The organism is Nonomuraea deserti (genome assembly GCF_004348685.1).
In the GTDB taxonomy this organism is placed as follows: domain Bacteria; phylum Actinomycetota; class Actinomycetes; order Streptosporangiales; family Streptosporangiaceae; genus Nonomuraea; species Nonomuraea deserti.
This window is the reverse complement of the sequence record NZ_SMKO01000013.1, coordinates 1-57671: the sequence shown is the minus strand read 5'-3', so window position 1 is coordinate 57671 and position 57671 is coordinate 1. Positions and strand designations below refer to the sequence as shown.

Below are 57671 nucleotides of genomic sequence, written 5' to 3'. Positions count from 1 at the left end.
ACGCCGTGGCCGTGCAGGCCACCATCACGCGAAAAGCCATTCTTGCTCCCCCGAAGCTGGTGATCCAGATCTACCGTCCTGCCTGATCCGCGGGCGGCGGGACACGGTCAAGACATCGGCAATTTCGCCGTACGCCGCGCTCCGCGCAGGCGGCTCACGAGACCCCTGGTCACGCGGCGGGCGGCGAAGTCGCACCCGCACACGAACCGCATGGAAGGCCCGAACGTGGCCGCCGCCGCCAGCCCGACCAGGTGGAGCCCGGCGACGGGCGTCTCGAAGGTGGCGCTGAGCCGCGGCGCGGGGCCCGACGACGCCACCGCGCGCCGCAGGTCCTCCCGGAGTATCGCGATCCTCTCCACGTCCACCCGGTAGCCGGTGGCCGCGATCACGTGCTCGGTGTCGAGCGTGCCGGCCGCTCCCGACAGGTCCCTCAGGTGCAGCCGGACGCCGTCACCGTGCTCGGCGCCGGTCAGCCGCGTGCCCAGGATCACCTTGACGGCGCCGTCGAAGCGGTCCCGCAACCACCAGGAGCCGGCGGGTCCGAGCGTGTTGCGCACGATGTGGTCGCGGGTCGCGTCCGGCAGGTACCTGATCGCGCCCGGCAACCGCGACCAGGCCACGGAGGGCCAGCCGCCGCCGAGCCTGGACCGGGGCGCCCGTACGCGGTCGAGGAGCGAGCGCCGCTCCGCTGGGACGTCGTTCCAGGCCAGCGCGTCCGCCCTGGCCACGATGCGGGCGCTCGCCCCCGCCTCCGCCAGCAGCGTCGCGGTCTCCAGCGCCGACTGCCCCGCACCCAGCACGGTCACGTCGCGGCCCGCGAACGCGCCCAGATCGTGATGGTCGCAGCTGTGCGTGGCCGCCTCGGGCGGCAGCCCGGCCAGGACGCCGGGCCGGTGGGCGAAGGGCAGATGCCCCACGGCCAGCACCGCGCTCCTGGCCAGCACGGACGCCCCCGACGACAACGAGAGCGCGAACAGGTGCCCCTCGGAGCCGACGGCCGTCACCTCCGACTCGTCCAGGGCCTGGCCCACCGCCCGCGCGCGGAACCACTTGCCGTACGCGGCGAACCGCTCCACGGGCACCGGCTCGCCGTACGCGTAGCGGTGGAAGGCGTCGAGGCCGTAGCGCCGCTCGGGGTCGCCGAGATGGGACGCGGCCGCCTCCGACTTCAGCAGCATTCCACGGGGCATGTGGAATTCCCACGCCCGCATCGGTTTTCCGAATATCCGGACGTCGAGTCCCGCGCCCAGCGCGTGAGCCGCCACGGAAAGCCCGTACGGGCCCGCGCCCACGATCGCCACGTCAATCACCGGCGTGCGCAAATTTCCTCCATCGTCATTTCCGCGGCCCGGCGAGCCGGGCGAAACCACGCTTTATCGTCTGTCCGGCCATTCCCACGAAAGGCCGGAGGTCGTCGGCCGACAACCAGGCGTATTCATCGGCCGCGCACAGGGCGCGCAGGCTTTTCGGGCCGGCCGTGAAGAGGTCGTAGTTCTCCACCACGTACGTCCGTCCGTGACCGGCCCGGCCCCGCGTCGTCCACCGGCCGGAGAGATGCAGGTGGGCGGCGCGCACGAGGTCGAGGCCGTCGCGGTCGGTGAACAGGCGGAACTGGGCGCCGAGCCGGGGATTGAAGTCCAGCAGGTGGTAGATGTTCGCCGCCGGGTCGTGGCGGAAGTCGATGTCGACGACCCCGCGATACCCCAGTGTCACCGCGAGCTCGCGCGCCGCGCCCTCCACGACCGGGTTGGGCAGCCACCGTCCCCAGGTGGTGAGCCCGGCGCCTCTCGGGTAGGCGCGCTCCTTCCGTCCCGCGCCCCCGTACAGGCAGCGCGAGTTCTCGTCGAAATAGCCGTGGAAGAACCAGTCCGCGCCCGGCCCTCCCGGCACGAAGCGCTGGAACAGCAGCTCGCGCCCCTCCACGTGCTGGAGCAGCCGCTCCACCTGCTGGCCCCTGCGCACCAGACTGGTCCTGCGCAGCCCCGTGCCCGCGGGCAGGAGCCACGGCTGCGCCCACTTGGCGACCAGCGGCAGCCCGAAGTCGGCGACGGCCGCCGCCGCGTCGCCTGCGCCCGTGATCAGGCGGGTCTCCGGCTGGACGACGCCGAGCGTGGAGCAGAGCTGGTGCAGCAGGCGCTTGTCCGCCAGCGTGCGCGGCAGGCCGGGCGTCTGGTCGGGCATGAGGTAGAAGGGACGCAGATCGGCCGCGTGCTCGGCGACGGCGATGGCCCCCGCGTCGTCCAGCGTCAGGAGCACGGCCCGGCGTCCGATGCGGTCGGCGGCCCGCGTGAGCGCCTGAACGGTGTCCCGGCCGCGCAACCACGTGTGCATCCGCGCCAGATACCGGGAGCGGTACGTCGGCGCGTGCGCGCCCTCGACGAGCCCGTGCACCTCCACTCCGGCCCTGCCGAGCGAGCGAATGGCGCCGAGCGTCCCGTGATGAAAGACATTGGAGTCCAGTCGCAGCACGAGCGCCGGGACGGTGCAATCGAGCATGATTTACGTCCTACTCCTTACGAAAAGCTATTGATCCGGCAAATCGCAGGTTGAGTATCCGATCGGCCGTTATTCGGGGTGTAGGGAATGAGGGAAAACTCCGACGGGGGATATGCGATGGTGATGAGAAAGGGCTATCTGCGCTGTTCGCTGGCGATCGTCACGATCGCGGCGGCGGTGTGGCTGGGCCTGGGCGCATGGGGCGACGACCCGCCGGACGACCGGCGAGGTCACGGCGCGGCGCTGGGTGTCTTCCTGGGCTCCGACTCGCGCGGCCCCGTGCACCTGGAACGCTTCGAGTCCTGGTTGAAGAGCAGCGTGACGGTGGGACGCACCTACCTGCCCGGCGAGACCTGGGAGTCGATCGAGGGGGCCGAGTTCGTCCTCGGCCCCTGGACCCGCTGGCGAGCCGCCGAGCCGGACCGGGTCCTGGCGCTGAACGTGCCGATGATCGCTCCGAACGAGTCCGGGATGCCCGACGCGGAAGTGGCGCAGCGGCTGGCCGAGGGCGCGCGCGGCGACCACGACCACCATTTCGGGGAGCTCGGCAGGAAGCTGGTCTCCGCCGGCGCCGGCGACACGATCATCGTGCTCGGCTGGGAGATGAACGGCACGACCTACTCCAGCCGCTGCGCGCCGAACCCGGAGGCGTGGAAGCAGTACTGGCGGCGCATCGTGGCGGCCATGCGCGCGGCGCCCGGCCAGCGGTTCCGCTTCGACTTCGCGCCCAGCCGCGGGCTCGACGCGATCCCCTGGACGGAGTGCTACCCGGGTGACGACGTCGTCGACATCATCGGCATGGACAGCTACGACCAGGGGCCCGGCCAGGACTTCTCCGACTACGTCAACCAGCCGTACGGGCTGCAGGCGCACGCCGACTTCGCCGCCCAGCACGGCAAGGCCATCTCGTTCCCCGAGTGGGGGTTGTTCCGCCACGGCGACCGGCCCGACTACGTGCGCCGGATGCTCGACTGGATCGACAGTCACAACGTGCTCTATCACTCGATCTCCGATTACTGTCCTCACGGCATCTGGCAGTGCTCATCGAACCCGCGCTCGGCGGAGGTCTTCCGCGAGCGGCTGCATCGCCGCCCGTTCCCCGTACCGACCCCCAGCAGCCCGAGCGTGCACGAGGCGAGCGCGTCCATCGACCGGCCCACGTCGAACCCGCCCGCCAGCGCCACGGCGGCCGACCCCTCCGCGGCGGCGAGCGAAGGGCTCCCGAGCCTGAGCAGCAGCGCCTCGGCCAACGCCGCCACGTCGCCGGGCGCGACGACCGCGCCGACTCCGGCGGACACCAGCTCCGAGATCCCCGGCACCCCGCAGGCGATGAGGGAGCGTCCCGTGGCCAGCGCCTCCAGCGCCGTGAACGGCAACCCCTCCCAGCGGGAGGGCAGCACCACCACGTCGGCCGCGACGTACCAGGGCCTGGCGTCGGCCACGTCGCCGGCGAAGTGAACGCGCGGCACGGCCCGCGCCCGCAGCGCGGGCAGCAGCGGGCCGTCGCCGACGACGACCAGCCGGGCCGCGCCGTCGCGCGCGGCCACCCGCTCCCACGCCGACAGCAGCAGGTCCTGGCCCTTCTGCCGGGTGACCCTGCCGACGCAGACCGCCAGCGGCGTCCCCTCCGGGATGCCGTGGCCCGCGCGGGCCGCCGCGCGCTCCCCCGGGCCGGCGGGCCGGAACCGGCGCAGGTCCACGCCGTTGCGCACCACCACGAGCTCGGCGGGCACGCCGTGCCGCCTGGCCAGCGCCGCTTCGCCCGCACCGACGCAGATCACCAGGTCGGCCCAGCGCGCGGCCAGCCGTTCCCAGCCCAGCGCCGCGGGGGCGAGCGCGCCGCGGGCCGCCAGCCACGACCAGCCGTGCGGCTGGAAGAGCGTGGGCACCCGTCCCCGCAGCGCTGCCCTGCCCGCCAGCCCGGCCTTGGACGAGTGCAGGTGGACCACGTCGGGGCCGAACTCCCTGACGATCCGCGCCAGCCGGGCCGCCTGCCCGGCGTCGGCGAGCCCCGGCGCGCGGGTCGCCGCCCAGGCCAGGCAGGGCACCCCCAGGCCGGCCAGCTCGCCGGCCAGCGGACCGGCCGGCGGGCAGGCGACCGCGACCCGCCAGCCCCGCCGCGCCTGATCGGCGGCGGCCGTCGCCACGTAGGCGCCGACGCCGCCGTCCACCGGCTGCGTGACGTGCAGGACGCGCGGCGTCACCGCCATGACGCGAACCTCTCCGCCAGCCGCGGGCAGCGCCGCTTCAGCAGTTCCTGGCCCGCCGCGCGGGCGCCGGCGCTCGCGGCGTAGGCGGCGGACCGGACGCCGCGGCCGAGCATCACCCGCTGGTTGACGACCGCCTCGCAGCCGAACTTCGCCTTGTGGGGCTCGTCGCCGCGCAGCAGGCTCAGCACCGGCCTGCCCAGCCGGTGGGTCGTCTCCAGGTTGTCGCGCAGCAACATCGTGAGGACGTCGGCCTCGGCGCGCAGCTCCGGATCGGCGCCGTACAGGTAGCCGCCCACGAAGTCCTTGCCGACCACGGTCAGATCGCAGGCCCGCAGCCGCCCGCGTACCCTGAACTCCTTCAACACCGCGCGGTCCTCCACCACCAGGGACCGCGTGGCCCGCGTCAGGTGGTCCATGAACTGCGGCTGCGTGTGCTGCACGTTGATCCCCCGGCTCTCCCACTGCAGGGTGTGCAGCCGCAGCAGCTCGGTCACCGAGTGCTCGACGCGGTCCGGCTCGACCACGTCCACCGACAGGTCCATCGCGTCGAGCTTGCGCAACGCCGTCCGCAGCCGGCGCGCCCGCCGGCTGTTGAGCCCGGCCATCACCTGCTCGATCGGCCGTCCCGGCAGCTGCAGGCAGGTGGACGCGGGCAGGGTCCAGGCCCTTCCGCCCCACAGCCCCGCCAGCCTCAGGACGGCCGCGCCCGGCCGCGCCTCGGGCAGGTCGATCACGTCCCAGCCCGGCTGGGCGAGCAGCCCGGCGCGCAACTCGCGCAGGCCCGCGTCCCCCTCGGCGTCGTCCACCATGATGTCCGTGAAGTCGGACTGCCCGCCGCCGACGGGCGTCAGCACCCGGCAGCCCAGCCGGTACTCCAGCCTGAGGGGCGCCGCCGCGACCAGCCGCCCGCCCCGGTACGCCAGGAACACCCGCAGCCGCCCCGGGGTTCCATAGGCCCGCCACCAGGAGCAGAGCCAGCTGTACGACTGGAACGGCGTGGCCGCCGAGCTGCGCGCGTACAGGTCGGCCCAGTCCTCCGACAGCCCCGCGAGCGCGTTCCGCGGCACGACCCGCAGCGTGATCCGCGCGGTGCGCGAGGGCGAGAGCGGCGGCGCGCTGTTCGACGTGGACGCGCCGGGCGTCGCGGCGCTCACGCCTCCGCCCCGCTCAGCACCGGCGCAGGCTCGCGCCGCGCCTGCCGGAGCGCCTGCGGCGCGGCCAGGCGGACCAGGCCGGCGACCAGGCCCGCCCCGAAAGCGCCGACGGCCACGCTGACCAGCGGCACCGGGGCCGAGGGGTGGGTCGGGATGGACGCGCTGGCGAAGGGCGCCAGCCGCACGCGGGTGTCGGTGGCGTGCCTGTTGGCGTACGTGATCAGCGCGGTGGCCGCCCGGTTGGCGCGGTCCGCGGCCTCCCACCCGGTGGGCGCCACGGACGTGAGACGCACCAGCGGGGCGTCCGGGGAGGCCGCCACGCTCAGGCTGCCCCATTCGGTCTCGTCGCCGGTAAGCAGGCCGGGGTGGGCGGAGATCCGGGCGTAGGCGGAGGCGAAGTCGATCGCCTGCGCCGGGTCGCCACCCGCCACCACCACGACGTAGGCGTCGGCGGCGTAGACGGCGTCCCTGGCCACGGCGTACGCGGCCCCGCCCGCCGCCCCCAGCGTCAGGGACAGCGGCAGCCACCATCGCGCGAGCACGCCCATGATGCGGGCCCGGGTCCATGTCATCGTTGATCCTCCGTGGGTGCGGCGCCCAGCAGGCGCAGGTAGAGCGACTCCAGCCGGTCGGCCTGGCGGCGGATGTCGTAGAGGCGGACGGCGTCGGGCGGGGTCAGGCGACCGGGCGGGCGGGCGGCGAGCGCGGCCAGTTCGGCGGCGAGCCGGTCCGGCGGGACGCGCCTGGCCCCGGGCGCCGAACCCGGCGGCAGGTCGTCGACGGCCGGGCAGGTGTCGTACAGGACCGGGAGGCCCGCGGCGAGCGCCTCGACGACCGCCAGCCCGAACGTCTCCTCCGCCGACGGCGCGGCCAGCACGTCCATCGCCGACAACATCGCCCGGACGTCGGTCGACTCGCCGGCGAAGATCACCCGGTGTCCCGCGCCCACCGCACCGGCCAGCTGCCGCAGGCGCGGCTCGCACGAACCCGAGCCGACCAGGAGCAGGACGGCGGATCCGAGCGCCGGCAGGGCCTCGATCAGCGCGTCGAAACGTTTGCCCGGCTCCAGCCGGCCGACCCCGCCGATCACGAAGGCGTGCGCGGGCACGCCCAGCCGCTGACGGGTGCGCCGGCGCAGCCCCGCGTCGAAGCCGAACGCACCGCCGTCGACGCCGTTGGGGATCACCACGATGCGCGAGCGCGGCACGCCCCAGCCGGCCAGCCGGTCGGCCACGGTCGGCGAGACGGCCACGGTCAGGTGCCCGAGCAGCTCGCTGGCGAGGTACAGCGCCCTGACGGGGCGGGTGAGGCGGCGCCCCTCGATGTGCTCGCGGCCGATCGAGTGCTCGGTCGCCACGATCGCGGGGACGTTCGCCAGCCGCGCGGCCAGCCTGCCGTACACGCAGGCGCGGTACAGATGGGTGTGCACCACTTCGTAGCGGTGCCTGCGTATGAGCCGGGCCAGCCGCCCGACGGCCCGCAGGTCCCGGTTGCCGCGCATCCCGACCTGGTGGACGGGCACGCCGGTACGCGCGATGGCGTCCGCGACCACGCCGGAGCCGGTGAGGACCGCGACGTCGCACCGGGCCCGCAGGTGCGGCAGCAGGAAGCGCAACTGCTGCTCCGCGCCGCCCGCCGCCAGACCGGTGATGACATGCAGGACCTTCACCAGCCCCACCGGACCCGGTGACGCATCCGCTTGGCGCGCAACCGCAGCGCGCCGTCCCGCTCGCCGACGTAGGTACGCGGCAGCGCGTAGCGGCCGCTGAGCTCGGACTTCCAGATCGCGCAGCCGTAGCCGTAGCCGGCCCTGCGGACGGCGTCCACCTCGCGCGCGCCGGCGTGCCCGTACGGGTAGCAGTACCCGCTCACCGGCTCGCCGAGCAGGTTCTCCAGCGCCGCCTTGCCGGCCGTCACCTCGTGCCAGAGGTCGGCCTCGCTCAGGCCGGTCAGCGAGCGGTGCCCGGCCGAGTGCGAGCCGACCTCCATGCCCTGCCGCGCAGCCCGGCGCACGCCGTCGGCGTCCATGAGGCGCTTGCGCGGCCCCGCGGCGTCCCAGGCGTTGTGCTCGCCGATCAGGTCGGACACCACGAAGACCGTGGCGGTGAACCCGCGCTCCAGCAGCGCGGGGACGACCTCGCCGAGGAAGTCGGCGTACCCGTCGTCGAAAGTGAGCCCGACCAGGCGCCCGGCGTCACCCTCCGCGTGGGCGCGCAGCAGCTCGCGCATGGAGACGCCGGTCAGGCCGCACCGGGCCAGCCAGCGCAGCTGCCGGTCGAAGCGGTCGGGCGAGACGGTGATCTGGAAGGGATCGTCGTCACACTTCTCGACGGAGTGGTACATGAGCACGTACGGCATGGCGGTCATCCGCGACCTCGCGTCCTGATCGAGCGGGTGATTTCGGTGAGCGTGGTCGTGGCCCCCGCGAGGGCCGCGACGGCGCAGAAGGCGGCGGCGATCGCGGCGCAGGTCAGGCCCAGGGCCGCCGGCCGCGGCAGGTCCGCCAGCAGCGGCCGCGTCGCCCAGCCCGCTCCGGCGGCCGCCGCGGCGGCCAGGAGCAGCACGCCGACGGGCGTGGCGGCGGCGCGCAGCGGCAGGGCGACGACGCGCCTGCGCAGCCCGGCCAGCAGCACCACGCCGGTCAGCGTGATCCCGGCCGCGTTGGCCGCGGCCAGCCCCGTGACCCCCCACGCCGGCCGGGCCAGCACGGCCGTCGCGGCCAGCCCCGCGGCCATCGCGAGCGCCGGGTACCAGGAGGCGCGGGGCCCGCAGAAGTACGTACGGCACACGACCCCGACCACCGCCTGGCCGAGCAGCCCCAGCGTGTACACCTGCATGATCCGCGCGGTGGCGGCGGTGTCCGCCTCGGTGAACGCGCCGTACCGCAGCAGGACGGCCACGACGTCGGGAGCGCAGACCAGCAGCGCCGCCGTGGCGGGCAGCACGATCGCCGAGGCGGCGACCAGGTCCCCGACCAGCCGCCTGCGCGCCTGCGCGCCGTCACCGGCGGCGACGGCGCGGGCCAGGTCGGGGAAGGTCACCGTCGCCACGATCAGCGACAGCACCATCGGCACCTGCGCGATCTTCTGCGCGTAGTTGAGGTGCGAGATCGACCCCTCGGGCAACGAGGAACCGACGAACCTCTCGATGAAGACCTGGCTCTGGCGCGCGAGCGTGAAGATCGCGATCGGCAGGAACGCGGCCAGGGGCAGCGGCACCCCGCGGGTGGGGCGGCGGGGCGGGCCGAAGCGCCGGACGAACGCCGGGGCCTGGACGAGCACCATGCCCACGCCGCCCACGGCCACGCCCACCGCGGCGCCGTACGCGCCCTGGTCGCGCAGCGACCACAGGCAGACGATGATCCCCAGGTTGTAGGCGACGTAGATGGCGGCCGGCGGCGCGAACGCCTGGTGCGAGCGGAGTGCCGCGCTGAGGTACCCGGCCAGCCCGAACGTCAGGATCGTGACCGAGGCGACACGCATGCAGTCGGCCGCGAGGTCGGCCCTCGGTATGCCGGGGGCGAGCACGCCGACCAGCCACGGCGCGCCCGCGGCGGCCACCGCGCTCAGCGCCGCGAGCGCGAGACACAGATACGGCAACGTCGACGACACCAGGACCCGCGGGTCGTCGCCCGCCTCCACCGCCCGGCTGAACAGCGGGACCAGCACGAAGGCCATCGCACCCTCGATGAGCAGGGGCGCCGCGGTCTCCGGGATCGTCCAGGCGACGAGGAACGCGTCGGTGCCGGCGTCGGCCCCGAACGTCGTGCCCAGCAGCAGGTCGCGGACGAAGCCGAGCAGCGAGCCGAGCCCGATGAGCAGCGCGGTGACGCTGACGGCCTTGACCGCGGGCGAGGTGGCCGTCGTCATCGGTCCCCGCCGTGCCCGCCCGGGGCGCCGCTCAGCGGCGGCAGCGCCGCGCCCCTGGTGACGCGCGACAGGACCAGTCCCAGGACGACCGACATGACCAGCGTCGGAGGGCCGCCGATGTCGCCGTAGACGAAGTCGGCCAGCTGCCAGGTCAGCAGCCCGGCCGCGATCACCGCGCCCCCTCGGACCGCCCACCACGCCATGGCCCCCAGGCAGACGCCCAGGGCGGCCAGCCCGAGCAGGCCCTGTTCGCTGAGGGTCAGCAGGTACATGTTGTGCGGGGAGAGCAGCGGCCGGCGCTGGAAGCCGTGCACCGGGTCGTCGGTGTCGCTGCCGGACGACAGCTCGATGGGCGCGTACGTGTCGCGCAGTTCCGCGAACCGGCGCGGGCCGACCCCGGTCAGCGGGTGGTCGAGCCACATGCCGGCGGCGGTGCGCCACAGGGTGTACCGGTCGCTCAGCGACTGGTCGGGCTGGGTCACGGCGGAGGCGATCGAGGCGACCCGCCGTCCCAGCACGTCCGATCCCGTGCCGAGGCCGGCGACGAGCACGATCCCGGCGGCGGCGCCGGCGAGCAGCACCCGGGCGGCGAGCACCCGGCTGCGCATGAAGAGCATGACCAGTGCCGCGCACAGCAGGGCGAGCCAGGCGCCCCGGCTGAGCGACAGGGCGAGGGGGACGCAGAGCAGGGCGGCGCCCGCGAGCGCGGCGGCGCGCCACCGGCCGCGTACGGCGAGGCCCACGCCCAGCAGGATGATCGCGCCGAAGCTGACCACGCTCGCCATGCCCATGACGTCGAGGGCGCCGAACGTGCCGACGGCCCGCACCCGCTCTCCGGCGTACGACGCCCCGGTGCCGGTGAGCGTCTGAACGCACCCGACCACGCCCTGCACGAGCGCGGCGCCGACGACGGCCCCGCCCACGATCAGGCCGTCGGCGCGGTCGCGCACCGTCACCATGACGGCCAGCGGGACGATCACGAACACCTGGACGTACCTGAGGTAGCCCGGCACGCTCGCCAGCATGTCGGGCGAGGCCAGCACGGCGATGGCGGCCGCGCCCGCGACGGGTGCGAGCACCAGCGCGCGGGCGGGCAGTTCGGCCGCGCGCGGGCCCGCGACCAGGAGGGCGAGCGCGACGGCGGCCAGCGCGACGGAGGCGACGTCGGCGGCCGTCACCCGCACCTCGGCGAAGGGGCCGTCGAGCCCCGCCGGCAGGCAGGTCAGGAGCACGGTCGCGGCCGCCACGAGGCTGGGTCGGTGAAGGGCTTTCAAGGGTCAGCTCCCGCCCAGCCGGAGCAGGGACCACAGGGTCCGCATCATGATCTTGATGTCGGCGCCGATGGACCACCCGTCGATGTAGTGGTTGTCGAAACGGGCGCGGTCCTCGATCGAGGTGTCGCCGCGCAGGCCGTGGATCTGGGCCCACCCGGTGATCCCGACCGGCATCCGGTGGCGCAGGCCGTAGCCGGGAACGGTCCGGGAGAACTCGTCGACGAAGTGCGGGCGTTCCGGCCGGGGGCCGACGATGCTCATGTCTCCCTTGAGAACGTTCCACAACTGCGGGAGCTCGTCGACCGACGTCCTGCGCAGCAGCCTGCCCACCCGGCCGACCCGGCTGTCGTGGGCGATGCTCCACAGGGTCGCCGACTCGTGCGCGTCGGCGGGTTTCATGGTCCTGAGCTTGATCACCTCGATCGGCTCCCCCTGGTAGCCCACCCGCCGCTGCCGGAACAGCGGGCTCTGGCCGACCTCCGCGCGGATGATCAGCGCGCAGAGCGCCAGGGCGGGCGCGGTCAGGATGAGGCCGGTCAGCGCGATCGTGATGTCGAGTGCCCGCTTCAGCGGCCAGAGCGCGCTGTGCTGCGCGGCGGGACGCATGCGGAGCAGCGGGAAACCGCGTACGTGCTCGCGCAGCGTGACGAAGTCGACGATCAGCTCGCTCAGGTCGAGCGCGAGGTACACGTCGCAGCCCAACGCCCGCGCCGTCCGCGCGATCGGCTGCTGCCCCTGACCCGCGAGGATCACCGCGCGCACCTCGTAGGCCTGGATGATGTGCGCGACCTCGCTGGGGCGGCCGAGCACGGGCAGGCCGGGGTCGTCTCCGGCCGCCTCGTCCAGGAAGCCCAGGGGGAGCAGGCCGTACTCCGGGTGGGCGAGCAGGCTCTCCGCCAGCCGGTGACCGTGCGGTCCCGCGCCGATCACCAGCGTGGGCGCCGACCGTGCGTACTGGTGCGCTCTGCGGACCGCGAAGGCGAGCATGCTCCTGCCGCACACGGCGAGGAAGGTGTAGAGCAGCGCGCACAGCGCGATCGTGACGAACGACGCCGACTCCTTGAAGGCCACGCAGGCGGCCACGAAGCCGGATCCCGCGATCCAGCCGCCACGGTCGAGGCTGGAGGGCAGGACCCGCGGCGCGTACACCCGGCCGAGGCCGTTGAGCACGACGACCAGGACGCCCGCGACGACGACGGGCGGGATGCCCCGGCCCACCTGGGCGGCGGTGAAGGCCATGCACAAAAGGTCGACGCCGGCCAGGACGAGTGGCTGAGCTGCTCGCCATAGTCGTGAGCTCCGACGCCCCGCCGGCCGCGCGGCCCGGCGGTCGCCCCCAACGCTAACAGCCACTGCTTCTCCGGACGTAGCTCGTTCGACCGGACTGACCTTCAATCGGCCAATCCGGTCCACCCATGAAGCCCATAGTCACCTTTTCGGCAACCAGCCGCGGCATAGGCGTTGAGCAGGGGCTTTCCTAGGCAATACGCGAACAATCCCGCAGCGAGCGCCTTGATCGTAGCTCCACCGCCCGGCGAAAATCGAATACGTGAAGGGCGAAATCACCGCGCCGCTCGGCAACATTTCCTTGGCCATTATTTGAGCAGGCGGATGCTGATCCCACGTTTAGCGCCGGATTTATCACGCAAAACGGCGGTGTCCACCGGGACACCGCCGTTCTGGAGCCGGACCGGCCTACCGCCGCAGGATCATCCTGGCGGGATCGACCAGCAGGAGGCCCGCGACGCCGAGCACGGGCAGGAGGGTGAGCTGCCAGAGGCCGGCGCCGTCCCAGCCGAGCGCGCCGACGAGACGGGCGAACAGCAGCCCGGAGAAGGCGGCGGCGACGTAGTAGGTGAGGATGAACAGCCCCGCGCCCCGGCCGACGTGGTGCGGGCGGACGGCCCGCTGCATGGCGGTGGAGCAGTTGGTGAACAGGAAGCCGCTGGCGAAGGTGCCCATGAGGAACGAGAGCAGGTACTGCGCCGGCGGCGCGGTCGCGACCTGGTACATGAGGTACGCGGTGACCGACGTGGCGACCATGGCGAGCATCAGGAGGCGGGCCTGGTTGAACCGGTCGCCCAGCCAGCCGGCCGGCAGGGCCATCATGGCGCCCAGACCGCCCATGGACACCGCGAAGGCCGCCTGGTCCGCGGTGAAGCCGAGCGCTTCGCGGAGGAAGGTCGGGTAAAGCCCGAGATAGCCGTAGAAGACCAGGCCGGACACGGCGCAGGCGATGCCCACGCCGAGGGTGTTGCGGTTGTAGGGGGAGGCCGGCACGTGCTCGTACGCCGCGGCGTCGGCCTGTGAGGCCGCTCCGGTGACCGCCTCGGTCATCTTGCGTGACACGGTGAACGCGATGAGCAGGCTCATGGCGAGACCCGCGGCGGCGAACAGGAAGAACGGCGTGCGCCAGGTGCCGGAGCTCTCGGCGAGCCCCGTGCCGACGAGCGGGCCGAGGAAGACGCCCAGTCCGAACGCCACGCCCACGACGCCCGCGGCCAGCGCGCGCCGGTGGAAGAAGAACGCGCCGATCACCGCGTAGAGTGCGGTGGCCTGGACGCCCTCGCCGACGCCCGAGACGAGGCGGTAGATGCTCATGTCTACGAACCCGACGGCGAGCGGGATGGCCAGCGTGCCGATGGAGTAGACCAGCACGCTGATGACGATGATCGTCCTGCGGGAGAGCCGGTCGGCCAGGTAGCCGGCAGGGGGCCCGGCGAGCGCGAGCCCCAGCGTGAAGCCGGTGGCCAGCAGCCCGCCCTGCTCCAGGGAGAAGCCGAGCTCGGTCCGGATCTCGGGCAGGAGGGGGTAGAAGATCTGCCGGTCCATCGCGTTGAGCATGTACGACGCGCACAGGACCGCGAACCCGATCGCGACGGAGGCCTTCGTCACCTGCTGGGAGGCGCCGCCCTGAGGGCGCTCTGTGGTGCTGCTCATCTGGCGCTCCTATGCGCTGGAGGGCACGAGACCACCGTCGGGCACGCGTCCGCGCGTCAGGCGGACACTCGTCCGTACAGTGGTCACCATGGGCTGGCCTCAGAATGATGTGCGCAGAGTCGCCTGTCAAGGGTCTGTTCCCACCAGGAGGAGCGACCTCGGACAATTGTCCGCAGTATGGCTGGACTCGCCTGTCTACGCCGGTAGACACGGGACCCGGCGAGCGCCGATCACCGGCTCAGCCGAGCTCCGCCAGGAACGCCTCGACCGCCGCGGCCTCGGGCACGCCCAGGTCGGCGTAGACGCGCAGGGCCCGTTCCGCGTGGTCCCGCGCCGCGTCGACGCGGCCACGATCGTGATGGACGCGCGCCAGTCCCTCGTGGGCGCGCGCCTCCTCGGCCCGGTTGCCCAGCTCGCGCGCGATGGCGAGGGCGTCACAGTGACGCGCGACGGCCTGGTCGTGATCGCCGAGGCACCGGCCGGCCTCCCCCAGCCCGTTGAGCGGCGCTGCCTCGTCACTCCGGCCGCCCAGCTCGCGATAGAGCTCCAGCGCTTGCCGGTGCTGGTCACGGGCCCGCTCGTACTGCCCCTGCGCCCGGTGGACCTGGCCGAGAAGGTCGAGCACGCCGGCCTCACCACGCCGGTTCCCCAGCCGGCGGTGCAGCGCGAGGGCCCGGCGATGGTGATCGAGCGCCGCGCGGTGGCGTCCCTGCCGCTGGTGGCTGACGCCGAGGCTGCTCAGCGTGTAGGCCTCCCCGACGGGATTGCCGATCTCACGGCTCAGAGCGAGGGCCTGCTCCAGATGACGGTCCGCCCGCTCGTACTCGTGCCGTCGCAGGCACACGTTGCCGAGCGTGTTGTGCGCCCGCGACTCGCCCAGCCGGTCGCCGACCGCGCGGCACAGGTCCAGGGCCGGCCCGCAGACCTCGTACGAGTCCTCGTAACGGCCCTGCCGCCAGCGCACCCAGGCCAGATCGAGCAGGGCCAGCGCCTCGCCTGCCGGGTCGCCCCGACGGCGGGCGGCCTCCAGCGCCTTCGTGTGCATGATGATCGCGTCGGCGTGGTGGGCGTGACCGTCGAGGTAGGGATGCACGATGGTGGCCAGCCGGCCCGCGTGCACCGGCCAGTCGCCGTCGGCCGCCCGGCTGCCGGCGGCGACGAGGTTGGCGCGCTCGGCATCCAGCCACGCGCCCGCCTCGGCGTCGTCCTGGAACGACACGGTCGCCGGCTCGGCGAGTGACGGCCTGCGCAGCCCGCCGAACGGGTAGAGAACGGCGATCGCCGCGGCCGCCGTGCGCAGGTAATGGTCGAGCAGGCGGGTCAGGGCGTCGTGCCGGGCCTCACCGGTCTCCTCGGCGGACGCGGTGGCGCGCGCGTGCTCGCGGAGCAGGTCGTGGAACGTGTACCGCCCGGGCTCGTGCTGCGCCAGGACATGGGCGTCCAGCAGGTCCTCCAGCAACGTCTCCGCATGGTCGCAGGCCACTCCGGCCAGCGCGGCGGCGGCGTGGACATCGACGTCGCGCCCGGGATGCAGGCCCAGCAGCCGGAACATCCGTTGCCGCTCGGCATCCAGATGCCGGTACGACAGGGTGAACGCGGCCGCGACACCCCGGTCCGGGGTGGACAGCTCCGCCAGCCGGCGGCGCTCGTCCCGCAGCCGGCCGGCCAGGTAGCCGACGGTCCAGCGCGGGCGATGATGCAGCCGCGCGGCGGCGATCCGCACGGCCAGCGGCAGGAACCCGCACAGCTGCAGCACGTCGAGGACCGCGCTCGGTTCGGCCGTCGCCCGTTCCCCCACGATCGAGGTGAACAGCCGCAGGCCGTCCCTGGCCGGCAGCACGTCCATGGACAGCGTGCGGGCACCGTCGAGATCGACCAGCCGGCGGCGGCTGGTGACCAGGACGAGGCTGTCGGAGGCGCCCGGCAGCAGGGGCCTGACGTGGTCCGTGTCGGCGGCGTTGTCCAGGACGATCACGACCCTGCGCTGGGCGAGCTCGGCCCGCCACAGCGCGGCCCGCGCGGCGGTCGAGGAGGGAACACGTTCGGCCGGCACCCCGAGCTGGCGCGACAGCGTCTCCAGCGCGGCGCCCGCCTCGATCGGCTCGTGCCCCGCCGTGTGCGCCTGCAGGTCGACGAACAGCTGCCCGTCGGGGTACCGGCCGGCCAGCCGATGCGCGGCGTGAATCGCCAGCGCGGTCTTCCCGATGCCCGCCATCCCGTCGATGGCCAAGATCGTCGCCCCTGGCCGGAGTCCGGCGATCCGCTCCAGCTCGACGGCCCGGCCGGCGAAGTCGGGGATGTCGTACGGCAGGAAATTCGCCCGCCGGCCGGGCTCCCGTACAGCGGGCTTGTCCCGCGGCTGGGCCTGCGGGCCCGCATCGCCCCGCAGCACGGCCTGCTCGATCGCCACGAACGCCCGGCCGGGATCCAGCCCCTGCTGTTCCACCAGCGACCCGCGGAACGCCCTGGCCACCGACAGCGCGTCGGCCTGCCGTCCCGCGCGGTGCAGTGCGAGCATCAGCTGGCCCGACAGCCGCTCACGCAGAGGGTGCGCGGCCACGTGCGCGGACAGCTCGTCGATCAGGTCCTCGTGCCGGCCCAGGGACAGCTCCAGGTCGGCCAGGCGCTCGATCGCGGCCAGCCGCCGCTGCTCCAGCCGGCTGCGCACGCTCTCGACGTAGTCGGCGTGCACGTCCGCCAGCGGCTGGCCCCGCCACAGCGCGAGCGCATCGCGCACCTGGCGGGCGGCGGTGTCCGGATCGGCCTCCTTCTGGACAGCCGCCATCCGGCCGATGAACTCCTCCAGGTCGAGCTGTTCCGGTTCGATCTGGTATCCGCCCGAGCGGGTCATGAGCAGCCGCGCCTCGCCCGCTTCGCGGAGCACCCTGCGGATGGCGGTGACGGCGGCCTGGATCTGCGCGCGGGCGGTGTCCGGCGGCGTCACGCCCCACACCGCGTCGCTCAGCTGGTCGGCGCTGAGCACAGTGCGGGCGTGCAGCAGCAGGTACGCCAGCACCGCACGGTGACGCGGCGCCAGGCCGGTCAGCTCCCGGCCGTCGGCCATGACCTGAACGGGACCGAGAACACCGAACCGTACGCCCACCCTCACCTCCCCCAGCGCCGCATATCCATCCATAGCGGACGCATCGCGAATGTATCAACCCGGCTTCCCATGATGAGTGCACAGGTGAGAGGAGATTTCGATCATGGAAGCCCGCATGAAGAACCCGGCGTTCGTCCTCCCCGAGACCATGAAGGGGATCCAGTCGATCTACAAGGGCATCAACCAGGGCGGCGCGCCCAGCGAACTGCTGGAGATCGTCGCCCTGCGTGCCAGCCAGATCAACGGCTGCGGCGCCTGCGTCCACGCCCACATCCAGAACCTCAAGAAGTCCGGCGAGTCCGACGAGCGCGTGGGCAACGTGGCCGCCTGGCGCGAGGCGCCGTTCTACAGCGACGTCGAACGCGCCGCACTGGCCCTCACGGAGTGCGTCACCCGGATCGCCGACCGGTCCGCGGACGCCGTGCCCGACGACCTCTGGGACGAGGTCGCCGACCACTTCGACGAGCGGCAACTGTCCGCGATCATCCTGACGATCTCCATGACCAACTTCTTCAACCGCATCAACGCCACCGTCAAAGAGCCCGCCGGCACGTCCTGGGCCTGACGAGATCAGGAATCGAGAACCATCTGATGTCCACTACGTACGTCATCGTCGCCATCCTCACCGCCGCCTGGGTCGGCTTCTCCGCCGTCTCCATCTTCATCCGCGCCTCCTGGGTGGTGGGTCCCCTGGCGGACTACGGGGTGCCCCGCAAGTGGTGGCCCTGGCTCGGCGTCGCCAAGGCCGCGGGCGCGGCGGGCCTGCTCGTCGGGCTGTTGGTCCCCGTCATCGGCGTCTTGGCCGGGATCGGCCTGGTGGTGTACTTCACCGGGGCCGTCATCACCGTGATCCGCGCCCGCTCGTACGCGCACATACCGTTCCCGCTGCTCTACATGGCGCCGGTCGCCGCCTCCCTGGTGCTGGGGTTCATGGCCTGAGCACGCGGGACGCCCCTCCGCCCACGCCGTTCGCGTGGGCGAAGGGGCGTCCTGGCACGCTCAGTTCGACAGATAGACGAGAAGGCCGATCCCCCACAGCACCAGGGCGATGTAGCCGAGCACCAGCCCCGCCGTCGCCGGCCCTCGGCCCTCCAGGCCGTACCGGTCGATCTCCGTCATCGCACTGTGCCCGACGATCACGGCGACGATGCTCAGAATGCCGCACATGACCAGGCTCAAGATGCCCAGCACCAGAGCCGCCGTCGCCTTGCCGCTGCTCTCGCCCCTACGGTATTCGCCAGACGAATAACTCAACGTCTACCCACCCGTTCACCTTGCCGCGAATGTACGCCCTCCCCTGATCCAACAGGCCCGCGGACAAATACGATCAGCGTGATACCGAATCGTTCAAGGTCATGCGGCGCCCCACACGTAAGTAGCGCTACCTAGGGACAAATGCGCTGAACACCCCATGTATCGGCCTGCCGTGACGCGAGACATTGGCCGACATGAACGGTCTCTACGCCCTCAAACCCTGGTACGCCGCCCGGCTCAGCGGAGTGCGGGCCTTCCTGGTCGCCCACGGCGTCCGCCCTACGGCCATCACCGTGTCAGGCATCGTCTTCGGCGCGGTGGCGGGAGCCGTACTCGCTCTGGGCGAGACGGGACCGTGGGTGGCGGTGGCCGTCGCGGCGGCCCTCGCCGGCCGCCTGGCCTGCGCGAACCTCGACGGCGGCGTCGCTCGCGACGGGGGCGGGACCACCAGGTTCGGCGCCGTGGTCAACGAGCTGGGCGACCGGCTCGCCGAGTACGCGGCGCTGGCCGGATGCCTGGCGCTGGCCGACCCCGCGCTCGTGGCCTGCGCCGCGCTGGCCGCCACCCTCCCCTCGTGGGCCGCGCTCGCGGGCGCCGCCGCAGGGGCGCGGCGCCCGCAGGGCGGCCCCGCCGGCAAGACCGAGCGCTGCGTCCTGCTGGTGTTGTTCGCCCTCACGGGCTGGCCGGCCTGGCTGGTGGTGCTCGCCGCCGGCTCCCTGATCACAGCGGTCGTACGGCTCGCGCGCGTCCACCGCGAGCTGCGCACCGCCCCCGCCCTTCAGGAGACCGGGTCATGATCCTCGACGCCGCCCCCTACCTGGCCGGGGCCCTCGGGGTGAGCGGGCTGGCGGTGTGGTGGTCCAGGCAGCGCGAGCTGGTGCGCCGCTGGACCACCTGGGCCGTCGCCGCGCCACTCGTGACGGGCAGCCTCCTGCTCGGCCCTCAGGGCGCCGCCGCGCTCGCGGTCGTGCTCGGCGTCGTCTGCGCCCTCGAATACTCCCGCCTGGTACGGCTGCGCGCCCCCGAACGCGCCGTCCTGCTCGCCCACGCCGCCCTGCTCCCCGTCGCCGCCCTGATGGGCGACATGTACCGGCCGGCGGCCGTGTGCTTACTGGCCGTGGCGCTGGCGCCGGTCCTGTCCGGCGACGCGGAGGACGGATCCCGCAGGGCCGCCTTCGGGATGTTCGGGCTGCTCTGGTTCGCCCCGCTGGCCGGGCTCGTCCTGCTCGGCCCCGCCCAGGCGTTCGCGCTCTGCCTGGCCGTCGCCATCGCCGATGTGGCGGCGTGGTGCGGCGGCAACCTCGTCGGCGGCCCGCGGCTGTCACCGCTGTCACCGGGCAAGACCTGGAGCGGCGTGCTGTGCGGCGCGGCGGGCGGGCTCGGCGTGCTGGCCCTGCTCGGGTCGCTCACCCCCGCTCTGGCCGTCGCCGTCGCCGTCGGCGCGCCCCTCGGCGACCTGGTCGAGTCGATGGTCAAGCGCGGCGCGGGCGTCAAGGACGCGGGCGCCTGGCTCCCCGGCTTCGGTGGCCTGCTGGACCGCGTCGACTCCCTCCTGATCGCCCTGGCCGTGGCGGTGGTGCTTCCATGAACGGCGCTCTCCTGCGGCGATGGTTGTGGCGGACCGCCTTCACCTGCAACGGCGGGTTGCGGGTGGAAGGGGCGGTTCCCGACGGGCCGTGCGTGGTCGTCGCCAACCACTCCTCGCACGCCGACACGGCTGCGCTGCTCGCCGCATTGCCCGCGCGCGGACGACCCGTGGTGGCCGCCGCCGCCGACTACTGGTTCGCGGGCCGGCTGCGCTCACTCGCCTGCCGCTCCCTCGTCGCCGGCTTTCCCGTACGGCGGGGCGGAGGCGGCTCGGCCGACCTCGCGCGCGCCGTACAACTCCTGGAGCAGGGACGCATCGTCGTCGTCTTCCCCGAGGGCACGCGCTCGCGGGACGGGCGCGTGGGCGAGTTCCGCTCCGGGGCCGCGCGCATCGCCGGCAAGGCGGGAGTGCCGCTCCAGCCCGTCACCATCCACGGCACCTCCGAGGTGCTGCCCGTACACGGGCGAGTGCGGCGGGGGCGGGTCCTCGTCCGCTTCTGCCGGCCAGTTCACGACCTGGAAACCGCACACAACATCATCAAAGGAGATATTTCATGAAGTGGACCATCATGCGGCTCCTGCTGCGCACGGTCGGGCAGCTGAGCGACGGCATCCGCATCGGCTACCGGCACGGCTTCGACAGCGGCACCATGCTCGACTACGTCTACGCCAACGAGCCGCGCGGGCGGCTCGGCCTGGGCAAGCTCATCGACCGCGTCTACCTGAACGCCGTCGGATGGCGTGCCATCCGAGCCAGACGGGCCCTGCTGCACAACGTGCTCAGGGAGGAGGTCTCGGCCAGAGCCGGCCGGGCGCTGATCCTCGACGTGGCCTCAGGCCCCGGCCGCTACCTGCAGGACCTGGCCAAGGAACAGCCGGAGACCCAGGTGGTCTGCCGCGACCTGACGCCCGACGGGCTGGCGCTCGGGGAGAAGCAGGCGGCGGCACGCGGCCTGACCAACATCGTGTACCAGCAGGGCGACGCCTTCGAACCCGCACCGCTCGACCGCCCCGCCGACATCATCGTGGTCTCCGGGCTGTACGAGCTGATCCTGACCGAGGAACTGATCAGAAAATCGGTGGCCCGCCTGCGTGACCTGCTCGCGCCCGACGGTGTCCTGATCTTCACCACCCAGACCCGCCATCCACAACTCGAGTTCATCGCCAACGTGCTGCCCAACCGCGACGGCGCACTGTGGGTCATGGAGTGCAGGTCGGTGCAGCAGGCGCACGGCTGGGCGCGGGAAGCAGGCTTCGAGGACGTCGTCAGCCGCATGGAGAAGGTGGGCCTCTTCGCGGTCACGACCGCGCAGAACGCCGGCGACCCCGACAGCCGCCGGCTCGCCCAGGAGGCGTGCGAGACGGGCCGGTTGTAGTGCTGTGCACGTGGGGCTGACCGGGCTCTCATAACGCCCCCAGCACCAGGAAACCGCCCCTTACCTGCGCTGTTACACAAGTAAGAGGCGACCTGATGTCGCAGTGGAGGTGGCGGGAATCGAACCCGCTATTCCACTCTCTCTCACCTGCGGGTTTACATAGTCGCACCCGCAAGATCCCCGCCGCCCTGCTCGCCGCCGCCGCGGCAGGCGTTCTCTACGAACGCGGCAACGTCGCCGATTGTGGTGGCTCTCTCTCACCACGTCACGCGAATTCGAGACGATGGCGCTCGCACCGGCGCTGGCCGGGCTGCTCGACGTGCCGGAGGGCAAGCGGGTCTCGGAGCTCGTCCTGCATGCGGTGTACCGGACCCAGCAGGTGCCTGCGGAGTAGGCGGTGGTGCCGCCGAGCCACTCGGACTTCTCCAGGACCAGGACCGACAGTCCTTCTCCCGCTCCGACGACCGCGGCGCCGAGGCCGCCTGCTCCGGAGCCGAGGACGAGCAGGTCGACCTCGTGGTCCCAGGCGTGGTCGTCACTCATTGCTTTCCTTCTCGTCGGGTGAGGGCGGTGAGGTGGCGCCGCATGCGGTCGAGGTCGGGCGTGACGCCGGTGAGCAGAGCGAGCGTCTGCGCCGCCTGGGCGACGAGCATCGCGCCGCCGTCGAGCACCCGGCAGCCGGCGGCACGGGCGGCCACGAGCAGCGCCGTGTCGAGGGGGCGGTAGACGACGTCGGCGACCCAGTGCCGATCGCGGAGGACGCGGGCGTCGAACGGCAGCCCCGGATGCCCGGTCATCCCGACGGGGGTGGCGTTGACGATGCCGTCGGCGTCCGCGAGCGCGGCCGGAACCTGCTCCGCCGCCAGCCCGTGGATCTCGCCGGTGGGGAACGCGCCCCGCAGCCGGGCCACGAGCGCCGCCGTCCGATCGGCGTCGGCGTCGGCGATCGCGACGCCGGCACCGGCACCGGCACCGGCGAGGGTGTAGGCGACGGCGGACCCGGCTCCCCCGGCGCCGACCACGACGACCCGGCCGAGTCGGACGTCGGGCAACCCGTGCCGCACGCCGGCCAGGAAGCCGCTGTGGTCGGTGTTGTGCCCGGTCAGGCGCCCATCCCGCACGCTGACCGTGTTGACCGCGCCCAGCGCCCGGGCGTCGGCGGACAGGTCGTCCAGCTGGGTGAGCACGGCCTGCTTGACGGGATGGGTGACGTTGAAGCCGGTCACCCCGCGACGGACGGCATCGCGCAGGGTCCAGCCAGGCGGAAGGTCATCGAGATCGAGCAGGGAGTAGCGGTAATCGAGCCCGAGCGCGCGGGCCTCGCGTTCGTGCAGGGCCGGCGAGAGCGAGCCGCCGATACCCGCTCCGACCAGTGCGATCCGATGGCGGGCTGGGTCGAGGACGACGTCAGACACGGGCGCCGCCGAGGAGGGCGCGGTTCGCCCGCAGGTCGCGACGGGCGAGGTCGAGATCGGACAGGCCGGCCTGCGGAACCGCGTGCGGGACCTCGACGCCGAGCGGCGTCCCCGCCGGCGCGGCGGCCACCAGCTCGGCCAACGGAAGCTCGAGCGTGCTGCCGAGGAAGGCGGAGGTCGCGGCCTTTCTCGGCTGCACGGCGCCGACCTGGTCGCCTGCAGCGACGTCGACCCGGTCCGGGCCGCCCGCTCGAAGCCCAGGCTGGTGAACATCTCGGCGAGTACGTCGTACAGCAGCCGCGAGGCCGTGCCCACGAACGCGGCGATGGGCGCGTAGAGCCACGACCCGGTGGGGCCGATGGGTCATGATCTCTCACACCGCGAGGTAGCGACGGTGGAGCTCGTCGTCAGTGAGTAGCTGGTCGGCGGGTACCGTCGTGACGATTTGACCCTTCACCATCACGCTTACCGTGTCGGCGAGCGCTGCCACAAAGTCCAGCCGGTGCTCGATCACAATGACGGAGAGCCCGGAGTCATGCTTCAGCTGGATCAGGCGGTCCAGCAGGTCCTGGACGAACGAAGGCTGCACGCCCTCGGTCGGCTCGTCGAGCACCAGCAGCTTTGGGCGCCGGAGCATCACCCGGGCGAGCTCGACCAATCTGCGCTGACCACCGCTGAGCTCGAAGCCGGCGTGAGTCAGCCGCTGCCGCAGCGCCGGAAAAAGTTCGTCGACGACGGCGAGCGCCTTCTGCTCCGCCTCCGAGCGACGCCACGTGCTGATCCCCACCATGAGGTTCTCGAGCACCGTCAAGGTCGGAAAGACCGCGCTGTCCTGACCAATGTACGCGATGCCTCTGCGGCCCCGCTTGGTCGCTGACAGGCCAGTGATGTCCTCGCCGAGGAAGTCGATCCGCCCGCCGGTGGTGCGGAGCAGGCCGGTCAGCGTGTTCGCGAAGGACGTCTTGCCGACACCGTTACGCCCGACCAGCCCGATTGCCTCGCCACCCGCGAGGTGCAGGTCGACACCGTGCAGCACTGGAGTGATGTCGTGCGCCGCGCGTAGCCCGGTCACGTCGAGACTCACGAGACGGCCCTCCCCAAGTAGATGTCCAGCACCCGCTGGTCCGCGCGCAGGTCTTCCATCGAACCCTCCAAGAAGACTGAGCCCTCGACGAGCAGCGTGACGTCGGACTCCAGACTTTCGACGAATTCCATGTCGTGCTCCACAACGACCACGGTGCGCTCCCGGCCTAGATCCCGGATCGCGTCGGCGAGGGCGGCCGTCTCGTTCGAGGTCATCCCGGCCGCCGGTTCATCGAGCAGCACCACGCCGGGCCGGGCGGCGAGGACCATCATCACCTCGAGCACCTGCTGGGTGCCGTGCGACTGCGCCCCGGCGAGGTCGGCGGGAAGCGTCAGGCCAAGCCAGCCGCTCAGCTCCCTGCTGCGGGCTGTCGCCCGGGCGGCGTTGCGATCAGCGCTGTACGCAGCGAGCCAGATATTCTCCTGGACGCTCAAGGTCGGGAAGACGCAGGGCGCCTGCATCTTCAGGCCGACTCCGAGCCGGGCCCGCTTGTACGGCCGCATCCGGGTCACGTCCCGCTCACCGAGGTGGACCCGACCGCTCGTCGGCGCGAGCCGCCCGGTCAGCACGGCGAAGAACGTCGACTTGCCGGCCCCGTTCGGCCCAATGAGGCTGCGCACGCCCCGGTCGAGCGAGAGGTCCACGTGCTCGACCGCTCGGACGCCGCCGAAGTGCTTGCTTACCGCTGCGGCGCGCAGCTGCGGAACGGGCCCCTCGGTACGGCGCGGGAAGAGGCCCGGTAGGGCCTTCAGGTCGTAGGACGGCTGGTCACTGACATCGGGGCCGGCACGGTTCAGCAGACGCTTGACAAGCGAGCCGGCACCAGGAACAAGCCCGTTGGGAAGGACCAACACGAACACGATGAGGATGACCCCGAGCGCTATCGGACCGTGCCCGGCAAGCGGCGCGGAGCCGCCGATGGTGAGCCGGTCGGAGTAGGAGTTGATCGCGTTGATCAGTACCGCGCCGACGAAGGCGCCGCCGAGCGAGGTGCGCCCACCGACGAGCACCCAGATGGCGACCGAGCCGGCCAGGGAGAGCGCGAACAGGTCGGGGGTCACAATCTGTTGCCAGGACGCGAACAGTACCCCAGCGACACCTGCGACCGCGCCACCGATGGCGAAGCCAATGAGCCGGTATGCGCGGACATCGAACCCCAGCAGTTCGGCTCGGGTCTCGTTGTCGGCGGTGGCCAGCACGATCCTTCCCAGGGGCCGACTGAGCAGAACCCGGATCGCCACGTACGCGGCCAGAGCGACCAGCACGACCACCACGAAGAGCGTGTAACCCGAGAGCATCTCCGTGCCGAACTCCAGCGGGCGGATGCCCGCCATGCCGTTGTACCCGCCGATCGGCACATCGCCGACCTTCCACTGTGGTCCGGACATGGAGGTGACCATGATGCCGAGGATCAGCGTCATCGCCATGGTGACGATCGCGACGAACAGGTCGGTGATCCCGCCGTAGAACATGCAGTATCCGAGCAGAGTCGCTACCAGAGTCGCGGCACCGATGCCGACCACGATGCCAACCAAGCTGCCGGCGGTGCCACCGATGTTGCCGACCGTGATGCCGTAGCCGTAGGCGCTGACCGCGAAAAAGGCGGTCTGGCCAAAGCTGAAGATGCCCAGCTTGCCCCACACGAACGACATGCTCAGCGCGAGCAGGCCATAGATCACCCAGGATGTCGCCCGGTCGAGCAGCGAGTAGTCGAACGCCTGAGCGACTAGCAGCACGACCACGGTCGTGAAGGCGACCAGCAGCAAGTTGCCCCGGGTCCCGAGGAAACAGGAGCGTACGCCGCTCATACCTTCGACCTCCACTTTGCCGACATTCCCCGGGGAAGGAACCGAAGCACGACCACGGCCACCACCAGTACGGCGACGGTGCCGAGGAAAGGGTTGGTGAGCACGCTGGCGGTGTACTGCGAAACACCCAACAACGATCCCGCCGCGGTGGTTCCGGTGAGCGGCGCCGACCCTCCCGTCACGACCGTGAGGAAGGCGAGCGGGAGGTAGGAGACACCCATGAATGGCTGCACTGCGATCACCGGGGTGAGCAGCGCACCGGCGAGGGCCGCACACGCACTCCCCAGGGTGAAGGTGGCGGCGTTGATTCGCACAGGGTCCATACCCAGAGTGCTGGCCACGCTGGACGCCGATGACGCCGCCCTGGCTCGAGCGCCGTACATGGTGCGGGTGAAAACCCACCACAGCACCCCGACCAACACGCCGGTCATCACGATGAGGAACAGTTGGTACTGGGGGATGGAGTATTGGCCGACCTTCCAGGAACCGCCCATCGAGCCGATGCCCGCTGGGCTGGTACCGAAGCCGATCAGGAAGCCCTGCTGAAGCAGCAGGCTGAGCGCGAACGTCACCAAAAGGGTGTCCACCAGCCGGCCGTATAGCGGGCGGATCAGCACCCGTTCCACGATCAGCCCGAAGATCGCGCCCACCAGCGTCGCGATCACCACGGCCAGAGGGAACGGGATGCCGTTTCGGTCGCACACCAGTACCGCGAAGGCACCGAGCGCGACGAACTCGCCGTGGGCGAAATTGATGATTCGCATGAACCCGAAGATCACTGCCAGACCCGCCGCGACCAGCACGAGGGTCGCGACGGTGCCCAGCAGGATGACGGTTCCGTTGAGAAATGAATCCATCAGGAGACCAGTTGGGTGTGTTGGTTCGGGTTGGCGATCAGGTCACAAGAGGGCTCGGCCACCAGGTTCTCGATGGTCTTGATGATCTCGAACCGGCCTGAGCCGTTCACCTTGGCGAACGAGATGTTGTGCGAGAGCTGGTGGGTCTTGCCGTCCATAGTCAAGGCGCCCTCGGGGCCCTTGACCGTAAGGCCCGCCTCGAGAACCTTGGTCACCTTGTCCAGATCAGTACTGCCGGCCTTCTCGACCGCGGCAGCCCAGAGCATCCAGGCCGTGTAGGACGTGGCGATCTCGCTGTTGACGTACTGCACGTCCGGGTACTTGGCCTTCGCCTTGGCGACGAAGTCCTTGCTCTCCGGGGTGTCGATTTCCTCGTAGTAGTTCAGCGCGGACAGGATGCCTTGGCTGTCGGCGGGTCCGAGCTTGAACTGCTCGTTGCCAAGACCGAACGTGGGCGCTCCCGTCCAGAGCGTCTTGTTCAGGCCGGTCGAGGCCATCTGTCGGTGGAAGTTGAGGTGATCGTTGCCGACCAGGTGGGAGATGATGAAGTCGGGCCGGGTCCGCTGGATTTTCGCGACCGTGGTGCCGAAATCGGAGACGTCGAGGGGAAAGAACTCGGACGCGATCACCTGACCACCGGCGGCCTTGGCGAACTTCTTGGTCAGGTCGGTGGCGATGTGGCCGTAGTTGTAATCGGCGGCGAGCACATACATTTTGGGTCCGTACTGCTCGATCATGTGCTCCACCAGTGGTTTGACCTGCTGGCTCGGCACGATGCCGGTGCTGAAGACGTTCTTGTCGCACAGGCCGCCCTCGTACTGGTGGTTATAGAACAGCATCTTCTTCGCCGGCGTCACCATCGCGCGGTAGGCCTCGCGCTGGTTCGAGGCACCGCCGTTCATCAGCGTCGTGATCGACGGGTCGCGGAGCAGTTCTCGAGCGTTGGAGGTCCACACCGCGACGTCGGTCTTGCCGTCGAGGAACTTGAGCTTGATGTCCTTGCCGAGGACACCGCCTGCGGCGTTGATCTCTTCAACCGCCAGGTTCATGCCCTGGATCGTCGGGGCGCCGTAAGTGGCGAAGGCACCGGTCTTGTCGGCGATCGCCCCGACGGTAATGGTGTTGCTGCTACCGGGGGACTCCGCGCCGCATGCGGCCAGGACCGGGGATGCCACGGCGAGCGCCGAGACCGCCAGGCTGCCCTGCAGGAAATCTCGCCGGGAGACAAGGGACTGCTGAGTCATTGCTGCTCCTTTGTGAGTCGTGTGGGACTGATCGTGGGAACGGGGTGCCAGCCGTGCAGCGCCTCCCAGGTCGCCGCGACCGAGATCAACCGGTCGTCGGCGAAGTGGGGGGCGACGAACTGGACGCCGACGGGCAGCCCGTCGGCGACCGCGGCGGGGATGCTGATCGCTGGATGTCCCGAGACGTTGGTCGAGGGCGAGTTGGCGAGCATCGTCCAACCGCGCAACACGTGCTCGGCCAACCCGGCGTCCGGGGCGGCCTTGTGGGCGGTGTGCGTGGCCGTAGGCATCACCAGGACGTCGACGTCTGCGAGAGCACGGTCAAACGCGTCCGTGATACGCGGCGCGAGGTTCATCGCCCGGCCGTACAGGGAGCCGAATTGCTCGTTTCGCATGTAGGCGCCGAGCATTCCGGTGAGCTTGACGGTGGGCGGAAGCTCGGAGCCGGACGCCTTCAGGGCGGGCCCGAGCGCACGGGCCAGCGCGACATCGTAGCGGCCCTTGGCGTGGTACCCGTTGCCGTGCGCCGCGAGCATCGCACTGGACCCCTCGACCAGCGCGACGAAGACCATCTGTTGGCCGAGCGCATGTTCGGGGATGGAGACGTCGGTGATCCTCGCGCCGGCCGCGGCGAGTTGGTCGATCACGCCGCGGACTGCCTCATTGGTTTCTGCGGTCCCCGGGGGTGAGTCAGGCCGGGCTGCGGGAAACCCCTCTGCCAAGACGCCCACGCGCAGGCCGGCGAACGACTCAGGCGCCTGCCGGACGGCGTCGACGTAACTACCGGCGGTGCACCCCGGCTGCTGCCGCGGATCCGACGGGTCGTACCCGGCGACGGCCTCGAGCCCGCGGGCCAGGTCCTCGGCTGTCGTGGCTAGCGGACCGACGTGGTCGAAGGCCCGGTCGAGCGGGACGATCCCTGTGTACGGCACCAATCCGTACGTTGGTTTGAGACCGAGCACCCCACACCACGCGGCGGGCAGCCGGATCGAGCCGCCTTGGTCGGTCCCGTAGGTGATATCGATGTCGTCGTAGGCCAGTGCCGCGGCGGAGCCGCCCGACGAGCCGGAGGCCGTGCGCTCGATATCGAAGGGGTTACGGATCGCGCCGAAGGCTGAGGTCTCTCCCCCGCCGGAGAACGCCATGTCGTCCATGTTGAGCATCGCCACGATCTCGCCGCCCGCCTCGAGCAGGCGACGGGTCAGTACCGAGTCCTCGTCCGGAACGAAACCCTGGAGCACCCGGGAGCCGCAAGTCATCGGCACGCCCGCGACGGCGATCAGGTCCTTCAAGCCGATCCGCTTGCCGGCCAGGACGCCCTCCCCCGCGCCGGTGACCCGGACGTGCCGGATCACGGCGTTGAGAGGGTCTTCTTCCCGGCTCGGGCGGGCACCGACCACTCGAACGGCGGGGAAGGTGTCTGGGGCCGGCTCCGAGAGTGCCTCGAATTCCTTGAGCGTCTCGATCTGCGTGGCCATCAGCTCGACGAAACCGTCGACCTCCCTCTCGTCCAGCCCGAACCCCGCCTGGACGGCGAGGGCGCGCACCTCTTCTCGGTCCACATTGCGCATCACGTACTCCTTCGGTTGCCGCCGTGCACGGCGAGCTGCGGTGCGACCGTGCGCTGGAAGAGGCCCATAAATCGCTCGGTGCCCGTAACCGGCAGAAAGCCGATCACCGCGTGGTCCATGCCGGCGTCCTGGTACGCGGTTATGCCTGGCGCGTCCGGTCGTAGACGAGCGTCGCAGCCGGAACTATGCCGCGTCCAATACTTAGTTGCACATACACCATGCTTGCTGCACACATAATCAGGTCGGAGGAGTCGGGAGGACTTCTTCGGCGACGTCGAGCACGGCGTGCACCACCGGCGACGGGTTCTCCTCGAGCCAGGCCAGGCCGTGTTCCATGTAGGTCGGCTCCCCGCGCAGCGGCACGAACACCGCTGCCGAGGGCATGATCCCGGCGACCTCGGAGGGCATCAGCGCGACGCCGACACCCGTCGACACGAGGGTGAGGATCATGTACGGGTCGGTGATCTCCTGCACCACGCGCGGCCGGAAGCCCGCCGCCACACACGCCTGCATCGCGAGCCGCTCCAGTGCGGAGCCCGCCGCGACCGGTGTGGTGATGAACCCGTCATCGGCCAGGTCGGCGAGATCGATCGCAGCCTCCCCCGCCAGCGGATGGTCGACGGGCAGCGCCGCGCCGAGCGGCTCCCGGCCGATCAGCCGGGTCCGCACCGGCGACGGGTCGATCGGCAGCCCGACGAAGGCGATGTCCAGGCCACCGCGCTCGAGCCGCTCGACGCCGTCGTGGGTCATCACCCCACCGTTCAGCGACAGCGTGACGTCCGGGAACCGCTGATGGACCGCCCTGGTCAGCGGCGGCAGCATGAGGTGGTTGAGAGCACCGGAGAACCCGATGGACACCGCGCCGTAGACGACGCCGTCGGTCGCCCGGGCCGCCTGCCGGCCGAGCTCCAGCTCCTCGAACACACGACGCGCGTACGGCAGGAACGCGTGCCCGGCCGGGGTGAGCGCGACGCTGCGGGTGCTGCGGTCGAACAGCTTCGTCCCGAGCTCCTTCTCCAGCCTCCGAATGGTCTGGCTGAGCGGGGACTGCGCGAGCCGCAGCCGCGCGGCGGCGCGACCGAAGTGCAGCTCCTCGGCGACCGCGATGAAGGCTTCGAGCCAGCGGGTCTCCAGCACCGGACCTCCCGACAACAGGGCTTGCGCCGCCCCGCGTTCCACATATGCTTCCGATCGGCGCAGTGGATCTGACACCGAGTACGACGCGCGGCGCGGTCGCTCTGCTGCGAGCCACCACCGATGTCCGTCCTGGCCGGCACCCCGCTCGAACGGCGGCCGGCCGAGGCTGCGACCCGCGGTCGGGGGTGCCGGGGTGTGGCGCGACGCCTACGCCGTCGTCGTACCCGAGAACGCGGAACCGGGAGCGAGGGTCGCCCTGGTGCGGAACGACCACAGGGCCTGCTGCTCCAGGACGGCGATTCGCCACCCCGCCTCCGTGCGTCGCAGCCGCAGGTCGTACGACAGGCCGCGGACCACGGCCTCGGCGCGGGGGCCGTCATCGCTGACGAGGACCGCGGTGCCGTACATGTGGGCCGTCGCGGTGTCGCCCGATGTGGTGACATTCAGCGGGAAGAGGAGGTGCTGGCAGGACGCGAACCGGCCAAGGTTAGATATGTAGGAGATGGCCCCGGGAAGCCCCGGATCGACGCTCGCCCCCGCGAAGGTGGCCGCGACGTCGTCGGTGAAGCACTCGCCCAGCATCGCGTACCGTCCCGTGTCGATCAGGCGGACGTAGCGGCCCATGACGTTGCGGATCGCGTCGGAATCCGAACCGGCGTCCTCGGACGGATCGGGGTCGGCGGGCGAGGTCCGGTCCGGGCCCGGTCGGCGCTGCTGGTCCATCACCGCGCGGCCGTTTGCGGAGCGCACGTCCACGATTTCGGACTCGGGGTCCTTGGCGAGGAGTTCGGCGGCATCGGCGGGGATACGGCGACCGAAGTACTGGCGGTCACCCTCCAGGCTGGGGCCCTCCTTCATCAGTGCCAGGTTCACGAGCGCGGCGACGATGATGACGATCCAGATCACGGTGACGAGGACGGTGCTGCCGGGTGTCACCGACTGGGTCAGCCATGCTGCCACGAAAGGCGCCGGCGCGGAGAAGACCAGGGTCGAGCCGGTGGTCGAGAGGGCCGAGCCGGTGTAACGGTGGTGGGTGGGGAAGGCCTCGGCGAACAGCGCCGCGATGGCGGCGTTGCCGATCTGTGCGAACGAGAGCGCGATGCTGACGACGGCGAGGATGAGCCAGAAATTCGCGGTGTCGGCGACGGCGAAGAAGACGAACGCGCCGGCCAGGCACCCGAGGCTGCCGATGCTGAGGATGCGGATGCGCCCGAAGATGTCGGCCATCCAGCCGCCGAAGACGATGGCGCCGACCGAGAGCAGGTTCGACACCATAATGATCGTGAACGTCTCGTCGTTGCTGAGCCCGACCGTCTTGGTGAGGTAGCCGGTCCCGAAGACGGTGATGACGTAGAAGGTGACGACGCTCGGCGCGTACGCCAGGATCATGCGCAGGAGCGTGCGCCAGTGCGCGCGCACGACGGTGAGGGGGCCGTCCGGCGCGCCGGCGACGCTCTCGACACCGGCCTTGAACAGCGGGGTCTCCTCCACCTTCAGCCGGATGTAAATGCCGACCAGTACCAGAAGCACGCTGAGCAGGAACGGGATCCGCCAGCCCCACGACAGGAAGGCCTGGTCGGTCAGGGTCGCGCTGAGCAGGACCAGCATCAGGTTCGCCAGGACCTGGCTCGCGGGTGCGCCCATTGTCATCAGCGACGAGTAGAGGGCCCTTCGGTCGCGCGGGGCATGCTCCATGGTCAGCAGTTGGGCACCGGTCGCCTCCCCGCCGAGGGCGAAACCCTGCAGGAAGCGCATCACTACCAGCAACATCGGTGCCGCGAACCCGATCTGGGCGTAGCCCGGCAGCAGCCCGATGACGATCGAGGATGCGCCCATCATGATGAAAGTGGTGAGCAGGACGGCCCGCCTGCCCACGCGGTCACCGAAGTAGCCGAAGACGACGGCTCCGAGCGGGCGAGCGAGGATGCCGACGCCGAAGGTCGCGAAGGACAACAGGATCGCGGTCGCCTGGTCCTCGCTGCTGAAGAACACCAGCGGGAAGACCGTCGCGGACGTCGCGCCGTAGAGGGCGAAGTCGAACCACTCCAGCACGGAGCCGGCCGCGCCGCTGCCGAGCGCACGGCGTGCCTGCGGCGTTGATCGTCTGGTCAACCGCAGGGGCCGCTCGACCAGGGGTGAGGTGGGCTGGTTCGTCACGGGACTACCTCTCTCAGTGCAGCGAGGGATCCCATCACCGACTGGTGACGGGCGCAGTGCAGGTGGCGATGAGCCGGACTGGGGGCCGTGCTGCGGGCTCCCCCGATGCGGACGGGAACGATGCCGGTCGCCCTCCCCGATCATCGGGACGTCGCGGGCCGGCTCGCTGATCACGTCGTGGTCGGGTCCTGTCATGTCGTCACGTCCTCACTGCGCGACGGCCGGTCGCCCGGTGGTGACCGGGTTGTCGATGATGGCGTCCTGTGTGCGCAGCACCCGTCGCAGTTCCTCTGGGTCGACCTTTCTCGGTGGGATGCCCTGTGCGGCGGCGAGTGCCGCTGCGGTCCCGGCGGCCTGGCCGAGAGCCATCGCCGAGCCCATGTGTCGCAGCGCGCCCATGGCCTCGCCGGTCGCCGAGGCGCAGCGGCCCGCGACGAGCATGTTCTCGACGCCGCGGGGGAGCAGGCACCGGTAGGGGGTCGAGAACGGCGTGGACGGTTCGGTCAGCGTGAGCCCCCCACCTCGGGGGTGGTGGATGTCGAGCGGACCCCCGCCCTGGGCGATCGCGTCCGGGAACTGCCGACCCTCCAGCACGTCCTCGGCCTCGAGCACGTGGTCGCCGACGATGCGCCAGGTCTCCCGCACCCCGATCCACGGGGCCGTCGCGGTGAGCCCGCACCGCTCGAAACCCGGCACCTCGCGGCGCAGGAACCCGAGCACCCCGCGCAGCTGGCGGCGGCCCTCCATCTCGGCGCGGGTGAGATCGCGCTCGTCAGCGCCGTCCCAGCCGCTCACCCGCGTCATCAGGATGAACGCGTCGTCCCCGCTGGGGGAGCTGACCAGCGACAAGATGCGCTGCGCCAGCTCGCCCGTCGCCATCCCGTGCTTGGACAGCCGCTGCTTCTCCGCGCGTGGCAGCGCCCGGAACCGGGCGACGTCGACCTTGCTCAGCCGCGCCATCAGCGTCATGGGCTGGAGGTCGTGGCGGTCGTCCGAGCCGTTCTGGAAGTCGGCGCCCGCCCCGCGGGCCAGCGCGCCGTTCCCACCGGTGTCGACGGTGACGGGCGCGGAGATGGCGGTGCGGTCCATCACACCCTGCGCGATCACCCCGCCCGCGCGGCCGTCGGTCACGATCGGGTCGACCGCCTGGGTGTGCAGCCACACGTCCACGCCCGCCTCGCAGACCATGTCGTCCAGGACGAACTTCAGCACCTCCGGGTCGAACGGGAACGTCCGCTGCACGAACGGATTTCCCGCTGCCTCGCCCATGGTGTAGTCCAGGAAGTCTGTCGCGCCGCCCGCGTCGACCAGGCGGCGGGTGATCTCGTAGCCGATCCCACCGGTCACGCGGGTGTCGCGCCAATAGAAGCCCATGAAACTGGCCATCATCGCGCCGGTCGCGGTGCCCCCGAGGAACGCGGCGCGCTCCAGCAGGGTGGTGCGCGCACCGGAACGGGCTGCCGCGATCGCGGCGCACACGCCTGCGGGCCCGCCGCCGGCCACAACGACGTCGGCTTCCGCGGTACGCGCCGCGGTGGCGTTCTTGGTCACCATGCTCCGTCCTCTGCTCAGGTCCGGACGTTCCCGGGACGCGCCGCTGCGCCCTGTGCGGGCTCGGGCGGTTCCGGGTCGTCGGTTCCGGCCGGGCGGTTGCGCACCGCGCGGAAGACGTGCCCGCGCAACGCCGCGAATTCCGGGAGTTCCTTCGTGCTGATCTGGTCGCGGGGCCGGGGGAGGTCGACGTCGACGATCTCGGCCACGGTCGCGGGTGACGGCGAGAGGATCACGACGCGGTCGGACAGGTAGACGGCCTCGTCGATGTCGTGGGTGACGAACAGGACCGTGATGCCGAACAGGTCCCGCGTGCGCAGCGTCAGGTCCTCCAGCTCCGCGCGGGTCTGGGCGTCGATCGACGCGAACGGCTCGTCCATGAGCAGGATCTCGGGCCGGTAGGCCAGCGCCCGCGCGATCGCGACGCGCTGCTGCATGCCACCGGAGAGCTGGTAGGGGCGCTTGGTGCGCGCCTGCAGGAGCCCGACGGCGGCCAATGCCTCCCGCGTCCGATCGGTGCGCTCGGCCCGGGGCACCCGGCGCGCCTTCAGCGGCAGCACGACGTTCTGCTCGACCGTGAGCCACGGGTACAGCGACCGGCTGTAGTCCTGGAAGACCATCGCCAACTCGTCGGGCGGCTCCTCGATCACCTTCTCGCCCAGCCGCACCTCGCCCGAGGACGGTGGGAGCAGCCCCGAGAGGCATTTGAGCAGTGTCGTCTTGCCGCACCCCGATGGCCCGACCACGCAGAGGAACTCCCCGCGTCGCACTGTGAAGTCGACGTCGGCGATCGCGACGTCGGCGCCGTCGCGGCCGTAGGACCGCCGCAGATGGGAGACGGACAGAGTCATTGACATCGGTTCTCCTGGAGGTGTCATCACGTCCGCATCCCGCGGCTCGCCTGGTACCAGCGCAGCAGCCACCGTTCGAACAGCAGGAAGGCGAGGTTCAGCAGATATCCGAGCACTCCGAGCAGGACGATCCCGGACCACATGTCGGTGATCTGGAAGCTGCGCTGCGCCTGGAGGGTGAAGTGGCCGATCCCGCTGGTGCTGGCCACCATCTCGCTGATGATCATCACGATGATCGCCAGGGACAGGCTGGTCCGCATGCCGGCGGCGATCCGTGGGCCTGCTGCCGGGAGCACCACGCGGAACAGCCGTCGTGCGCCGCGGATCCCGTAGATCCGGGTCGACTGCAGCATCACCGGGTCGGCGTCGTCGACGCCGTCGACCGTGTTGAGCAGGATCGGCCACAGCGAGACGAAGGCGATGATGAACACCTTCATCTCGTCGCCCACGCCGAACACCAGGATGGCGAACGGCAGCAGCGCCGCGGAGGGGATCGATCGGAGGAAGCCGACGAGCGGGTCGGCCAGCTTCCGCGCCCACGGGGACAGGCCGAGCACGACGCCGAGCGCCACGCCGGCGACGACGGCGATGGCGTACCCGGCGCCGAGCCGGCCGAGGCTGGGCGCGACGTCGGTGGCCAGCCGCTCCTGGGCCCAGTTGACCCAGAACCGCTCCATGATCTGCTGCAGCGGCGGGAAGTAGAGGGATCTGCTGCTGCTCGACAGCGCCCACCACGTCGCGACGGCCGCGAGCGGCACGCCGATCTCCAGCCCGATCAGCAGCCCACGCCGGCGGCTCACGATTCGTCCCCCCGTCGTTGCGCCGCCCATGGCGCCGCCATCCCGGCCGCCCTGGCGAGCAGCCCGTTGAAGAGGACGCCGACCAGGCCGGTCGCGAGGATGAGCGCGTACATCTGCGCAGTGGCGTTCCCGCTCTGTGCGAGCACGATCTGCTGCCCCAGTCCGGGCGCACCGATGACGATCTCCGCCGACAGGGCGACCAGCAGCGCCAGCGAGGCGGAGATCCGCAGCCCGGTGACCACGAATGGCAGGGCGCTCGGCAGCACGACCACGAGGAACTCCCGGAGCCGACCGAGCCGGTACGAGCGCGCGGTGGCGAGCGCGACCGGGTCGGTGTCCCGGACGCCGTAAACGGTCTGCAGGAGGATCGGGAAGACCGCCGCGAACACGACCAGGAAAAGCGTCGCCTCGAACCCCGTGCCGTAGAGCAGCACGACCAGCGGAATGATCGCCACGACCGGGATCGGCCGGAGGAACTCGATGATGAACCTCGTCGCGTGGAACAGCACGCCGCTCCTCCCCACGAACACTCCCGTCGGCACCGCGATCAACGCCGCGAGTGCGAGCCCCGCTGCGGCGCACCCGGCGGTGTCGAGGACCGCCGTCCAGAACACCCCGGTTCCGAGGGCGGCGCCGAACGCGCTCAGCAGCTCGGGAACGTCCGGGAAGTAGCGGGACGGCAGGGCGCCCGCCACGACGGCCAGCTGCAGCACCGCCAGCGCGAGCACCGCCGACGCGAGTGGCCACAACCATCGCCGGCCCGCGCGAGCCCTCCCCCCGCCGCTCACAGGCGCGGGGTCGTGCCGAGCAGCCTGTCGAGGTCCGGTGGACCGCTGAGCAGGCCGTACTGCACGGAGAGATCGCCGATCATCTTGATCGACTCGACGTTCAGCTTCGGTGTCCAGTGCGGCAGGACCATCCGCTCGACCAGATCCGGTTCGATCTTCGTGTAGGTGCGGACCACGTCGCGTGCCTCCTTGGAGTGCGCCTGGGCGTAGTCGAGCGCCTCGTTCATCGCCGTCGTGAACCGCTGCATCAGTTCGGGTTCCTGCTGCATGAACTGGGCGGACGCGAAGTAGACCGGGATGTTCGCCGCAGGGTCGGGCATGTCGGTGAACGGGCGCAACAGAATCTGTGCCCCGGCGTCGATGGCCACGGTCGTGTAGGGCTCGATGACGTTGGCCGCGTCGATCCGGCCCTGCTCCAGGGCCGGCAGCATCTGCGAGGTCGGCATCTCGATCAGCCGCACGGTGGAGGAATCGCCGCCGGCCTTATCGATGGAGTACTTGGTCAGCACCTCCTCGACGTTCTTCAGGGTGTTCACCGCGACCGTCTTGCCGTTCAGGTCCTTGGCGGATTTGATGGGGCTGCCGGGTGCGACCACGACCGCCTCGTTGGTGCGGCCGGTCTGCGGCCCGCTGCCCGGAGCCACCTGCAGCGCCCCGTTCGCCACGACCTGCACGGGCAGCCCTTGCTGCTGCGCCAGCATCAGGGAGACCACGTTCGAGTAGGCGACCTGCGTCTGGTTGTTCAGCAGCGCCGGCAACAGTGCGGCCCCGCCCTCCGCCTGTTGCGGCTCGATCTTCAGACCGGCCTTCTCGAAGATTCCCTTGGAGATGCCGAGGTACAGCGGGGCGACCATCGCGGACGGGATGACACCGACCTTGATGGTCGTCGTGCCGTGCTCGTTCGTGCTCGGGCCGGCCGAGGCCCCGCACCCGGCCAGGGTCGCCGCTGCGGCGACGGCGACGAACCGGCGCAGGAGCGCGGCCGGCCGGATCCGCCGCTTCCGGCGGGGGGAACGAACCGGTGACGGTGGGGGCATCGTTGTCTCCTTCTCCAGCCCGGCGGCACTGTGCGCAGTGGGGCGGGGACAGGCGGGGGTACCGGCTGCGGCAGGCAGCGGATCGGGACCGACCCCTGACCGCTAGAGTGGGCAGTATGCGAACAGCCATTCTCTGGGTGACCGTACGACTTCGACGAGCGGGCTGTCAAGGCCGCTGACCAGCCGGAAGGGAGGACCTGTGATGAGCACCAAGCCGACGACCGTGCCCAGGACGGTGACGGTTGAGGGGCCGCGTCCGGACCGGCTCGTGCGACGACAGCTGTGCTCGTAAGATCTCGACTGGAGGTGTCGTGAATTCGATCGATTCGACCGGGGAACGGCTCGGCCCCGCCGTGCGCACGTTCGACCGAGGCTTGGACGTCCTGACGAGCTTCTCACGCACGAGGCACGCGCAGAGCACGAGCGAGATCGCGGCCGAGACCGGCCTCGACCGGACATCGGTGCGACGGGTGGTGCGCACCCTCCAAGCCCTCGGGTACCTCGAGGCCGTCGGCACGCGCTACCGGCTCACCGCCAAGGTGCTCGACCTGGGCTACGCGGCGCTCGCTGCCCGGGACTTTTCCGAGCTCGCGCAGCCGTACCTCGAGCAAGTCGCGGAATCGAGCGGCCAATCGTGCTCGCTGGGCGTGCTGGACGGAGACGCCGCCGTGTGCGTCGCCAGGGCCGCCGTCCGTCAAGCCCTGTCGATCTCCCTCGCCCCGGGTAGTCGGGTGCCCGCCTTCGCCTCGGCGCTGGGGCGGGTGCTGCTGTCCGATGTGGACGAGGTGCAGCTGCGGCCCTATCTGCATGGGCTGCGACTGAAGGGCTACAACGACCGGACGGTCACCGACGTCGACGAGCTCGTACGACGCATCGACGAGGTGCGCCGGCAGGGCTGGGCATTGGTGGACCAGGAACTCGAGCTGGGCGTCCGCGAGGTCGCCGTGCCAGTGCGAAGCCGCACTGGCACGGTCCTCGCCGCGATCTCCCTCGCTACGAACGTCAGCAGGGTCGACGTGCCGACCCTGACCACCGGAATCCTGCCGCACCTGCTCGCGGCCGCCGACGAGCTGGAGCGCGACCTCACCGCCCACGTTCCGCTCCCTATCCGAGCATTCGTACGGAGGCCGGAGTGAGGGATGCCGACGGCGGAAGCACTCAAGTTGACCAAAATCACAGCGCGTGAGGCGCGAACGCGAGGATGACGGTGGACCACGGATCCGGCCCCGAGAACAACGTGTTGACCTCCCTCGAGCGGGGTCTTGCAGTCCTGTTGTCGTTCGAGCTCGATCGATCGCCGCTGACGCTCAGCGAGGTCGCACGGGCCACCGGCCTCGACAGGTCGGGCGCGCGTCGGCTCCTGCACTCGCTGGTCCTGCGTGGATACGTGCGCACCGAGCGCGCTGCCTACGCGTTGCACCCCAGGGTGCTCGAGATCGGAAACGCCTACCTGGCGAGCCTCGCCCTCCCGGAGATCGCACAGCCCCACTTCGCCGAGGTGAGCCGGCTCCTCGACGAATCGGTCTCGATGGCGGTGCTCGACGGCGACGAGATCGTATACGTTGCACGGGTGCCGGTTGGGCGACTCATGTCACTCACCTTGTCGGTCGGGAGCAGGCTGCCGGCGTACCCGACGGCGCTGGGCAGGGTCCTGCTATCGGCCCGGCCGGAGGACTGGCTCGACCGATATCTGACTTCGGCGTCTTTCGCGCCTTATACCGCTCTCACCGTGACGGACCGGTCACGCCTGCGGCGAGAGCTCGCGCGGATACGGCGCCAGGGATGGGCCGTCGTCGATCAGGAACTCGAGGTGGGCCTGCTCTCGCTCGCCGTTCCGATCCGCGACGCATCGGGCGCCACCGTTGCGGCGATCAACGTGTCGAGCCACACGAGCCGGTTCACTTCGGCCGAGCTCGTCGACGCCGGTCTCCGCACACTGCGGCTCGCCAGTGAACGAATCGAATCGGTGCTGCACATGGAACGTCCGCGCGGCGCTTGACCGGCGCTCCGCCGGACCGCTGTGGTGCTGCTGGGCTTCACCATCAGGGGTCGACGGGCTTGCGGTGTGGCACCGGCTGATCGCTTCGGCTTGCTGAAGATGGCGTATGGACATTCCATACGTGACTGTAGGAACACTGACAAGACTTCACAGCTGGGAGCTGCGCGCGCAGGGTCAGGGTGGCGGAGCAGGCGTCCGTGACGGTCGCCTTGACCGTGACCGGCTTGCCCGTGGTGAGGGCGGCGCCGGGGGCGGGAGAGGTGATCTGCCCGGTCTCCGTGCCGCACCGTCCGGGGCTATGTAATATCGCATCTCAAACATGCGCTCACTGTGCTCATGAGTGTCTATATGCGGGGTGCGAGGCAGCGCAACCCCCGTGACCGGAGAGGTTGTGCTCATGGAGATCCGCTGGCTCGAGGCGTTCATCGCCGTCGCCGAGGAGTTGCACTTCGGCCGTGCCGCCGCGCGCCTCAGGCTGGCCCAGTCGCCGCTGAGCCAGACCATTCGCAGGCTGGAGAAGGATCTCGGGGTCAGGCTGTTCGACCGCAGCACCCGCAGCGTCGCACTCACCCCGGCGGGCCAGGCGTTCCTGCCGCACGCCCATCGCGTCTTCGAGGAGTTGGAGCTCGGGCGTCAGTCGACACGGGCCACCGCGGGGGAGGTGTACGGGACCGTCTCCATAGGGTTCTTCGGCGCCCTCAATCACCTCACGCTGCCGCCGCTGACCCGCGCGGTCCGTCAGCGCTATCCCGAGGTCACACTGTCGCTGACCGCACGCGTCATGACCAGGGAGGGGGTCGAGCAACTGGAGCAGGGTGGCCTGGACCTCGCCTTCGTCGGCCTGCCCATCAGCCACTCCCCGGTGCGCACGCGGCTGATCGGCCGCGAACCGATCGGCGCGGCGTTGTCGATCGACCATCCGCTGGCCGGCCAGAAGGCGATCTCCCTGGTCGACCTGGCCGAGGACGGGTTCATCACCCCGCCGGCCGCGGCCGGCTCCGCGCTGCAGGAGTCGACGCTGCGCGCCTGCGTCACGGCCGGTTTCCGCCCCCGGGTGGTCCAGGAGATCACCGACGCGTACATGATCCTGACCCTGGTGTCGGCCGGCGTCGGTGTCGCGTTGGTGCCGTCGAGCGTCGCGGGGATCATGTCCTCGGCCGCGGTGTTCGTGCCGCTGCGCGACGAGCCGACCTACGTGGACCACGCCCTGGCGTGGCGGGAGGACAACCCTTCGCCCGTGCTGCGCGCGGTACTTGAGGTGGCGGAGGAGGTGCTGCCCACGCCGGAGACGTAATTATGTGCCACCCACACAAAGTGTGAGCGAAATCAAGTATTGGACAGGCCACATTCGGTCCTGCGACTCTCTGTTGACACCCACAACGGACCCCGCTCGAGCACCACAGCCCGGGGCCGGGTCTCCATCAACGACGCCGGATCGAAAGGAGCGCCCATGTCCGCCACGACATCGGCCCCCCACTCGGCCAGTACCTCCGGAACCATCAACCATCCCAGGAAGGCCGCGATCTCGGGCTTCCTGGGAAGCACCCTCGAGTACTACGGCTTCTTCCCCCACGCCGCCCTGCAGTCCCGCCTCACCCCGCTCGAGTACGCGCGCCGCAACCTCCAGGGCCTGCGCGCCACCCTGACCGCGGTGAACGCCCGTGCCTGACGCACCCGTCCCGGCACGCCACCTGCCCGGCCCGAACGTCGCGGCCCACCGCGTGCGGGCGCCTCGGCCGGCTCTCCCCACCCACTAGACGGAACAGCTTCATGACTGACAACGACGCAACCTGGCAGCACGAGGTCGATCTCCTCGTCCTCGGTTCCGGCGCGGGCGGCATGGGCGCGGCGGTCGTCGGCGCTCAGGAGGGCCTGTCCGTGCTGGTGCTGGAGAAGACCGAGTGGCTCGGCGGCACCACCGCCTACTCCGCTGGCACCTGCTGGATCCCCGGACACCGGTATCAGGACGACGCCGCCGCGGACACCGCCGCCGCGAGCGGCTACCTCGACTCCCTGGTCGGCGACCGCGCCCCGCGCGAACTGCGAGAGGCCTATCTCGCGCACGGCCCCGCCATGGTCGACTACCTGGACCGGATCGGCGTCAGGTTCTGGCACTCCAAGACCGTCGTCGACTACCACCCGGAGATCACCGGATCCGGGACCGGCCGCGCCCTGGAACCCCACACCTTCGACGGCCGCAAGCTCGGCAAGGCCCGCTTCGGCAGGATCCGCCGCCCGGTGCCGGAGTTCTCGCTCTTCCACGGAACGCTCATGGTGCGCCGCCCCGAGGTCAACCAACTCCTGACCGTCTTCGACGGCTCGGTGCGCGGCATGGCCGTCGCCGCGCGCCTCGGCGTCCGCTGGGCCGCGGACCGGCTCACCTACCCGCGCGGCACCCGCCTGGCCATGGGCAACGCGCTCGTGGCGAACCTGTACCACAAGCTCCTGCAGCGCTCCGGCGCCGTGTGGTTCACCGCGCGCACCACCGAACTGGTCACCGACCGCACCGGCCGCGTCGTGGGCGCGGTCGTCTCGCACCGGGGCCGTACGGTCCGCGTCGCGGCCCGCCGCGGCGTCGTCCTGGCCGCCGGCGGGTTCTCCGCCAGCCCGGAACTGCGCGCCCAGTACCTGCCACGGCCGACCCCGCAGTTCACCCGCGCCGGCGAGGGCGCCACCGGCGACACCCTAGCCCTCGCCCGCGCCGTAGGCGGGGCGCTCGGCGACCCGAGGGACGACAACGCCCTGTGGTTCCCCAGCTCCGTCGGCCGCCGCCCGGACGGTTCCACGGCGGTCTTCCCGCACATCTGGGACCGGGCCAAGCCCGGCATCGTCGCCGTCAACGCCGCCGGACGCCGGTTCGTCGACGAGTCGGTCTCCTACCACCGCTTCACCCGCGCGATGTACGACTCGCACAAGTTCGTGCCGACCGTCCCGGCCTGGCTCGTGATCGACTCCGCCAAGCTGGCCGTTTACGGGCTCGGCATGGTCCGCCCGCACCTGCCCAGGGCCAGACTCAAGCGGTACGTCGATGCCGGCTACCTGTACACCGGCCGCACGGTCCGCGAACTCGCGGCCGCCGTCGGCGTCGACGCCGACGGCCTGGAACGCACCGTGTCCGACAACAACCGCTCCGCCCGCACCGGGATCGACGAGGAGTTCGGCAAGGGGCGCAGTCCCTTCGGCCACCAGTACGGAGACCCCGCCCACACGCCCAACGTCAACCTCGGCCCGATCGAGAAAGCGCCGTTCTACGCGATCGCCGTCGTCCCCACCCCGCTGGCCACCGCACTCGGCCTGCGGACCAACACCGACGCCCAAGTCCTCGACGAGGAAGGCGAACCGGTCCCCGGGCTGTACGCCTGCGGCAACGACGCGAACTCGATCATGGCGTCCGAATACCCCGGAGCGGGCTGTCAGATCGGCGCGGGCCTGACCTTCGGATACCTGGCAGCCCGCCACGCCGCCCGGGGCCGGGGCGGAGCCCGCGCCTGACGTACGACCACTCAGTCAATGGGCTCCTCGGGATTGCGGAGCCCCTCGGCCGCGTCCGCGACCCGCCGGATGAGGTCGAAGAAGACCGTCCGTTCGTCGGCGGTCAGCGGAGCGAGGAACACCTGGTTCATCCGGGCGGTGCGCACGGTCAGCCTGCGATGCGTGCGCGCCCCCTCGTCCGTGAGGTGCAGCAGGGAGCGGCGGCCGTCCTGGGGGTCACGGACCTTGTCGAGCAGGCCGCGCCTGCCGAGTCGGCTGATCACCTCGGCGATGGTGGACCGGTCGAGCCCCACCCGCTCCCCCACCGTGCGCTGGTCCAGGCCGGGCTCGGCGACGAGTGTGTTGAGGACCGCGAACTGGGGCGAGGTGACCTCCTCGGAGACCATCGCGTTCCACAGCAGGTAGTGCGCCTGCTGGAGTCGCCGGGCCAGGTGCCCGGGGTGGGTGGTGAGGTCCGCGGCCGCCATGAGCACCCCTCGGTCGTTTTCGATGGTGCACTGAACAATACGCAAAGCTGCGAGGGCTGTCTGTAGCCCGCGCAAGGGATCGCAGGCACGTATGCCGAGGCCTTGACGCCCCACTGTCCCGATGGCAGGGTGAGGGACACCTCGCAAAAATACTCAGTGCCCTGATTAATCTGGTCGGGTCACTCGGAAGAGATGGGGCTCCTCGGATGGACAAGGTGGTCGCCACAGCCCTGGAGGCGGTGGCCGACGTGCCGGACGGCGCATCGCTCGCGGTGGGCGGTTTCGGGCTGAGCGGTGTGCCGAACGTGCTGATCGAAGCGCTGTACGAGCGCGGCGTGGCCGGGCTGTCGGTGATCTCCAACAACTGCGGGGCGATGGAGTCGGGGCTTGCCGTCCTGCTCTCCGCGGGCCGGATCGCCCGGGTCACGGGTTCCTACATCGGCGCCAACAAGGAGTTCGCCCGGCAGTACCTGGCCGGGGAGCTGGAGGTCGAGCTGATCCCGCAGGGCACGCTGGCCGAGCGGCTGCGGGCCGGCGGCGCCGGGATCCCCGCCTTCTACACCCCGGCCGGCGTCGGCACCCAGGTCGCCGACGGCGGGCTGCCGTGGCGCTACGACGGGGAGGGCGGGGTCGCGCTCGCCTCGCCGCCGAAGGAGGTCCGGGAGTTCGACGGCACCGCGTACGTGCTGGAGCGGGGCATCCGCACCGACTTCGCCCTGGTCCGGGCCGCGCGCGGCGACCGGCACGGCAACCTGGTCTTCAACAAGTCCTCCCGCAACTTCAACCCCCTCTCCGCGATGGCCGGGCGGGTCACGATCGCCGAGGTGGAGGAGCTGGTGGAGCCCGGCGAGATCGACCCGGACGCGGTGCACCTGCCGGGCATCTTCGTTCAGCGGGTGCTCGCGCTCACCCCGGAACAGGCGGCGGACAAGAAGATCGAGCAGCGGACGGTGAGGTCCTGATGACGTGGACGCGCGAGGAGATGGCCGCACGGGCGGCCGGGGAGCTGCGGGACGGCCAGTACGTCAACCTCGGCATCGGCCTGCCCACGCTCATCCCGAACCACCTCCCCGAGGGCGTCGAGGTCGTCCTCGAATCGGAGAACGGCATCCTGGGCACCGGCCCCTACCCCACCGAGGACGCCGTCGACCCGGACCTGATCAACGCCGGGAAGGAGACCGTGACGGTGCTGCCGGGCGCCTCCTTCTTCGACTCGGCACTGTCCTTCTCGATGGTCCGGGGCGGGCACATCGACGTGGCTGTGCTCGGTGCCATGCAGGTGTCCGAGCGGGGCGACCTGGCCAACTGGGCCGTCCCCGGCAAGCTGATCACCGGCATCGGCGGGGCGATGGACCTGGTGCACGGCGCCCGTACGGTCATGGTCGTCATGACGCACACCGCCAAGGACGGCTCGCCGAAGATCCTCACCGAGTGCGCCCTGCCGCTGACCGGCAAGGGGTGCGTGAACCGGATCATCACCGACCTCGGCGTCCTCGACGTCGCCGAGGACGGTCTCGTCCTGGTCGAGACCGCGCCGGGCGTGACCACCGACGAGATCGTGACCAGGACCGGCGCCGAACTGACCGTTCCGGAGGGCATGAAGTGAAGGACGTCTACATCGTCGACGCGGTCCGCACGCCGATCGGCCGCTACAACGGAGGCCTCGCGAACGTGCGCCCGGACGACCTGGCCGCGCATGCCGTCCGCGAACTCCTCGGCCGTACGCCGGAGCTGGACCCGGCGCGGATCGAGGACGTGTACTTCGGCAACGCCAACGGGGCCGGCGAGGAGAACCGCAACGTCGGCCGGATGGCCGCGCTGCTCGCGGGTCTGCCCACGTCCGTGCCGGGCGTTACGGTCAACCGGCTGTGCGCCTCCGGGTTGGAGGCCGTGATCCAGGCGGCTCGGGCCATCGCGCTCGGCGACGCGTCCATCGCGCTGGCCGGCGGTGTCGAGTCCATGACCCGGGCACCGTACGTGCTGCCGAAGAGCGACAAGCCCTTCCCTGCCGGGCACACCGAGCTGTACTCGACGACGCTCGGCTGGCGGATGGTCAACCCGCGGATGGAGCCGCAGTGGACGATCCCGCTGGGCGAGTCGGCGGAACTCATCGCGGACAAGCACAAGATCGGCCGGGAACAGCAGGACGAGTTCGCGCTGCGCAGCCACGATAAGGCCGCCCGGGCGCGGGCCGAGGGCCTGTTCGACGCCGAGCTGGCGCCCGTGGCCATCCCGCAGCGCAAGGGCGAGCCGGTGGTCTTCGCCGTCGACGAGTGCGTCCGGCCGGACGCCTCCCTGGCGGCGATGGCCAAGCTGAAGCCGTCGTTCCGCGCGGAGGGCGGCACGGTGACGGCGGGCAACGCCTCACCGCTGAACGACGGTGCGGCGGCCCTGCTACTCGTCGATGACGAGGGGTTGAAGGCGACGGGCCGCGAACCGCTCGCCCGCGTCCGTGCGACGGGTGTCTCGGCGACCGACCCGCACTACTTCGGGCTGGCGCCAGTCGAGGCAGTCGACCGGGCGCTGGCCAAGGCGGGCAGGGGGTTCGGCGACCTGTCCGTGCTGGAGCTGAACGAGGCGTTCGCCGCGCAGGTGCTGGGGTGTGTGGCCGAGTGGCCCGAGTTCGACCCCGCGATCCTCAATCCGCTGGGTGGCGCGATCGCCCTGGGACATCCGCTGGGTGCGTCCGGAGCCCGGCTCGCCGGGACGGTGGCCCATCAGCTGGCCCGGCGGGGCGGCGGTGTAGGGGTCGCGACGCTTTGTATCGGGGTGGGCCAGGGCCTCGCCCTTGTCCTCGAACGTTGACGAGACGCAGGATCACCATGACTCTCACTCAGCACGACATCGACCAGGAGATCGCGGCCCGGCACGCCGCGTACGAGCAGCGGCTCGCCGACGGAGGACCCGTCGAGCACCAGCCGCGGCGTGACTACGCGCCGTACCGGTCCTCGATGCTCCGGCATCCCCAGCAGCCGCCCGTCACCATCGACGTCGGCAAGGACCCGGAGCTGGTGGAGCTGTCCTCTCCCGCCTTCGGGGAGCGGGACATCACCGAGATCGACAACGATCTCACCCGGCAGCACGACGGCGAGCCGATCGGTGAGCGCATCACCGTCTCCGGGCGGCTCCTGGACCGCGACGGCCGCCCGGTGCGCGGCCAGCTCGTGGAGATCTGGCAGGCCAACTCGGCGGGCCGCTACGCCCACCAGCGCGAGCAGCACGACGCCCCGCTCGACCCCAACTTCACGGGTGTGGGCCGCACCCTCACCGACGACGACGGCCACTACCGGTTCACCACCGTCCAGCCCGGACCGTACCCGTGGCGCCAGCACGTCAACGCCTGGCGGCCGGCGCACATCCACTTCTCGCTCTTCGGCACGGCGTTCACCCAGCGGCTCGTGACGCAGATGTACTTCCCGAGCGACCCGCTGTTCCCCTACGACCCGATCATCCAGTCCGTGACGGACGACGCGGCCCGGCAGCGGCTGGTCGCGACGTACGACCACAGCCTGTCGGTGCCGGAGTTCTCGATGGGCTACCACTGGGACATCGTGCTGGACGGCCCGCACGCCACCTGGATCGAAGAAGGGCGCTGACCAGCCATGACGAAGATCGACTCCCGCCGGCCGGAGAGCGTGCTGCCCACCCCCTCGCACACCGTCGGCCCGTTCTACGGCCACGCCCTGCCGTTCCGCGGCGGCGAGGACATCGCGCCCCTCGGGCATCCGGACACGGTCACCGTGCACGGCTACGTCACCGACGGCGCGGGCAAGCCGCTGCCGGACGCCCTGATCGAGCTGTGGGGACCGGACCCCGACGGCAACCTGCCGACGGCCGACGGATCGATGCGGCGCGACCCGGCCTCGGGCGGCTTCCTCGGGCGCAACGGCGTGGAGTTCACCGGCTGGGGGCGTGTCCAGACCGATGCGAACGGCCACTGGTACGCGCGCACGCTGCGGCCCGGCGCTCGCGGGCGGAGCGCCCCGTACCTCAGTGTGTGCGTCTTCGCGCGCGGGCTGCTCGTGCACCTGTACACCCGGATCTATCTGCCCGGTGACGCGGCGGTGCTCGGCGCCGATCCGCTGCTGTCCGGGCTGGAGGACGCTCGCCGCGACACGCTTATCGCCGCGGAGGAGGAGGACGGCACGTACCGTTTCGACATCCGTCTTCAGGGCGAAGGCGAGACGGTCTTCCTGGAGTTCCAGTGACAGTTGCCTCCGGCGACACCAGCCTGCTCGCCCCCGGATGGGCCGGCTCGGCGGCCTCCTCCACCACGAGCGACCACGCGTATCTGCGGGCGCTGCTCGACGCGGAGGCCGCGCTGACCCGCGCCCAGGCCGCCATGGGACTCGCCCCGGCCGAGGCGGCTACGGCGGTGACCGAGGCGGCCGGCACCGGTGCCTTCGACGTACGGTCCCTCGCCGAACGCGCCCGCGCGGGCGGCAACCCCGTCATCCCCCTGGTCGCGGATCTGACGAAGGCCGTGGGCGACGCGCACGGCCCCTATGTCCACCGGGGCGCGACCAGCCAGGACATCTTGGACACGGCGACGATGCTGGTCGCCACGCGGACCCTCGGCCCGGTCCTCGCCGACCTCAGCCGTACCGAGCAGGCCCTGTCCCGGCTGGCCACCGAGCACCGCGACACCGCGATGCCGGGGCGGACCCTCACCCAGCACGCCGTGCCGACCACGTTCGGGCTGAAGGCGGCCGGGTGGCGGTCGCTGGTACTGGACGCCCGGGACCGGGTGCGGGCCGTACGGGAGTCGCTGCCCGCCCAACTCGGGGGTGCGGCAGGGACGCTGGCGGCTTTCGGAGCGTACGGCGCGAGCGATCCGGCCGGGCTGCCGGAGGCGTACGCCCAACAACTCGGCCTGCGGGCACCTGAGTTGCCCTGGCACACGCTGCGGACGCCGATCGGCGATCTCGCCGGGTGCCTGGTCTTCACGGCGGGTGCGCTCGGCAAACTCGCCGTGGACGTCCTCACCCTGTCGCGCACCGAGATCGCCGAGGTCGTGGAGGGCAGTGGCGGGGGCTCGTCCGCCATGCCGCACAAGTCCAACCCCGTACGTTCCACCCTGATCGCCTCCGCCGCGCGGCGGGCACCGCAGCTCGCGGCCACGCTGTACGGCGCGATGGCCGCGGAGGACGAGCGGCCGGCCGGCGCCTGGCACGCCGAGTGGGAGCCGCTGCGGGACCTGCTGCGGCTGGTCGGCGGGGCCGCCCGGGACGCCGCCGAACTGGCGCAGGGGCTGCGGGTCAGGCCCGGGGCCATGCGCGAACACCTGGACCTCACGCACGGGTTGATCGTCTCCGAGCGGCTGTCCGCCGAACTGACCCCGGTGCTGGGCCGCGCCCGCGCCAAGGAGCTCCTGGCCCGGCTGGCCTCCGAGGGACAACCACTCGCCGATGCCCCGGAGCTGGCGGACGCCGACCTCGATCCCACCCACTACACGGGGTCCGCCGGGGCCCTCACCGACCGTGCTCTGGAGCGACGTTGACCCTCCTGAACCACCATGCCGAAGGTCCCGTTTCCGCTCCCCCGCTGCTGCTCGGCCCATCGCTCGGCACGTCGTACGCCCTGTGGGACGAGATAGCGCCCGAGCTGTCGATCAGCCATCGGGTGGTGCGCTGGGATCTGCCGGGTCACGGCGGTTCGGCGGCCGGTCTCGTCCAGGAGGGCGCGACGGTCGGCGACCTCGCCGCTCTGGTGCTGGCGCTCGCCGACTCACTCGGCATCGAGCGGTTCGCGTACGCGGGTGTGTCGCTGGGCGGGGCCGTGGGACTGCATCTCGCGGTGCACCGTCCGGAGCGGCTGTCGTCACTGGCCGTGATCTGCTCGTCGGCGCACTTCAACGGGTCCGGGCCGTGGGAGAAGCGGGCCGCGCTGGTGCGGCGGGAGGGGCTGACCGGGCTGGCGGACGACGCCGACGCGCGCTGGTTCGCCGGCGGCTTCACCGTGCCGCGTCTGGTGCAGGACCACCGGGACGCGGACCCGGACGCGTACGCCGCCTGCTGTGACGCGCTCGCCGCGTTCGATCTGCGGGACCGGCTGGACGGCGTCACCGTGCCGACCCTGCTGGTCGCAGGCCGTGAGGATCCCGCGACGCCGCCCGCGCATCTGCGGGAGATCGCCGACGCGGTGCCGGGCGCGACGCTCGTGGAACTGCCGGGCGCCTCGCACCTGGCGCCCGCGCAGTGCCCGAAGGCGGTGCTGACCGCGCTCCGCGCCCACTTCGGTCAGGGGGCCCTCCAGGGCATGGCCGTACGGCGCGAGGTGCTCGGCGACACGCACGTCGACCGGGCGCAGACCCGGCAGACCCCCTTCACCGCCCGCTTCCAGGACTTCATCTCCCGCTACGCCTGGGGCGAGATCTGGACCGACCCGACCCTGTCACGCCGCGAACGCAGCATGATCACGCTCACCGCGCTGGTCGCGCACGGCCACTACGACGAACTGGCCATGCACGTCCGCGCGGCCCGCCGCAACGGCCTCACCCCCGAGGAGATCGGCGCGGTGCTGCTCCAGACGGCGGTCTACTGCGGGGTGCCGGCGGCGAACTCCGCGTTCGCGACGGCCCAGCGGGTGCTGGCGGAAGAGGACGGCACCTCAGCCGGAGGGTGACCCTGGCTGACCTGGGCTTACGTCCTGCCTCGGCAGGGCCGTGCCCCCATGGTGCCCCCACAGACACGAAACCGCCCCTTGCCTGCGATGTTTCCGCAGGCAAGAGGCGATTTTCAGTGGTGGAGGTGGCGGGAATCGAACCCGCGTCCTTCAACCCCAAGTCAGGGCTTCTCCGGGCGCAGCCTGCTGTGCTTTTCTCAGCCCCGGCGGTCACGCAGGCGAGTCGCCGACGGGCTCAGCCACTGTTAGGTTTCCCGATCTCCCCCGTGGCCGGGTCGACCGGTTGAGCCTTCTAGCGATGCCAGACACCGGGCCGAAGGCACTCCCGGGCTGACAGTGGTTTCGCTGCTTAGGCAGCGAGGGCCAGGGAGTCCCTGGCCGCCACAGTGCTCTTGGAATTGGCACTTGTTGTTTGCGGTCACAGGATTAACGAGGTTATGTCCGCCGTCCTCGGCCCGCTTCACCTGGCTTGCAAGGCCAAAGTCGAAGCCAGTCACCCCCTGTGCAGTTGTCAACACATCTCTCGAAAGAGCTGCGCGACACGAATGTACATGGGACAACACCCTCTGCGCCAACTTAATTCCCTGATGGCGAAACCCCCGGGAGCGTGGCACGGTGGCACGCGCTCCCGGGGGCCGACCGGCAGGGTCGAGCCGGTCCGGACGGCAGGACTTCCCCCGAGATGAAGTCCTGATCTCATCACGGCGACTGGGTCCGCAACCCCCCGAGCGAGCCCAGTCACTCAGTAAGACGCAGCCGGCCGCCCGAATGGTTGCTCACCGTCACGAAAATCTCACACGCAGTCGCCTCGCAAGCCTCGCCGAGCCGCCACGAGCCTCGCCGGTCGCCCTCACAGGCCTCGCGGAGCCGTCCCACGAGCCATGCGAGGCCGCCCCACGAGCCTCGCCGGCTCGCCCTCACAGGCCTCGCCGACCGGCCCTCATGGGCTCCGGAGGGCCGCGAAGAAGCTGCCCGCCACCGCGCCGGCGTCGTAGTTCTTCGCCAGCACCGCGATCGCCACATCCCCCTGCCAGCCGACGAACCAGGTGTGCTCGTCGGCCGCCGGCGTCGTCACGCCGTAGACCCTGCCCCTGCCCGCCTGGGCGGGCGTGCCGGCCGCGCCGGCCCGCATCATCGCCGTCAGCGCCATGCGGACCTTGGGATCGAGGGGTGCCGGCGCGGGCTGGGCGGTGGGTACGGCCTCGGCCGCGGGGTCGGGCGTCTTGGGGTGGGTGACCAGCACGGGCGGATGCCAGGTGCCCGAGGCGACGGCGGCGGCCACCAGCGCCATGCTCAGCGGGCTCACCTCGACGTTCTGGCCCGCGATGACCCTGGCCTTGTCGGCGTCGCTGGCCAGCTCGGGCAGGGCGCCGCTGAACGACTTGAGCGGCAGCCGCCACGGCTGCCCGATGCCGTAGGCCTTGGCGCTCTTGGCGAGGTCGGCGGCCGTGACCCGGCGGGCGAGCGAGGCCAGCGCGGTGACGCACCCCTTGGCGAAGTGTTCCTGGAACGTGGCCGACTGCGTCATGCCGACGCTCCCGCCGGAGTTCGCGAACTTCGCGCCGCCGACGGTGCGCTCCTGCGGGCAGGCCAGCCGCTGTTTGGGGCTCACCCCGGACTTGAGCAGCGCGTCCGCGGCCACGATGGAGAACGCCGTGCCCGCGGGGAACTTGCCGGCCAGCGCGTGCTTCTCCTGGTGCAGGTTCTTGGTGCCGACCGCGCGGATCTCGCCGGTGTTGCGGTCGACCGCCACCAGCGCGCTGGTTTCGGTGACGGCCACCGCCCGCTCGGCCGCCGCCTGGACGGCGCGGTCGATCGTGGTCTCCACCGAGATGTTGCGCCGGCCCGGCCATTCCTTCAGCAGGGCGACCTGCTCGCCGGTCTTGATGTCGAGGGTGATCACCTTGGTCTGCGTGGAGCCCGTCAGGTATTCCTGGTAGGCCTGCTGCAGGCCGCTCTTGCCCACCGAGTCGCCGGCCCGCTGCGGGCCGCCGAGCTTCTGCTCGCTCTCCGGCGTGAGCGCGCTGACGGTGCCGACGATCTGCCGGGGCGCGTCGGGATTGACCGGCTGGCTTTGGCGCTGGATCTCGATCCCGGAGATGGCGTCGAGCTTCGGCAACATCGTCTGGTAGCGCGAGCGCCCGAACGTGACCAGCTGGACGAACTTGTCGGGCGGTGACGACCTGATGCGGCTCAGCAGGCGGTCCTGGGCGTATCCGGTGACCTCGGACAGCTTGGCCACGACCTCCTCCGCCTTGCCACCCAGCTTGGCGGGATAGACGCCCGCGACGTAGAGGACGGTGTCGGTCTGCAGCGAGTCTCCCGACCTGTCGAGAACCGGCTGGCGTGGCGTCGGGTGGGTGTCGACGGCGAATCGCTGGCCCTCCTTGAGCTGCGGATGCAGCACGGAGGGTGACCAGCGCACCTTCCACACGCCGTCGACCAGGTGGAGCGGGAGCACGCCGTCGTATTCCCAGAGCGGGTTGTTCTCCCCGAGATCGACCTCGGCGTGGAAGCCGGCCTTGGACTCCTCGCCCGTCACGCTGACGTCCGTGATCTTGAAGCGGAAGGAGGCCGCGTCGAGCTCCAGCTTGGCGTCGGCCAGCGCCTTGCGCACGGTCGCCAGGTTGCCGTCGGCACGACCTGCCGCCAGCTCGTAGTCGCCCGACTGCCAGCCCACGAGGAAGTCGCGCACCGCGTCGTGCGGTGACGGCTCCTCGAAGCAGCCGGTCAGCATCGTGCTCGCCACCGCCAGGGTGAGGGTGGCGGTGGCGGTGCGGCGGGCGCGTCTCATCGGTGCGGTGCCGCCGCTCTCATCGGGTACGGTGCCGCAGCGCCCGGGCCATCTCGCGCTTGGCCTGCTGCTCCGCCAGCGCGTGCCGTTTGTCCCAATCCTTCTTACCGCGCGCCAGGCCGATCTCGACCTTGGCCCGGCCGTCCTTGAAGTAGAGCACCAGCGGCACGATCGTCAGCCCGCCCTCCTTGGTCTTGGCGGCGAGCTTGTCGATCTCCTTGCGGTGCAGCAGCAGCTTGCGCTTGCGGCGGGCCGTGTGGTTGGTCCACGTGCCCTGCGAGTATTCGGGGATGTGGACGTTGAGCAGCCACGCTTCGCCGCCGTCGATGCTGGCGTAGCCGTCGGCGAGCGAGGCGCGGCCCTCGCGGAGCGACTTCACCTCGGTGCCCTGCAGCACGAGCCCCGCCTCGAAGGTCTCGTCGACGTGGTAGTCGTGCCGAGCACGTTTGTTCTGGGCGATGACCTTCCGCCCGGTCTCACGTGGCATGCTTCGACTTTACCGGCGGCCGGAGCGGCGGCGGCCCATCCGCGCGCGCATGGCTAGACCCTGAGGTAGCGGCGGAGTGTCACGAACGAGGCCAGCACACAGATCACGACGCCGATGACCATGGTGATCGTGATCGTCTGGGCCACGTCGTTCCAGCCGAGCTGGGAGGTGGCGTCGCCGAAGAAACTGCCGAGCTCCTCGAACAGGAAGACCTTGGCCATGATCAGGATGATCGCCGAGAACACCCCGCCGATCAGGCCGGCGATGACGCCTTCCATGACGAAGGGGAGCTGGATGTACAGGTTGGACGCGCCGACCAGCCGCATGATGCCGGTCTCCCTGCGTCTGTTGAACGCCGACAGCCGGACCGTGTTGCCGATCAGCAGGGCGGCCGCAAGCACCAGGATGATCGCCACCGCCAGCGCGACGAAGGCGAGCCTGTCGAGCATGACGAAGAACGGGCCGATCAGCTCTTTCTGGTCAAGGACCTGCGCCACGCCGGGCTGGCCCTGCACCGCCTGGACGATCGGCTGGTAGTTGTCCGGGTCGACCAGCTTGATGCGGAACGACTGCGGCATGTCCTCGACCTTGGCGGCGTCCACGAGAGCCTTGTTGGCGGAGTAGGAGTCCTTGAAGTTCTTGTATGCCGCCGTCTGGTCCTCGAAGTACACCTCCTTGACCCCTGGGATGCTCTTGATGTGTGTCTCAAGGGCCTTGATCTGCCCGTTGGTGGCTTCCTTGCCGTTACACGCCGGCATGGCGGTGCCCTTGCCACACAGGAAGACGGAGACCTCGACCTTGTCGTCCCAGTAGCCCTTCATCAGGCCGACTTGGGCGTTGATCATCAAGCCGACGCCCAGCATCGCCATACCGACCGCCACGGTGATGATCACCGCGATCGTCATGGTCAAGTTGCGACGGAGGCCGATCCAGACCTCGGAGAAGATGAAATTCGCCCGCATGTTCTGTCTGCAGCTCCCTGTCAGTACGCCTGGCCGTACACGCCACGCGACTGGTCACGGACGATCTTGCCGTCCTCCAGCTCCACGACACGCTTGCGCATGGAGTCGACGATGGCCGCGTCGTGCGTGGCCATGACGACCGTGGTGCCAGTCCTGTTGATGCGGTCGAGCACCTTCATGATGCCGATGCTCGTCGCGGGGTCGATGTTGCCCGTCGGCTCGTCGGCCAGCAGGATCATCGGCCGGTTGACGAACGCTCGGGCCATGGCGACGCGCTGCTGCTCGCCGCCGGACAGCTCGTCGGGCATGCGGTGGGCCTTGCCTTCCAGGCCGACCAGCTCGATGACCTCGGGGACCACCTTACGGATGAACCGCCGGGGTTTACCGATGACCTCGAGCGCGAACGCCACGTTCTCGTAGACGTTCTTGTTCGGGAGCAGCCGGAAGTCCTGGAACACGCAGCCGATGCGGCGGCGCAGGTGCGGCACCTTGAAGTTGGAGAGACGGGACAGATCTTTCCCGGCGACGTGGATCGCGCCGCCATTCGGCCGCTCCTCCTTCAGGATCAGACGCAGGAACGTGGACTTGCCTGATCCCGAAGGACCGACGAGGAACACGAACTCGCCCTTGTCCACGTCAACAGACACGTGGTCGAGAGCGGGCCGGTTCTGGTTCGCGTAGACCTTGATGACATTATCGAAATGGATCACGAGAGCATCACGGCATGCCAGTCTAGGGGTCAGGACGGAAGCGAGGGTGGCATATGCCCACTTCCCGCCACTGGCCGACCGGGGGCGTCTTCTTTACCGTTGATCGACGTTCCGATTGGCCAGACGACAGTCTAGAGGGAAGACTGGCATGGAACGTCCATAACGGAAACAAAACGATTGTGCGGCTAGACTTGGGGCTGTCATGAGCTGTGAACACCTCGTATGCGCGCAATGCGCCCACCCCGTGATCGAGGGACGCTGCCCCCTCTGCCGCGCCAGCAGAGAACGCATGCACCAGCACGGCTTCGCCGGGCTGTCACCCGCCGTCGTCGTCGTGCTCCTCGTCGTGCTGCTCTTCGTGAGCCTCGTGCTCAACCATCTATTCGGTTTCTGACTCCTGCCGCCGCATCCAGCGGATCTCCGACTCGATGAACGCGTCGAGGTCGCCGTCGAGCACCGCCGACGGGTTGCCCGCCTCGGTGTTGGTGCGCAGGTCCTTCACTATCTGGTAGGGGTGCAGCACGTAGTTGCGGATCTGCGTGCCCCATGACGTGGTGGACGCGCCGCGCAACTCCGACATCTTCTCCGCCTCCTCCTGCCGCTTGCGCTCGAGCAGCTTGGCCTGGAGCACGTTCATGGCGGTGGCGCGGTTCTGGAGCTGCGAACGTTCGTTCTGGCAGGAGACGACGATGCCGGTCGGGATGTGGGTGATGCGCACCGCCGAGTCGGTCGTGTTGACGCCCTGGCCGCCCGGGCCGCTCGAACGGTAGACGTCGACGCGGATCTCGTCCTCGTTGATGTCGATGTGGTCGGTCTGCTCGACCACCGGCACGACGTCGACCCCGGCGAACGACGTCTGCCTGCGCCCCTGGTTGTCGAACGGGCTGATGCGCACGAGACGGTGGGTGCCGTGCTCGCCGCGCAGCGTGCCGTAGGCGTAGGGGGCCTTGACCGTGAACGTGGCCGACTTGATGCCGGCCTCCTCCGCGTAGGAGGTGTCGTAGACCTCGGTGGCATAGCCCTTGCGCTCGGCCCAGCGCAGATACATCCGCAGCAACATCTCGGCCCAGTCGGCGGCGTCGACGCCACCGGCCTGGGAGTTGATCGTGACGAGCGCCTCGCGGGCGTCGTACTCGCCCGACAGCAGCGTGCGGACCTCCATGGCGCCGATGTCGGACCTCAGCGTGTCGAGCTCCTTGTCGGCCTCGGCACGCGTGTCGTCGTCGCTCTCCTCGGCGGCCAGCTCGTAGAGGACCGTCAGGTCGTCGAGCCTGCGCGCCAGGCCCTCGACGCGGTTGAGCTCGCCCTGGAGGTGGGAGAGCTTGCTGGTCACCTTCTGTGCCAGGTCGGGGTCGTCCCACAGGTCAGGGGCGGCAACCTGCTGCTCGAGCTCGTCGATCTGCTTGCGCATCGCGTCGAGGTCGAGCACGTCCTGGATGCTGCGGAGCGTGCCCGCGAGCTCGTTGATCTCTTCTGCCGGATCCATACCTGCCACGTCTCCCTACACTAGCCTCCTCCGGGGACTTCACCTCCCAAGCGCCCCTGTTCAGCGCTGGAGACCGGCTGATCGGTGTCGGGGGCCTCGGCGTGCCTCCGGCGCGAATACCATGGGCCAGGTGCGTGTACATGGTCGGCGGACAGCGCTGGCGCTCGCCGCCGGCTTGCTTGCCGCGGCGACCGCCTGCACCAGCGATGCCCAGCCACGGTCGACCCCCACCAGCTCCGCCGCCGCCGCGTCCACCACCCCCTCGCCGTCGCCGGACGAGCCGGAGGTCACGCGCACAGAAGCGGCCGAGGTCTTCGCCGAGATCACCGTCTCCGACGACGTGCTGCGGGTGAAGAGCGACCTGCAGGGGCGCCTCGGGCTGGCCGTCGACCTCACGGCCGGCGGGCAGACCCGCATCACCGTGGCCGACTACCTGTCCACCGACTACGCGCCGCGCCGCTACACGTGGGGGTCGCCGACCCTGTTCGTGCCGCGGTTCGAGCAGGGCGAAGGGTCGCCGTGGTTCAGCGCGCTGGCGACCCGCGACGGGCATCCGACGCTCCTGACGTTCACCAGGTCCGACCGCTGGCGCATCAGCTCCGCGGCCCGGCTCGTGCCCGGGCAGAAGCTGCCGGAGATCCGACTCGACGCCGACGGCTACGCCGACGCGGTCGCCTCCGACGACAAGACCGTCACGATCAGCCCGCAGTTCATGGGGCCCGTGCACGCGAGCGTGGCCGAGACGGGCACCGCCGGGGTCACCGCCGGCCTCGTCGCGGAGGGGCCGTACACGACGGAGGTGGCCGAGCAGATCGCCTCGCACCGCGAGGACGCCAAGACCGAGGGCTTCAGCTACGACTCGATCTTCAGCGCCGACAACTACCCGGTCTACGCGCTGCGCACCGAGGACGGCGGGGCGCTCATCCAGTACTCCCTGTCCAGGACCACGACCACGACGACGCGCACGGCCGAGGACGACTACATCCCGGTGCCCAAGTCGGCCAGGTGGGCGATCAGCACGCCGGTGCTGCGCCGCACGCTGCGACTGGTCGAAACGCACCAGTACGCGACCGCCGTCCCGCCCCTC

53 protein-coding genes, 1 other RNA gene and 2 pseudogenes (1 of these 56 running past the window's edge) are annotated in these 57671 nt (G+C 70.9%); 20 read left to right on the top strand and 36 right to left on the bottom strand.

The features are described 5' to 3' along the window. The 3 genes from E1292_RS08290 to E1292_RS08280 form a co-directional block, all read right to left on the bottom strand. A protein-coding gene (locus E1292_RS08290) for a GEVED domain-containing protein (protein ID WP_132593682.1) crosses the window boundary here: on the bottom strand, nt 1-40 show its beginning. Its footprint begins 1136 nt before the window's first position; the window shows 40 of its 1176 coding nt (coding positions 1-40); it begins with the start codon at nt 38-40; its stop codon lies off the left edge, out of view. 67 nt (nt 41-107) lie between these two features. Further along, the gene (locus tag E1292_RS08285) at nt 108-1322 is read right to left on the bottom strand and encodes an FAD-dependent oxidoreductase (RefSeq protein WP_220446732.1); all 1215 of its coding nucleotides are present in this window, start codon (nt 1320-1322) and stop codon (nt 108-110) included. 13 nt (nt 1323-1335) lie between these two features. Beyond that, the gene (locus tag E1292_RS08280; protein WP_132593680.1) at nt 1336-2496 is read right to left on the bottom strand and encodes a carboxylate--amine ligase; all 1161 of its coding nucleotides are present in this window, start codon (nt 2494-2496) and stop codon (nt 1336-1338) included. Nucleotides 2497-2583: 87 nt separating this feature from the next. On the opposite strand from E1292_RS08280, the pseudogene E1292_RS55385 reads away from it, so the two are divergent. Further along, nucleotides 2584-3306, top strand: a pseudogene (locus E1292_RS55385) (glycosyl hydrolase); the annotation flags it as partial. 212 nt (nt 3307-3518) lie between these two features. Here E1292_RS55385 and E1292_RS08270 read toward each other — a convergent pair. The 10 genes from E1292_RS08270 to E1292_RS08220 all read right to left on the bottom strand — a co-directional run bounded on the left by E1292_RS08270 (nt 3519) and on the right by E1292_RS08220 (nt 17007). Then, nucleotides 3519-4706, bottom strand: a complete 1188-nt coding sequence (locus tag E1292_RS08270) for a glycosyltransferase (RefSeq protein WP_132593678.1) — start codon at nt 4704-4706, stop codon at nt 3519-3521. Then, a complete protein-coding gene (locus E1292_RS52210; protein WP_181958201.1) occupies nt 4697-5860 on the bottom strand; it encodes a GNAT family N-acetyltransferase in 1164 nt (387 codons plus the stop codon). The genes E1292_RS08270 and E1292_RS52210 overlap by 10 nt, the downstream gene beginning before the upstream one ends. Continuing rightward, on the bottom strand, nt 5857-6432 hold the full coding sequence (locus E1292_RS08255) for a lipopolysaccharide biosynthesis protein (protein WP_132593676.1): 576 nt from the start codon (nt 6430-6432) through the stop codon (nt 5857-5859). Before E1292_RS08255 ends, E1292_RS52210 begins: the two co-directional genes overlap by 4 nt. Further along, nucleotides 6429-7529: a glycosyltransferase gene (locus tag E1292_RS08250; RefSeq protein WP_132593674.1), complete on the bottom strand. Its 1101-nt coding sequence runs from the start codon at nt 7527-7529 to the stop codon at nt 6429-6431. The genes E1292_RS08255 and E1292_RS08250 overlap by 4 nt, the downstream gene beginning before the upstream one ends. After that, complete coding sequence (locus E1292_RS08245) at nt 7526-8227, bottom strand: polysaccharide deacetylase family protein (RefSeq protein ID WP_246089998.1); 702 nt, start codon at nt 8225-8227, stop codon at nt 7526-7528. Before E1292_RS08245 ends, E1292_RS08250 begins: the two co-directional genes overlap by 4 nt. Continuing rightward, nucleotides 8224-9729, bottom strand: a complete 1506-nt coding sequence (locus E1292_RS08240) for a lipid II flippase MurJ (RefSeq protein ID WP_132593672.1) — start codon at nt 9727-9729, stop codon at nt 8224-8226. The genes E1292_RS08245 and E1292_RS08240 overlap by 4 nt, the downstream gene beginning before the upstream one ends. Beyond that, entirely contained in the window at nt 9726-11003 is a 1278-nt protein-coding gene (locus E1292_RS08235) for an O-antigen ligase family protein (RefSeq protein WP_132593670.1), read from the bottom strand. The genes E1292_RS08240 and E1292_RS08235 overlap by 4 nt, the downstream gene beginning before the upstream one ends. A 3-nt stretch (nt 11004-11006) precedes the next feature. Then, on the bottom strand, nt 11007-12242 hold the full coding sequence (locus E1292_RS08230) for a sugar transferase (RefSeq protein ID WP_132593668.1): 1236 nt from the start codon (nt 12240-12242) through the stop codon (nt 11007-11009). Between the two features lie 456 nt (nt 12243-12698). Then, a complete protein-coding gene (locus E1292_RS08225; RefSeq protein WP_132593666.1) occupies nt 12699-13943 on the bottom strand; it encodes an MFS transporter in 1245 nt (414 codons plus the stop codon). Nucleotides 13944-14181: 238 nt separating this feature from the next. After that, a complete protein-coding gene (locus tag E1292_RS08220; protein WP_220446731.1) occupies nt 14182-17007 on the bottom strand; it encodes an AfsR/SARP family transcriptional regulator in 2826 nt (941 codons plus the stop codon). A 142-nt stretch (nt 17008-17149) separates the two neighbouring features. On the opposite strand from E1292_RS08220, the gene E1292_RS08215 reads away from it, so the two are divergent. Together E1292_RS08215 and E1292_RS08210 are read left to right on the top strand one after the other, a co-directional pair. Then, on the top strand, nt 17150-17611 hold the full coding sequence (locus E1292_RS08215) for a carboxymuconolactone decarboxylase family protein (protein ID WP_132593662.1): 462 nt from the start codon (nt 17150-17152) through the stop codon (nt 17609-17611). A 26-nt stretch (nt 17612-17637) separates the two neighbouring features. Continuing rightward, complete coding sequence (locus E1292_RS08210) at nt 17638-17985, top strand: DoxX family protein (RefSeq protein WP_132593660.1); 348 nt, start codon at nt 17638-17640, stop codon at nt 17983-17985. Between the two features lie 60 nt (nt 17986-18045). Here the strand turns inward: E1292_RS08210 and E1292_RS08205 are convergent, their stop codons facing one another. Then, nucleotides 18046-18300, bottom strand: coding sequence for a DUF4190 domain-containing protein (locus E1292_RS08205; RefSeq protein WP_220446730.1), 255 nt, complete (start codon nt 18298-18300; stop codon nt 18046-18048). A gap of 194 nt (nt 18301-18494) precedes the next feature. On the opposite strand from E1292_RS08205, the gene E1292_RS08200 reads away from it, so the two are divergent. The 4 genes from E1292_RS08200 to E1292_RS08185 are packed head-to-tail and all read left to right on the top strand — an operon-like array spanning nt 18495 to nt 21263. Next, complete coding sequence (locus E1292_RS08200) at nt 18495-19097, top strand: CDP-alcohol phosphatidyltransferase family protein (protein WP_132593658.1); 603 nt, start codon at nt 18495-18497, stop codon at nt 19095-19097. After that, the gene (locus E1292_RS08195) at nt 19094-19888 is read left to right on the top strand and encodes a phosphatidate cytidylyltransferase (protein WP_132593656.1); all 795 of its coding nucleotides are present in this window, start codon (nt 19094-19096) and stop codon (nt 19886-19888) included. The genes E1292_RS08200 and E1292_RS08195 overlap by 4 nt, the downstream gene beginning before the upstream one ends. Next, nucleotides 19885-20445, top strand: a complete 561-nt coding sequence (locus E1292_RS08190) for a lysophospholipid acyltransferase family protein (protein ID WP_132593654.1) — start codon at nt 19885-19887, stop codon at nt 20443-20445. Before E1292_RS08195 ends, E1292_RS08190 begins: the two co-directional genes overlap by 4 nt. Further along, complete coding sequence (locus tag E1292_RS08185) at nt 20442-21263, top strand: class I SAM-dependent methyltransferase family protein (protein ID WP_132593652.1); 822 nt, start codon at nt 20442-20444, stop codon at nt 21261-21263. The genes E1292_RS08190 and E1292_RS08185 overlap by 4 nt, the downstream gene beginning before the upstream one ends. 423 nt (nt 21264-21686) lie before the next feature. On the opposite strand, the pseudogene E1292_RS55685 reads toward E1292_RS08185, so the two are convergent. From E1292_RS55685 to E1292_RS08115, 15 genes and pseudogenes are all read right to left on the bottom strand, one after another. Then, nucleotides 21687-21806 (bottom strand): annotated as a pseudogene (locus E1292_RS55685) (hypothetical protein); the annotation flags it as partial. Next, complete coding sequence (locus E1292_RS08175; protein WP_246089997.1) at nt 21803-22678, bottom strand: shikimate dehydrogenase; 876 nt, start codon at nt 22676-22678, stop codon at nt 21803-21805. The pseudogene E1292_RS55685 and the gene E1292_RS08175, both read right to left, overlap by 4 nt. Further along, on the bottom strand, nt 22671-22877 hold the full coding sequence (locus tag E1292_RS53555) for a hypothetical protein (RefSeq protein WP_246089996.1): 207 nt from the start codon (nt 22875-22877) through the stop codon (nt 22671-22673). The genes E1292_RS08175 and E1292_RS53555 overlap by 8 nt, the downstream gene beginning before the upstream one ends. 174 nt (nt 22878-23051) lie before the next feature. Further along, on the bottom strand, nt 23052-23762 hold the full coding sequence (locus E1292_RS08170; protein ID WP_165974444.1) for an ABC transporter ATP-binding protein: 711 nt from the start codon (nt 23760-23762) through the stop codon (nt 23052-23054). Next, nucleotides 23759-25570: an ABC transporter permease subunit gene (locus E1292_RS08165; RefSeq protein ID WP_132593648.1), complete on the bottom strand. Its 1812-nt coding sequence runs from the start codon at nt 25568-25570 to the stop codon at nt 23759-23761. The genes E1292_RS08170 and E1292_RS08165 overlap by 4 nt, the downstream gene beginning before the upstream one ends. Then, nucleotides 25567-26427, bottom strand: a complete 861-nt coding sequence (locus E1292_RS08160) for a branched-chain amino acid ABC transporter permease (RefSeq protein ID WP_132593646.1) — start codon at nt 26425-26427, stop codon at nt 25567-25569. The genes E1292_RS08165 and E1292_RS08160 overlap by 4 nt, the downstream gene beginning before the upstream one ends. After that, nucleotides 26427-27671 carry a transporter substrate-binding protein gene (locus tag E1292_RS08155; RefSeq protein ID WP_132593744.1) on the bottom strand — a complete coding sequence of 415 codons (1245 nt, stop codon included), beginning with the start codon at nt 27669-27671 and terminating at the stop codon, nt 26427-26429. The genes E1292_RS08160 and E1292_RS08155 overlap by 1 nt, the downstream gene beginning before the upstream one ends. Then, complete coding sequence (locus E1292_RS08150) at nt 27668-29218, bottom strand: amidase family protein (protein ID WP_165974443.1); 1551 nt, start codon at nt 29216-29218, stop codon at nt 27668-27670. The genes E1292_RS08155 and E1292_RS08150 overlap by 4 nt, the downstream gene beginning before the upstream one ends. 261 nt (nt 29219-29479) lie before the next feature. After that, nucleotides 29480-30379 (bottom strand): LysR family transcriptional regulator, encoded by a 900-nt coding sequence (locus tag E1292_RS08145; protein ID WP_246089995.1) that lies wholly within the window; start codon nt 30377-30379, stop codon nt 29480-29482. A 207-nt stretch (nt 30380-30586) separates the two neighbouring features. Next, nucleotides 30587-32536, bottom strand: coding sequence for an MFS transporter (locus E1292_RS08140; RefSeq protein WP_165974442.1), 1950 nt, complete (start codon nt 32534-32536; stop codon nt 30587-30589). Nucleotides 32537-32743: 207 nt separating this feature from the next. Beyond that, nucleotides 32744-34090 (bottom strand): FAD-dependent oxidoreductase, encoded by a 1347-nt coding sequence (locus E1292_RS08135; RefSeq protein ID WP_132593640.1) that lies wholly within the window; start codon nt 34088-34090, stop codon nt 32744-32746. 14 nt (nt 34091-34104) lie between these two features. After that, entirely contained in the window at nt 34105-34944 is an 840-nt protein-coding gene (locus E1292_RS08130) for an ABC transporter ATP-binding protein (protein ID WP_132593638.1), read from the bottom strand. 20 nt (nt 34945-34964) lie between these two features. Next, entirely contained in the window at nt 34965-35738 is a 774-nt protein-coding gene (locus E1292_RS08125; protein WP_220446728.1) for an ABC transporter permease, read from the bottom strand. Then, the gene (locus E1292_RS08120) at nt 35735-36466 is read right to left on the bottom strand and encodes an ABC transporter permease (RefSeq protein WP_165974441.1); all 732 of its coding nucleotides are present in this window, start codon (nt 36464-36466) and stop codon (nt 35735-35737) included. The genes E1292_RS08125 and E1292_RS08120 overlap by 4 nt, the downstream gene beginning before the upstream one ends. Nucleotides 36467-36522: 56 nt before the next feature. Then, entirely contained in the window at nt 36523-37563 is a 1041-nt protein-coding gene (locus E1292_RS08115; protein ID WP_132593632.1) for an ABC transporter substrate-binding protein, read from the bottom strand. Between the two features lie 311 nt (nt 37564-37874). On the opposite strand from E1292_RS08115, the gene E1292_RS08110 reads away from it, so the two are divergent. The 5 genes from E1292_RS08110 (at nt 37875) to E1292_RS08090 (ending at nt 43054) form a co-directional block, all read left to right on the top strand. Next, the gene (locus E1292_RS08110; protein WP_165974440.1) at nt 37875-38699 is read left to right on the top strand and encodes an IclR family transcriptional regulator domain-containing protein; all 825 of its coding nucleotides are present in this window, start codon (nt 37875-37877) and stop codon (nt 38697-38699) included. 65 nt (nt 38700-38764) lie between these two features. Then, entirely contained in the window at nt 38765-39562 is a 798-nt protein-coding gene (locus E1292_RS08105) for an IclR family transcriptional regulator domain-containing protein (RefSeq protein ID WP_132593628.1), read from the top strand. A gap of 376 nt (nt 39563-39938) precedes the next feature. Continuing rightward, nucleotides 39939-40856 carry a LysR family transcriptional regulator gene (locus tag E1292_RS08100; RefSeq protein ID WP_246089994.1) on the top strand — a complete coding sequence of 306 codons (918 nt, stop codon included), beginning with the start codon at nt 39939-39941 and terminating at the stop codon, nt 40854-40856. 156 nt (nt 40857-41012) lie between these two features. Next, nucleotides 41013-41231 carry a hypothetical protein gene (locus E1292_RS08095; protein ID WP_132593626.1) on the top strand — a complete coding sequence of 73 codons (219 nt, stop codon included), beginning with the start codon at nt 41013-41015 and terminating at the stop codon, nt 41229-41231. A gap of 101 nt (nt 41232-41332) precedes the next feature. Then, nucleotides 41333-43054, top strand: a complete 1722-nt coding sequence (locus E1292_RS08090) for an FAD-binding protein (protein ID WP_132593624.1) — start codon at nt 41333-41335, stop codon at nt 43052-43054. An 11-nt stretch (nt 43055-43065) separates the two neighbouring features. Here E1292_RS08090 and E1292_RS08085 read toward each other — a convergent pair whose 3' ends face one another. Then, nucleotides 43066-43521: a MarR family winged helix-turn-helix transcriptional regulator gene (locus E1292_RS08085; protein WP_132593622.1), complete on the bottom strand. Its 456-nt coding sequence runs from the start codon at nt 43519-43521 to the stop codon at nt 43066-43068. A 206-nt stretch (nt 43522-43727) separates the two neighbouring features. Between E1292_RS08085 and E1292_RS08080 the strand changes: the two genes are divergently transcribed. From E1292_RS08080 to pcaDC, 7 genes are read left to right on the top strand one after another with little or no spacing between them, the layout of a single operon-like run. Then, nucleotides 43728-44483 carry a CoA transferase subunit A gene (locus tag E1292_RS08080; RefSeq protein WP_132593620.1) on the top strand — a complete coding sequence of 252 codons (756 nt, stop codon included), beginning with the start codon at nt 43728-43730 and terminating at the stop codon, nt 44481-44483. Next, nucleotides 44483-45127, top strand: a complete 645-nt coding sequence (locus E1292_RS08075; RefSeq protein ID WP_132593618.1) for a CoA transferase subunit B — start codon at nt 44483-44485, stop codon at nt 45125-45127. Before E1292_RS08080 ends, E1292_RS08075 begins: the two co-directional genes overlap by 1 nt. Then, nucleotides 45124-46326: a thiolase family protein gene (locus E1292_RS08070; protein WP_132593616.1), complete on the top strand. Its 1203-nt coding sequence runs from the start codon at nt 45124-45126 to the stop codon at nt 46324-46326. Before E1292_RS08075 ends, E1292_RS08070 begins: the two co-directional genes overlap by 4 nt. 17 nt (nt 46327-46343) lie before the next feature. Next, nucleotides 46344-47117: a protocatechuate 3,4-dioxygenase subunit beta gene (gene pcaH / locus E1292_RS08065; protein WP_132593614.1), complete on the top strand. Its 774-nt coding sequence runs from the start codon at nt 46344-46346 to the stop codon at nt 47115-47117. 6 nt (nt 47118-47123) lie between these two features. Then, complete coding sequence (gene pcaG / locus E1292_RS08060; protein ID WP_132593612.1) at nt 47124-47729, top strand: protocatechuate 3,4-dioxygenase subunit alpha; 606 nt, start codon at nt 47124-47126, stop codon at nt 47727-47729. After that, nucleotides 47726-49021 carry a 3-carboxy-cis,cis-muconate cycloisomerase gene (pcaB, locus tag E1292_RS08055; RefSeq protein WP_132593610.1) on the top strand — a complete coding sequence of 432 codons (1296 nt, stop codon included), beginning with the start codon at nt 47726-47728 and terminating at the stop codon, nt 49019-49021. Before pcaG ends, pcaB begins: the two co-directional genes overlap by 4 nt. Continuing rightward, nucleotides 49018-50145 (top strand): bifunctional 3-oxoadipate enol-lactonase/4-carboxymuconolactone decarboxylase PcaDC, encoded by a 1128-nt coding sequence (pcaDC, locus tag E1292_RS08050; protein WP_132593608.1) that lies wholly within the window; start codon nt 49018-49020, stop codon nt 50143-50145. The genes pcaB and pcaDC overlap by 4 nt, the downstream gene beginning before the upstream one ends. Nucleotides 50146-50262: 117 nt before the next feature. On the opposite strand, the gene ssrA is transcribed toward pcaDC, so the two are convergent. The 6 genes from ssrA to prfB form a co-directional block, all read right to left on the bottom strand. Then, nucleotides 50263-50646, bottom strand: a transfer-messenger RNA (tmRNA) gene (gene ssrA, locus E1292_RS08045). Nucleotides 50647-51085: 439 nt separating this feature from the next. Continuing rightward, on the bottom strand, nt 51086-52939 hold the full coding sequence (locus E1292_RS08040) for a penicillin-binding transpeptidase domain-containing protein (RefSeq protein ID WP_132593606.1): 1854 nt from the start codon (nt 52937-52939) through the stop codon (nt 51086-51088). Between the two features lie 19 nt (nt 52940-52958). Continuing rightward, nucleotides 52959-53426 carry an SsrA-binding protein SmpB gene (gene smpB / locus E1292_RS08035; protein WP_132593604.1) on the bottom strand — a complete coding sequence of 156 codons (468 nt, stop codon included), beginning with the start codon at nt 53424-53426 and terminating at the stop codon, nt 52959-52961. Nucleotides 53427-53479: 53 nt separating this feature from the next. Beyond that, complete coding sequence (gene ftsX, locus E1292_RS08030) at nt 53480-54388, bottom strand: permease-like cell division protein FtsX (protein ID WP_132593602.1); 909 nt, start codon at nt 54386-54388, stop codon at nt 53480-53482. Nucleotides 54389-54408: 20 nt separating this feature from the next. Then, nucleotides 54409-55098, bottom strand: a complete 690-nt coding sequence (gene ftsE / locus E1292_RS08025; RefSeq protein WP_132333661.1) for a cell division ATP-binding protein FtsE — start codon at nt 55096-55098, stop codon at nt 54409-54411. Between the two features lie 379 nt (nt 55099-55477). After that, nucleotides 55478-56593, bottom strand: coding sequence for a peptide chain release factor 2 (prfB, locus tag E1292_RS08015; RefSeq protein ID WP_132593598.1), 1116 nt, complete (start codon nt 56591-56593; stop codon nt 55478-55480). A 121-nt stretch (nt 56594-56714) separates the two neighbouring features. On the opposite strand from prfB, the gene E1292_RS08010 reads away from it, so the two are divergent. Beyond that, the coding region (locus E1292_RS08010; protein WP_132593596.1) for a DUF8094 domain-containing protein at nt 56715-57671 on the top strand (957 nt) is incomplete at its 3' end.

Excerpts from the sequence above, each read along its gene's own strand:
- E1292_RS08280 (WP_132593680.1), bottom strand. The coding sequence starts at position 2,496 with ATGCTCGATTGCACCGTCCCGGCGCTCGTGCTGCGACTGGACTCCAAT.
- E1292_RS08270 (WP_132593678.1), bottom strand. The coding sequence starts at position 4,706 with ATGGCGGTGACGCCGCGCGTCCTGCACGTCACGCAGCCGGTGGACGGC.
- E1292_RS08255 (WP_132593676.1), bottom strand. The coding sequence starts at position 6,432 with ATGACATGGACCCGGGCCCGCATCATGGGCGTGCTCGCGCGATGGTGG.
- E1292_RS08245 (WP_246089998.1), bottom strand. The coding sequence starts at position 8,227 with ATGACCGCCATGCCGTACGTGCTCATGTACCACTCCGTCGAGAAGTGT.
- E1292_RS08240 (WP_132593672.1), bottom strand. The coding sequence starts at position 9,729 with ATGACGACGGCCACCTCGCCCGCGGTCAAGGCCGTCAGCGTCACCGCG.
- E1292_RS08230 (WP_132593668.1), bottom strand. The coding sequence starts at position 12,242 with ATGGCCTTCACCGCCGCCCAGGTGGGCCGGGGCATCCCGCCCGTCGTC.
- E1292_RS08225 (WP_132593666.1), bottom strand. The coding sequence starts at position 13,943 with ATGAGCAGCACCACAGAGCGCCCTCAGGGCGGCGCCTCCCAGCAGGTG.
- E1292_RS08220 (WP_220446731.1), bottom strand. The coding sequence starts at position 17,007 with ATGGCCGACGGCCGGGAGCTGACCGGCCTGGCGCCGCGTCACCGTGCG.
- E1292_RS08215 (WP_132593662.1), top strand. The coding sequence starts at position 17,150 with ATGGAAGCCCGCATGAAGAACCCGGCGTTCGTCCTCCCCGAGACCATG.
- E1292_RS08210 (WP_132593660.1), top strand. The coding sequence starts at position 17,638 with ATGTCCACTACGTACGTCATCGTCGCCATCCTCACCGCCGCCTGGGTC.
- E1292_RS08200 (WP_132593658.1), top strand. The coding sequence starts at position 18,495 with ATGAACGGTCTCTACGCCCTCAAACCCTGGTACGCCGCCCGGCTCAGC.
- E1292_RS08195 (WP_132593656.1), top strand. The coding sequence starts at position 19,094 with ATGATCCTCGACGCCGCCCCCTACCTGGCCGGGGCCCTCGGGGTGAGC.
- E1292_RS08190 (WP_132593654.1), top strand. The coding sequence starts at position 19,885 with ATGAACGGCGCTCTCCTGCGGCGATGGTTGTGGCGGACCGCCTTCACC.
- E1292_RS08185 (WP_132593652.1), top strand. The coding sequence starts at position 20,442 with ATGAAGTGGACCATCATGCGGCTCCTGCTGCGCACGGTCGGGCAGCTG.
- E1292_RS08165 (WP_132593648.1), bottom strand. The coding sequence starts at position 25,570 with ATGAGCGGCGTACGCTCCTGTTTCCTCGGGACCCGGGGCAACTTGCTG.
- E1292_RS08160 (WP_132593646.1), bottom strand. The coding sequence starts at position 26,427 with ATGGATTCATTTCTCAACGGAACCGTCATCCTGCTGGGCACCGTCGCG.
- E1292_RS08155 (WP_132593744.1), bottom strand. The coding sequence starts at position 27,671 with ATGACTCAGCAGTCCCTTGTCTCCCGGCGAGATTTCCTGCAGGGCAGC.
- E1292_RS08135 (WP_132593640.1), bottom strand. The coding sequence starts at position 34,090 with ATGGTGACCAAGAACGCCACCGCGGCGCGTACCGCGGAAGCCGACGTC.
- E1292_RS08130 (WP_132593638.1), bottom strand. The coding sequence starts at position 34,944 with ATGTCAATGACTCTGTCCGTCTCCCATCTGCGGCGGTCCTACGGCCGC.
- E1292_RS08115 (WP_132593632.1), bottom strand. The coding sequence starts at position 37,563 with ATGCCCCCACCGTCACCGGTTCGTTCCCCCCGCCGGAAGCGGCGGATC.
- E1292_RS08105 (WP_132593628.1), top strand. The coding sequence starts at position 38,765 with ATGACGGTGGACCACGGATCCGGCCCCGAGAACAACGTGTTGACCTCC.
- E1292_RS08095 (WP_132593626.1), top strand. The coding sequence starts at position 41,013 with ATGTCCGCCACGACATCGGCCCCCCACTCGGCCAGTACCTCCGGAACC.
- E1292_RS08090 (WP_132593624.1), top strand. The coding sequence starts at position 41,333 with ATGACTGACAACGACGCAACCTGGCAGCACGAGGTCGATCTCCTCGTC.
- E1292_RS08085 (WP_132593622.1), bottom strand. The coding sequence starts at position 43,521 with ATGGCGGCCGCGGACCTCACCACCCACCCCGGGCACCTGGCCCGGCGA.
- E1292_RS08080 (WP_132593620.1), top strand. The coding sequence starts at position 43,728 with ATGGACAAGGTGGTCGCCACAGCCCTGGAGGCGGTGGCCGACGTGCCG.
- E1292_RS08075 (WP_132593618.1), top strand. The coding sequence starts at position 44,483 with ATGACGTGGACGCGCGAGGAGATGGCCGCACGGGCGGCCGGGGAGCTG.
- pcaH (WP_132593614.1), top strand. The coding sequence starts at position 46,344 with ATGACTCTCACTCAGCACGACATCGACCAGGAGATCGCGGCCCGGCAC.
- pcaG (WP_132593612.1), top strand. The coding sequence starts at position 47,124 with ATGACGAAGATCGACTCCCGCCGGCCGGAGAGCGTGCTGCCCACCCCC.
- E1292_RS08040 (WP_132593606.1), bottom strand. The coding sequence starts at position 52,939 with ATGAGACGCGCCCGCCGCACCGCCACCGCCACCCTCACCCTGGCGGTG.
- smpB (WP_132593604.1), bottom strand. The coding sequence starts at position 53,426 with ATGCCACGTGAGACCGGGCGGAAGGTCATCGCCCAGAACAAACGTGCT.
- ftsX (WP_132593602.1), bottom strand. The coding sequence starts at position 54,388 with ATGCGGGCGAATTTCATCTTCTCCGAGGTCTGGATCGGCCTCCGTCGC.